This is a genomic window from Ruegeria arenilitoris (genome assembly GCF_013035315.1).
Lineage (GTDB): Bacteria > Pseudomonadota > Alphaproteobacteria > Rhodobacterales > Rhodobacteraceae > Ruegeria > Ruegeria arenilitoris_D.
On sequence record NZ_WQHP01000005.1, the window covers coordinates 288812 to 345072 of the forward strand.

55 protein-coding genes and 1 pseudogene (2 of these 56 running past the window's edge) are annotated in these 56261 nt (G+C 58.6%); 19 read left to right on the forward strand and 37 right to left on the reverse strand.

Annotated elements, in window-relative coordinates; genetic code table 11:
* Positions 1 to 126, forward strand: partial view of a glycerol kinase GlpK gene (glpK, locus tag GOV53_RS13270; protein WP_170467353.1) — the end only. The gene continues 1353 nt to the left of window position 1, outside the view; the window shows 126 of its 1479 coding nt (coding positions 1354-1479); its start codon lies beyond the left edge, outside the window; its stop codon occupies positions 124 to 126.
* Between the two features lie 13 nt (positions 127 to 139).
* Here the strand turns inward: glpK and smpB are convergent, their stop codons facing one another.
* From smpB to GOV53_RS13320, 10 genes are all read right to left on the reverse strand, one after another.
* A complete protein-coding gene (gene smpB / locus GOV53_RS13275) occupies positions 140 to 622 on the reverse strand; it encodes an SsrA-binding protein SmpB (protein WP_170382128.1) in 483 nt (160 codons plus the stop codon).
* Positions 623 to 668: 46 nt separating this feature from the next.
* Positions 669 to 1211: an isopentenyl-diphosphate Delta-isomerase gene (gene idi / locus GOV53_RS13280; protein ID WP_170425913.1), complete on the reverse strand. Its 543-nt coding sequence runs from the start codon at positions 1209 to 1211 to the stop codon at positions 669 to 671.
* A gap of 208 nt (positions 1212 to 1419) precedes the next feature.
* On the reverse strand, positions 1420 to 1833 hold the full coding sequence (locus GOV53_RS13285) for a c-type cytochrome (protein ID WP_170467354.1): 414 nt from the start codon (positions 1831 to 1833) through the stop codon (positions 1420 to 1422).
* Positions 1834 to 1944: 111 nt separating this feature from the next.
* The gene (locus GOV53_RS13290) at positions 1945 to 2961 is read right to left on the reverse strand and encodes a P1 family peptidase (RefSeq protein ID WP_170467356.1); all 1017 of its coding nucleotides are present in this window, start codon (positions 2959 to 2961) and stop codon (positions 1945 to 1947) included.
* Between the two features lie 81 nt (positions 2962 to 3042).
* The gene (locus GOV53_RS13295; protein ID WP_170467358.1) at positions 3043 to 3789 is read right to left on the reverse strand and encodes an SDR family oxidoreductase; all 747 of its coding nucleotides are present in this window, start codon (positions 3787 to 3789) and stop codon (positions 3043 to 3045) included.
* A gap of 60 nt (positions 3790 to 3849) precedes the next feature.
* Entirely contained in the window at positions 3850 to 4269 is a 420-nt protein-coding gene (arfB, locus tag GOV53_RS13300) for an alternative ribosome rescue aminoacyl-tRNA hydrolase ArfB (RefSeq protein WP_170467360.1), read from the reverse strand.
* 262 nt (positions 4270 to 4531) lie between these two features.
* Positions 4532 to 5176, reverse strand: a complete 645-nt coding sequence (locus GOV53_RS13305) for a queuosine precursor transporter (protein ID WP_170467362.1) — start codon at positions 5174 to 5176, stop codon at positions 4532 to 4534.
* 91 nt (positions 5177 to 5267) lie between these two features.
* Positions 5268 to 6152, reverse strand: a complete 885-nt coding sequence (locus tag GOV53_RS13310; protein ID WP_170467364.1) for an esterase-like activity of phytase family protein — start codon at positions 6150 to 6152, stop codon at positions 5268 to 5270.
* Positions 6125 to 6988 carry a penicillin-insensitive murein endopeptidase gene (gene mepA, locus GOV53_RS13315; protein ID WP_170467366.1) on the reverse strand — a complete coding sequence of 288 codons (864 nt, stop codon included), beginning with the start codon at positions 6986 to 6988 and terminating at the stop codon, positions 6125 to 6127. Before mepA ends, GOV53_RS13310 begins: the two co-directional genes overlap by 28 nt.
* The gene (locus GOV53_RS13320; RefSeq protein ID WP_170467368.1) at positions 6985 to 8352 is read right to left on the reverse strand and encodes an MFS transporter; all 1368 of its coding nucleotides are present in this window, start codon (positions 8350 to 8352) and stop codon (positions 6985 to 6987) included. The genes mepA and GOV53_RS13320 overlap by 4 nt, the downstream gene beginning before the upstream one ends.
* 129 nt (positions 8353 to 8481) lie before the next feature.
* Between GOV53_RS13320 and GOV53_RS13325 the strand changes: the two genes are divergently transcribed.
* From GOV53_RS13325 to yaaA, 3 genes are all read left to right on the forward strand, one after another.
* Positions 8482 to 8769 carry a YggT family protein gene (locus GOV53_RS13325; RefSeq protein ID WP_170467370.1) on the forward strand — a complete coding sequence of 96 codons (288 nt, stop codon included), beginning with the start codon at positions 8482 to 8484 and terminating at the stop codon, positions 8767 to 8769.
* A 78-nt stretch (positions 8770 to 8847) separates the two neighbouring features.
* Positions 8848 to 10887 carry a DNA helicase RecQ gene (gene recQ, locus GOV53_RS13330; RefSeq protein ID WP_170467372.1) on the forward strand — a complete coding sequence of 680 codons (2040 nt, stop codon included), beginning with the start codon at positions 8848 to 8850 and terminating at the stop codon, positions 10885 to 10887.
* A 33-nt stretch (positions 10888 to 10920) separates the two neighbouring features.
* Positions 10921 to 11691 carry a peroxide stress protein YaaA gene (gene yaaA / locus GOV53_RS13335; protein WP_170467373.1) on the forward strand — a complete coding sequence of 257 codons (771 nt, stop codon included), beginning with the start codon at positions 10921 to 10923 and terminating at the stop codon, positions 11689 to 11691.
* On the opposite strand, the gene GOV53_RS21335 is transcribed toward yaaA, so the two are convergent.
* The 7 genes and pseudogenes from GOV53_RS21335 to GOV53_RS13365 all read right to left on the reverse strand — a co-directional run bounded on the left by GOV53_RS21335 (position 11682) and on the right by GOV53_RS13365 (position 21144).
* Complete coding sequence (locus tag GOV53_RS21335; protein WP_254439280.1) at positions 11682 to 11825, reverse strand: hypothetical protein; 144 nt, start codon at positions 11823 to 11825, stop codon at positions 11682 to 11684. The two genes, yaaA and GOV53_RS21335, sit on opposite strands and share 10 nt — an antisense overlap.
* Positions 11825 to 12142 carry a VOC family protein gene (locus GOV53_RS13340; protein ID WP_254439281.1) on the reverse strand — a complete coding sequence of 106 codons (318 nt, stop codon included), beginning with the start codon at positions 12140 to 12142 and terminating at the stop codon, positions 11825 to 11827. The genes GOV53_RS21335 and GOV53_RS13340 overlap by 1 nt, the downstream gene beginning before the upstream one ends.
* 9 nt (positions 12143 to 12151) lie before the next feature.
* Positions 12152 to 14367: pseudogene (locus GOV53_RS13345) on the reverse strand (response regulator).
* 99 nt (positions 14368 to 14466) lie between these two features.
* Positions 14467 to 16509, reverse strand: coding sequence for a hypothetical protein (locus GOV53_RS13350; protein WP_170467375.1), 2043 nt, complete (start codon positions 16507 to 16509; stop codon positions 14467 to 14469).
* Positions 16506 to 19268 carry a DUF4159 domain-containing protein gene (locus GOV53_RS13355; RefSeq protein ID WP_170467377.1) on the reverse strand — a complete coding sequence of 921 codons (2763 nt, stop codon included), beginning with the start codon at positions 19266 to 19268 and terminating at the stop codon, positions 16506 to 16508. Before GOV53_RS13355 ends, GOV53_RS13350 begins: the two co-directional genes overlap by 4 nt.
* The gene (locus GOV53_RS13360; protein ID WP_170467379.1) at positions 19265 to 20140 is read right to left on the reverse strand and encodes a DUF58 domain-containing protein; all 876 of its coding nucleotides are present in this window, start codon (positions 20138 to 20140) and stop codon (positions 19265 to 19267) included. The genes GOV53_RS13355 and GOV53_RS13360 overlap by 4 nt, the downstream gene beginning before the upstream one ends.
* Entirely contained in the window at positions 20137 to 21144 is a 1008-nt protein-coding gene (locus tag GOV53_RS13365; protein WP_170425948.1) for an AAA family ATPase, read from the reverse strand. The genes GOV53_RS13360 and GOV53_RS13365 overlap by 4 nt, the downstream gene beginning before the upstream one ends.
* Positions 21145 to 21208: 64 nt before the next feature.
* Here GOV53_RS13365 and GOV53_RS13370 point away from each other — a divergent pair, with 64 nt between their 5' ends.
* Positions 21209 to 21787 carry a DUF1285 domain-containing protein gene (locus GOV53_RS13370; protein ID WP_170467382.1) on the forward strand — a complete coding sequence of 193 codons (579 nt, stop codon included), beginning with the start codon at positions 21209 to 21211 and terminating at the stop codon, positions 21785 to 21787.
* Here the strand turns inward: GOV53_RS13370 and GOV53_RS13375 are convergent.
* Positions 21784 to 22725: a DMT family transporter gene (locus GOV53_RS13375; protein ID WP_254439282.1), complete on the reverse strand. Its 942-nt coding sequence runs from the start codon at positions 22723 to 22725 to the stop codon at positions 21784 to 21786. The two genes, GOV53_RS13370 and GOV53_RS13375, sit on opposite strands and share 4 nt — an antisense overlap.
* Before the next feature lie 176 nt (positions 22726 to 22901).
* Here GOV53_RS13375 and GOV53_RS13380 point away from each other — a divergent pair, with 176 nt between their 5' ends.
* Complete coding sequence (locus GOV53_RS13380) at positions 22902 to 23651, forward strand: hydroxypyruvate isomerase family protein (protein WP_170467384.1); 750 nt, start codon at positions 22902 to 22904, stop codon at positions 23649 to 23651.
* Between the two features lie 79 nt (positions 23652 to 23730).
* Positions 23731 to 23961 (forward strand): DUF2798 domain-containing protein, encoded by a 231-nt coding sequence (locus GOV53_RS13385; protein ID WP_170467386.1) that lies wholly within the window; start codon positions 23731 to 23733, stop codon positions 23959 to 23961.
* 42 nt (positions 23962 to 24003) lie between these two features.
* Here the strand turns inward: GOV53_RS13385 and polA are convergent, their stop codons facing one another.
* From polA to GOV53_RS13400, 3 genes are all read right to left on the reverse strand, one after another.
* A complete protein-coding gene (gene polA, locus GOV53_RS13390) occupies positions 24004 to 26802 on the reverse strand; it encodes a DNA polymerase I (protein ID WP_170467388.1) in 2799 nt (932 codons plus the stop codon).
* Positions 26803 to 26872: 70 nt separating this feature from the next.
* A complete protein-coding gene (locus GOV53_RS13395) occupies positions 26873 to 27343 on the reverse strand; it encodes a hypothetical protein (RefSeq protein WP_170467390.1) in 471 nt (156 codons plus the stop codon).
* A gap of 83 nt (positions 27344 to 27426) precedes the next feature.
* Entirely contained in the window at positions 27427 to 27603 is a 177-nt protein-coding gene (locus GOV53_RS13400) for a zinc-finger domain-containing protein (RefSeq protein WP_170467393.1), read from the reverse strand.
* A gap of 87 nt (positions 27604 to 27690) precedes the next feature.
* Here GOV53_RS13400 and GOV53_RS13405 point away from each other — a divergent pair, with 87 nt between their 5' ends.
* Positions 27691 to 28680 carry an ABC transporter ATP-binding protein gene (locus tag GOV53_RS13405; RefSeq protein ID WP_170467551.1) on the forward strand — a complete coding sequence of 330 codons (990 nt, stop codon included), beginning with the start codon at positions 27691 to 27693 and terminating at the stop codon, positions 28678 to 28680.
* On the opposite strand, the gene GOV53_RS13410 is transcribed toward GOV53_RS13405, so the two are convergent.
* The gene (locus tag GOV53_RS13410; protein ID WP_170467395.1) at positions 28677 to 29141 is read right to left on the reverse strand and encodes a DUF1203 domain-containing protein; all 465 of its coding nucleotides are present in this window, start codon (positions 29139 to 29141) and stop codon (positions 28677 to 28679) included. The two genes, GOV53_RS13405 and GOV53_RS13410, sit on opposite strands and share 4 nt — an antisense overlap.
* 109 nt (positions 29142 to 29250) lie before the next feature.
* Between GOV53_RS13410 and GOV53_RS13415 the strand changes: the two genes are divergently transcribed.
* The 3 genes from GOV53_RS13415 (at position 29251) to GOV53_RS13425 (ending at position 33729) form a co-directional block, all read left to right on the forward strand.
* On the forward strand, positions 29251 to 32169 hold the full coding sequence (locus GOV53_RS13415; RefSeq protein WP_170467397.1) for an error-prone DNA polymerase: 2919 nt from the start codon (positions 29251 to 29253) through the stop codon (positions 32167 to 32169).
* Between the two features lie 48 nt (positions 32170 to 32217).
* Positions 32218 to 32631: a group III truncated hemoglobin gene (locus GOV53_RS13420; protein WP_170467399.1), complete on the forward strand. Its 414-nt coding sequence runs from the start codon at positions 32218 to 32220 to the stop codon at positions 32629 to 32631.
* 147 nt (positions 32632 to 32778) lie between these two features.
* A complete protein-coding gene (locus GOV53_RS13425) occupies positions 32779 to 33729 on the forward strand; it encodes a DMT family transporter (protein WP_170467401.1) in 951 nt (316 codons plus the stop codon).
* A 7-nt stretch (positions 33730 to 33736) separates the two neighbouring features.
* Here GOV53_RS13425 and GOV53_RS13430 read toward each other — a convergent pair whose 3' ends face one another.
* Both GOV53_RS13430 and GOV53_RS13435 read right to left on the reverse strand, forming a co-directional pair.
* A complete protein-coding gene (locus tag GOV53_RS13430; RefSeq protein ID WP_170467403.1) occupies positions 33737 to 34471 on the reverse strand; it encodes an NYN domain-containing protein in 735 nt (244 codons plus the stop codon).
* Positions 34472 to 34561: 90 nt separating this feature from the next.
* Complete coding sequence (locus GOV53_RS13435; RefSeq protein WP_170467405.1) at positions 34562 to 35674, reverse strand: S-(hydroxymethyl)glutathione dehydrogenase/class III alcohol dehydrogenase; 1113 nt, start codon at positions 35672 to 35674, stop codon at positions 34562 to 34564.
* Positions 35675 to 35803: 129 nt separating this feature from the next.
* Between GOV53_RS13435 and GOV53_RS13440 the strand changes: the two genes are divergently transcribed.
* Both GOV53_RS13440 and GOV53_RS13445 read left to right on the forward strand, forming a co-directional pair.
* The gene (locus GOV53_RS13440) at positions 35804 to 36091 is read left to right on the forward strand and encodes an I78 family peptidase inhibitor (RefSeq protein ID WP_170425974.1); all 288 of its coding nucleotides are present in this window, start codon (positions 35804 to 35806) and stop codon (positions 36089 to 36091) included.
* Positions 36092 to 36152: 61 nt separating this feature from the next.
* Entirely contained in the window at positions 36153 to 37805 is a 1653-nt protein-coding gene (locus GOV53_RS13445; RefSeq protein ID WP_170467407.1) for a DNA polymerase Y family protein, read from the forward strand.
* A gap of 16 nt (positions 37806 to 37821) precedes the next feature.
* On the opposite strand, the gene GOV53_RS13450 is transcribed toward GOV53_RS13445, so the two are convergent.
* Positions 37822 to 38547 carry an SDR family NAD(P)-dependent oxidoreductase gene (locus tag GOV53_RS13450; protein ID WP_170467409.1) on the reverse strand — a complete coding sequence of 242 codons (726 nt, stop codon included), beginning with the start codon at positions 38545 to 38547 and terminating at the stop codon, positions 37822 to 37824.
* Positions 38548 to 38775: 228 nt separating this feature from the next.
* Between GOV53_RS13450 and GOV53_RS13455 the strand changes: the two genes are divergently transcribed.
* From GOV53_RS13455 to GOV53_RS13475, 5 genes are read left to right on the forward strand one after another with little or no spacing between them, the layout of a single operon-like run.
* Positions 38776 to 40107 (forward strand): NAD(P)/FAD-dependent oxidoreductase, encoded by a 1332-nt coding sequence (locus tag GOV53_RS13455; RefSeq protein ID WP_170467411.1) that lies wholly within the window; start codon positions 38776 to 38778, stop codon positions 40105 to 40107.
* Positions 40061 to 40606: a hypothetical protein gene (locus GOV53_RS13460; RefSeq protein WP_170467412.1), complete on the forward strand. Its 546-nt coding sequence runs from the start codon at positions 40061 to 40063 to the stop codon at positions 40604 to 40606. Before GOV53_RS13455 ends, GOV53_RS13460 begins: the two co-directional genes overlap by 47 nt.
* Positions 40606 to 41829, forward strand: a complete 1224-nt coding sequence (locus GOV53_RS13465) for an MFS transporter (protein WP_170467414.1) — start codon at positions 40606 to 40608, stop codon at positions 41827 to 41829. Before GOV53_RS13460 ends, GOV53_RS13465 begins: the two co-directional genes overlap by 1 nt.
* On the forward strand, positions 41826 to 42443 hold the full coding sequence (locus tag GOV53_RS13470; RefSeq protein ID WP_170467416.1) for a DUF3833 domain-containing protein: 618 nt from the start codon (positions 41826 to 41828) through the stop codon (positions 42441 to 42443). Before GOV53_RS13465 ends, GOV53_RS13470 begins: the two co-directional genes overlap by 4 nt.
* Complete coding sequence (locus GOV53_RS13475; protein ID WP_170467418.1) at positions 42440 to 42982, forward strand: DUF3833 domain-containing protein; 543 nt, start codon at positions 42440 to 42442, stop codon at positions 42980 to 42982. Before GOV53_RS13470 ends, GOV53_RS13475 begins: the two co-directional genes overlap by 4 nt.
* Before the next feature lie 51 nt (positions 42983 to 43033).
* On the opposite strand, the gene GOV53_RS13480 is transcribed toward GOV53_RS13475, so the two are convergent.
* From GOV53_RS13480 to GOV53_RS13535, 12 genes are all read right to left on the reverse strand, one after another.
* Positions 43034 to 44047 (reverse strand): porin, encoded by a 1014-nt coding sequence (locus GOV53_RS13480; RefSeq protein ID WP_170467419.1) that lies wholly within the window; start codon positions 44045 to 44047, stop codon positions 43034 to 43036.
* Between the two features lie 379 nt (positions 44048 to 44426).
* Complete coding sequence (locus GOV53_RS13485) at positions 44427 to 45569, reverse strand: energy transducer TonB family protein (RefSeq protein WP_170467421.1); 1143 nt, start codon at positions 45567 to 45569, stop codon at positions 44427 to 44429.
* Positions 45566 to 45943, reverse strand: coding sequence for an ExbD/TolR family protein (locus GOV53_RS13490; RefSeq protein ID WP_170467423.1), 378 nt, complete (start codon positions 45941 to 45943; stop codon positions 45566 to 45568). Before GOV53_RS13490 ends, GOV53_RS13485 begins: the two co-directional genes overlap by 4 nt.
* A complete protein-coding gene (locus GOV53_RS13495; protein ID WP_254439283.1) occupies positions 45940 to 46305 on the reverse strand; it encodes an ExbD/TolR family protein in 366 nt (121 codons plus the stop codon). The genes GOV53_RS13490 and GOV53_RS13495 overlap by 4 nt, the downstream gene beginning before the upstream one ends.
* Positions 46298 to 46963, reverse strand: coding sequence for a MotA/TolQ/ExbB proton channel family protein (locus GOV53_RS13500; RefSeq protein WP_170467425.1), 666 nt, complete (start codon positions 46961 to 46963; stop codon positions 46298 to 46300). Before GOV53_RS13500 ends, GOV53_RS13495 begins: the two co-directional genes overlap by 8 nt.
* The gene (locus tag GOV53_RS13505) at positions 46960 to 47388 is read right to left on the reverse strand and encodes a hypothetical protein (protein WP_254439284.1); all 429 of its coding nucleotides are present in this window, start codon (positions 47386 to 47388) and stop codon (positions 46960 to 46962) included. The genes GOV53_RS13500 and GOV53_RS13505 overlap by 4 nt, the downstream gene beginning before the upstream one ends.
* A gap of 168 nt (positions 47389 to 47556) precedes the next feature.
* Complete coding sequence (locus tag GOV53_RS13510) at positions 47557 to 50085, reverse strand: glycoside hydrolase family 9 protein (RefSeq protein WP_170467427.1); 2529 nt, start codon at positions 50083 to 50085, stop codon at positions 47557 to 47559.
* Positions 50086 to 50130: 45 nt separating this feature from the next.
* The gene (locus GOV53_RS13515; protein WP_170467429.1) at positions 50131 to 51057 is read right to left on the reverse strand and encodes a glycosyltransferase family 2 protein; all 927 of its coding nucleotides are present in this window, start codon (positions 51055 to 51057) and stop codon (positions 50131 to 50133) included.
* Position 51058: 1 nt separating this feature from the next.
* Positions 51059 to 52027: a glycosyltransferase family 2 protein gene (locus tag GOV53_RS13520; RefSeq protein ID WP_170467431.1), complete on the reverse strand. Its 969-nt coding sequence runs from the start codon at positions 52025 to 52027 to the stop codon at positions 51059 to 51061.
* Entirely contained in the window at positions 52017 to 52988 is a 972-nt protein-coding gene (locus tag GOV53_RS13525) for a sulfotransferase family protein (protein ID WP_170467433.1), read from the reverse strand. The genes GOV53_RS13520 and GOV53_RS13525 overlap by 11 nt, the downstream gene beginning before the upstream one ends.
* Positions 52989 to 52991: 3 nt before the next feature.
* Positions 52992 to 53873 carry a sulfotransferase family protein gene (locus GOV53_RS13530; RefSeq protein WP_170467435.1) on the reverse strand — a complete coding sequence of 294 codons (882 nt, stop codon included), beginning with the start codon at positions 53871 to 53873 and terminating at the stop codon, positions 52992 to 52994.
* Positions 53874 to 53945: 72 nt separating this feature from the next.
* Complete coding sequence (locus GOV53_RS13535; protein ID WP_170467437.1) at positions 53946 to 54737, reverse strand: WecB/TagA/CpsF family glycosyltransferase; 792 nt, start codon at positions 54735 to 54737, stop codon at positions 53946 to 53948.
* 271 nt (positions 54738 to 55008) lie between these two features.
* Between GOV53_RS13535 and GOV53_RS13540 the strand changes: the two genes are divergently transcribed.
* On the forward strand, positions 55009 to 56261 hold the 5' portion of the coding sequence (locus GOV53_RS13540) for an exopolysaccharide transport family protein (protein ID WP_170467439.1). It continues 976 nt past the right edge of the window; the window shows 1253 of its 2229 coding nt (coding positions 1-1253); it begins with the start codon at positions 55009 to 55011; the stop codon falls past the right edge of the window.

A 56261-nucleotide genomic window follows, 5' to 3' on the forward strand; every position in this document is an offset into this window, starting at 1 on the left:
GACCAGCAGGGATTTTCAGAAACTTGGGCGCTGGATCGCCGCTTTAAACCGGAATTGTCCGCTGGAGAGCGCGACGCCGCCTATGACCGCTGGAAACGAGCCGTTTCGGCAGCAATGGCGTTCTAAGAGCATTGAAGGATCAGCTGTGATCCTTCATCAACCGCTGTTTCTGACGTGACCAGTCGCGCTTGGCCTGGGTTTCGCGCTTGTCGTGCAGCTTCTTACCCTTGGCGATGCCGATCTTCAGCTTCGCCCGGCCCTTGTGGTTGAAATACAAAACCAGCGGTACCAGCGTCATGCCTTTGCGCTGGGTCGCGTTCCACAGATTCGACAGTTCCTTTCGCGACACCAGCAACTTACGGCGGCGACGTTCTTCATGCTTGAAGACCTTCGCCTGCTCGTAGGGCGCGATGTAGCTGTTGATCAGCCACAGCTCTCCGTCATCGACCGAGGCATAGCTTTCGGCGATATTCGACCCGCCCGCGCGCAGGGATTTGACCTCGGACCCTTCCAGCACGATGCCGCACTCGATATCCTCTTCGATCGCGTAATCGAAGCGCGCACGCCGGTTTTCGGCGATGACTTTGTAATTCGGGTCTGTTTTCTGCTTTTGCTTGGCCATGACGCGTTGATTTAGGCGGCTTGGGCGGCCCTTGCAAGGCCAGCCGTCAGGACGTGGCCGAGATAATCAGATCGGGGCCGAAAATCGTGTCGGCATGATTGTGCAGATAAATCTTGAGCCAAGGCGTAAACCGTTCGGGGTATCGCTGCACTTCGGCCAGAAGATCGTGATAATCGGTCCAGCGAATATCCATGACTTCTTCCGGGTTAGGCTCGATCTTTAGCGGCCCACGGACATGGGCGAGAAAGATGTCGACCACCTCATGCTCAATCATGTTGTTTCCAACATCGGCGTGATATTCCAACCGGTGGCGGTATTCCGGGTAGAGGCCAGTAATGCCCAGCTCTTCCTGCAGACGGCGCACAGCGCATTCCGAAGGCGTTTCCCCCCAGTCGGGATGTGTGCAGCAGGTGTTCGCCCACAGACCGGGGGTATGATATTTGCCTAAGGCCCGACGCTGCAGCAAAATCTCGGTACCGCGCACAACAAAGACCGACACCGCCTTGTGCCGCAGGCCCTTTTCATGCGCTTCCAGCTTGTCCACGGGGGTCAATTCGCCATCAACCCAGGCCGGGATCATGATTCCCATCTGTTGTCTCCTGCTGCCGATCTAGCTCTAGGGCCGAAGGTTCAAAACTGGCTGAGGCCGGGTCGGCTTGGCTGTGCGAAGCCCTGCATGCAATACAAGCAAAACAACGCGCCTCCAAGGTGGCGCTGATCCGTTTGGTTATCAATCGCACGAAAGGCCGCAGGGGCTGCGGCCTTTTTCATCCTCAAATCAAACAGTGTTTGCGGTTTTACTCGCCCGACACGCTAACGATATAGGCATAGACGTCCTCGGCGCCCTCCTTCAGCTTGAAGGTCATCTTGGACTTGGCCGAGGTCTCACCCAGATAGTCTTTCAGGAACGCTTTGGGGTCCTGTGCATAGGACACAAAGGTTTCTTCGTCCCAGACCAGACCGTTCTCGCCTGCGGCGACGATGCTGTCACCGTATTTGAAGCCTTCGACGGTGCCTGCGGTGCGGCCAGCGATTCCATACAGGTTCGGGCCGGTCTTGCCGCCCTTGACGATCACCTCGCCCTCGGGGTCGGCGATCATGTGGCACGACTTGCACTTGTTGAAGGTCTTTTTCCCGGCTTCGGCGTCACCTTCAGCATATGCGGGAAGGGCCAGAAGGCCGACGATTGCAGTCGCGAGGATGCGATTCATAGCTTTGCTCCGATACGAATTGGCTGCACCGAATGGACCGTCGGCGCACAAAAGAGTCAACGCGCAGATTGCCGCGCGGTGGCAATCTGCCACTGATCCAGAAAAGCGTCCTTAACGAAAGTCATGTCCATCGGACCAACAAGGCAAAAGATCACCCAGCGCTGGGGTGGCCAGGTAGATCGCCCGTGCAATGGCCCGCGCTAGACACAGAGAGGCCGCGTGGCCCAGCAGGCCCAGATCGGCCTCGGTCTTAAGCGGTTGATTTCCTGCGCTGACACCAAACACAAGATCGCCATCCCCCGGTGTGTGCGCAGGCACGATGGCGCGCGCGATCCCGTCATGGGCCGCCACCGCAAGCCGCTGGCATTGCGGCTTGGACAGATCTGCGTCAGTGGCTACGATTGCGATTGTTGTATTAGCTTTGTCGGCCTGAGCCGGGCGCATTGCGCTGGCCTTTCGGCTGGCCACGTTACGCCCGAGGCCTGAGCTGGAATCAGGCCCTAAACCGCCAAATTCGCCCTCGATTTCAAAGGGCGCCGCCCAGAAATGCCGGTCTCCGGGGGTGGTGACGCTGCCCATCGGGTTGGCAGCGACCAGTGCGCCGACGATGATACCGCTGTCCAACACCAGCGACGCCGATCCCAGTCCGCCCTTGTGCATCGCGGCCAAGGCACCGGTACCAGCCCCGGCGCTACCCAGATCAAACTGGTCCGAGGCATTCTGGAACGCGAGTTGCCCCAGCGCGCGATAAGGGTTTTGATCCCAGTCTTTCGCGCCGCCATTGAGCAAATCAAACAGGATCGCGCCGGGAACGATCGGGACCACGGCACTGCCGACCTGAAACCCGCGCCCATCTGCCCGCAAAGCGTCGGACACACCGGAACAGGCGTCCAGCCCAAAGGCCGAACCTCCGGAAAGCACGATCGCATCAACACGCGACACCGATTTATCAGGGGCCAGCAGGTCCGTTTCGCGCGTTCCGGGCGCGCCGCCCATCACATGGACCGAAGCTGTGAACGAGTTTGCCGCCGTCAACACTGTGGTGCCGGATTTCAGAGTTTCATCCTGTGCGTTCCCAACCAGCAGGCCGGGGACATCGGTGATCAGATTTCGAGGTCCTGGGGTCATCGCAGTCTTTGACGTTGGGGCCGCAAAGCGCGCAGGCGCGCTGCCTCCGGCGGAGGTATTTTTGGCCAGATGAAGAGCGGATCAGATACAGCGGCCACCGTCGACCTCCAACGCGGCACCGGTGATCATGCTGGCCTCTTCCGAGCACAAGAAGCAGGCGGCGTTTGCCATGTCTTCCGGGGTGGAGAAGCGACCCAGTGGAATGGTCGAGAGGAACTTGGCGCGAACCTCTGGTGTGTCTTCGCCCATGAAGGATTTGAGCAGCGGCGTTTCACCCGCCACAGGGCAAATGGCGTTCACCCGGATGCCCGATGGGGCCAGTTCGACCGCCATGGTCTTGGTTGCAGTGATCATCCAACCCTTGGAGGCATTGTACCAGTTCAGGTTCGGACGAGGCGACAACCCGGCCGTCGATGCGACGTTCAGGATCGCGCCTGCGCCCCGTGCTTTCATGTGCGGTACAAAAGCGCGCGCCGTCAGGTAGACTGATTTCATGTTCACGTTGTAGACGCGGTCAAAATCCTCTTCGCTGACATCCTCAAGCGGGGTTGGCAGATGCGTAACACCTGCGTTGTTGACCAAGATATCAAGCTGGTCAAAACGGTCGAACGCGGTATCCGCCATCGCCTGCACAGATGCGCCGTCAGCCAGATCGACTTGTTGGGCAAAGGCGTTGGGGCCCAACTGATTGGCTTGAACCTCGGCCGCATCCCCGTTGATATCGGCAATCATCACGCGTGCGCCTTCGGACAGGAACTTGCGTGCGATTCCGGCACCAAAGCCCGAAGCGCCGCCTGTCACGATTGCGGTTTTTCCCTCTAACCTCATGGCTTTGTCCTTTTGCAGCTGTGCAAAATCAGAGTAGCGAAGCGCCGCTAAGATGCCAGATCAATCTTCGGACACTTTACCACGCAACGCTTTGACATCCGCCCTGGCCTTTTTGGCCGCCAACCGCCGCTTGACCGAACCATAGGTGGGTTTGGTGGCGATACGGCGCTTGGGTTTTACCAGGGCACGCCCGATCAGCTCGGCCAGACGGTTACGGGCAATATCGCGGTTGCGGGCCTGACTGCGGGTTTCATCGCACTGGATGATGATCGAGCCCTCATTGGTCCAGCGCCGCCCGGCCAAGCGCTTCAGCCGCGCTTTGACCGGATCCGGCAAGGAGGGAGAGCGCGCAGCCTCGAACCGCAGCTCGACCGCAGTTGAGACCTTGTTCACGTTCTGCCCGCCGGGACCGGAAGACCGCACGAAGCTTTCGGTCATTTCCCAGTCCTGCAAGGTGATATCGTCGGTGATACGCAACATGGCGCGACCTTACAGGTCTGATCCGCAAACAAAAAGGGCCGCCCCGGTGGGACGGCCCTTCGAAAGTACAGGAGGTTGGGTCGGTTAGATCAATCGACCAGCCGGAGCGACCGCTCCGCCAAGGGCTGCCTCAACAGGCTTTCCCCCCGGTTGTTCCAACACCTCTCTCCAATCTCTTTCTCGACACTGGATCACCTCCTTTTCTATCTGTTGCGGTTAACTCTGAGCCTGACACAAGATGCGCCATTCTCAAAGCACTTTTTTACACAGGCTGAGCGGTCAACCGCGCAACGATCACCTTGAACGGGATCAGCGCGATCAGGGCCAGCGACAGTTTCACCAGCCAATCGGCAAAGGCGAGGCTCACCCACAAAGGGGCCTCGGGGCCGGATAGCATGAAGGGCACAGGCTCCCACGCCCAGTTAATGGCCGCGTCTGCGTCCGCGCCGAAGATGGTGATCGACGCCGAAAAGGCGATGGTGAAGAACAGCGTGGTGTCCAAGGCCGATCCGACCAGCGTCGAAACCAGAGGTGCGCGCCACCAACGGCCACCGCGCATTGCATTGAACACTGTGACGTCGGTCAGCTGCGCAATCAGAAACGCGGTGCCCGAGGCGACCGCAACCCGCAGCGGAACAGCGGCATAGGTAAAGCCGTCGCCCTGCAGCATGATCTGTGTGCCGATCAGTGAACAGATGATACCGGTGATAAATCCGGCGAACACGACCTTGCGGGCCGGCCCCACGCCATAGACGCGGTTCATGATGTCGGTGACCAGGAAGGCCAGCGGATAGGTGAATGCACCCCAGGTCAGGAGTCCGTCAAAGACCAGGAACTGAACCAGAATGTTTGAGGCCACGACAATGGCGGCCATGGCAAGGATGCCGGGAATAAAGCTGCGTTGCATTTTCAGATGCCCGTTTTGACAAGGTAGCGGCGACTTGGCCAAGGGGTCATCCCAAGGCAAGCCGTGCGTTTAGACCTTTGGCTGACCGCTGTCAATCGGGCAGCAGATATTCGACCAGCTCGGTCCGTTGAAGCGCCAGAAAGTTGTCATCGGACACCATGGTCGCACGCAACCTGCCCTGATCGTCGCGCCAGACGGACAAACCTTCGAGATTGTCATGCGCACCTGTGCCGGTCTGGAACAGAATCTCTTCTTCCTGCGGGGTATCATGGTTGATCTGCCAACGCCGCAGGCGCGAGCGGAATCCGGTCCAACCCACGTCACGTTCCAGAACGTACAACCTGCCATCCGGTCCGAAATCTGCGCTGACCGGCAGAAACTCGCCCTGTTGCGGCAAGACGAAAGGCGTTGACCAATTCTGGCCGTCCCAACGATAGACAGGGATGTCGCCCTGCGCGGTCCGGTTTTCCTCGGGCATCGTGTAAAGGCGACCTTGTCGATCAATCGCAAGCGCCTCGAGCGATCCGTTGTCTTCAAAGCCATCAAACGCCTTAGGCCGCGGCAGAACCTGCGCCCTCGCACCGGGAGAGGCATAGTACGCCACCCGATGGACGCCCTCAAACGACACAAACAAACCGCCATCCGGCGCCATGGCGAGGCCTTCGGAATCTCCGACCGGGCCGGTCAATGGCCGGCCTGTGCTGGACAGCAAAGGCCAGTGCGCGGTGATCTGCACACCCGAAAGCTGATCCCCGTCACGCTGAATCCGCGCGGTGACCACGGTGGCCCGATCACTCATAGCGGTGATGTAACTGCCGTCATCCGAAACATGAATAGCCGAGAAGCCGCCAAACCAATCGGCCTGATAACTCCAGGTGAGGCGCGAAAGATGGGCGGCCGATTTGTGATCGACCGCCCAGACCGCTCCAGCCACCAAAAGGGCGGCGATCAGTTGGATTGCAGGACTTGTACGCATTGCTGAGGAAGGTCGGCCAATCGGTATTCCCGTCGTGGCTTGGGTGCAGGGGCGTTCGGGTCGGGCGGGGGCGGGTTGAGAATGTTATTCACCCATTGCTGCGCCTCGGCGCAACCATCGCCTTTTGGCGGAGGATCCTGATTAACGCAACCACCAGAGCCCCGAGGGCACTTCAGCCGTACGTGAAAATGGTAGTGATGCCCCCACCACGGCCTGATCTTGCGCAGATAAGCGCGATTGCCTTTTTCGTTTTTACACATTTCGACCTTGGCACCGGGAAAGACAAAAATCCGCGCAACGCGTTTGTCCTTTGCCGCTTCGCGCAGCACGGCATGGTGCTGTTTGGTCCAGTTCTGGTTGACGAAAGCCCCGTTGGACCGGCGCAGCGAAATCGACGAGATATTCTCGCGCGCCTTACGGCTGAGACGCATGTTGTCGCCGGGCAGCATCCAGATATCAATATCCAGCCCCAGCTGGTGCGATCGATGGCCCGAGGTCATCGGCCCACCCCGAGGTTGGCTGATATCCCCAACATAGAGACCGTTCCATCCCGGTTGTTTGGCTGCAAACTTGCTGAGGTCCTGCACATAGTCAATCGCAACTGGGTGCCCCCAGTTACGGTTTCGTGACAAACGCATCGCCTGCCATGTGGGCCCTGTCTCGGGCAGCTGCACCGACCCGGCAGCACATCCGCGCGAATAACTGCCGAAAGCCGCTGGTTTTTGCTGTGAACTTGCTTTCTGCGCCCCAAACAACTGCTTGGCAAGTGGTTGCGCCGTGGCGGTATTCGCCAGGGACATGACGGCCAGCATTGCTAAAAAACGTAATAAAATCATCTGCTCTGATCCCCTTCCGGTTTCACCCAGCGCATCAGGATTAATCCCAGAATAAACAACAGAACGATGGGTGACACCCCCAGTCTGGCGCTGCCGGTCACCGTTGTGGCAATTCCGATCAGCAAAGGGGCCGCGAATGCAGTGGCACGGCCGGACAGGCCATAGAGGCCAAAGCTTTCAACAGGGGCCTCGGGATCGGTATGGCGTACCATCATCGAACGGCTGGCAGACTGCAAAATACCGCCCATCCCGCCGATCAACACGCCGCAGCCAAAGAACACCAGATCCGGCAGGCCGGACCCGTCGGGCAGTGAGATTCCAAAGATCTGCGTCCGATCCATCGACACAATGGTGGTGCAGACGAAGATCAGCACCCAGATGGCCACCAAAATTACCGGTTTAGGGCCGTATTTCTTGTCCAGCTTGCCGCCAACCCAGGAAAACGCGGCGGCGGCCAAAACACTGACGATGCCAAAGACGCCGATCTTGATCAAATCCCATTCCAGTACCAGCCGCGCATAGACACCGCCAAAGCTGTAAAGCCCGTTCAGCGCATCGCGGTAGAACATGGACGACCCCAGATAGCTGGCCAGACTAACCCTGTGGCGCAGGTTCGAGATCGACTTGGCCAGCAAGCTCAACGCCTCGCTCACGCTGCCTTTCTTGTCGGTTGGTGCATCATCTCGAACCCAAAGGAAGTAGGGGATCATAAACAGGATAAACCACCCGGCTGTGAACGGCCCCACGAAACGAGTGCCCTGTTGGGTTGCGGCATCCAACCCGAACATCGGATCCATCCCGATCAACGTCTTGCCATTGGCCTGCTCAACAAACAGCGCCAGCATGATGGCCAGCGAAATCAGCCCGCCGAAATATCCAAAAGCAAAGCCTGAACCGGAAATTTCGCCCACTTCGTTATCGTCACCCAGATCGGGCAATTGCGAGTTGATAAAGATCAGCGCGTATTCGGCCCCGACAAATCCCAGACCGAAAGCCGACAGCATAAGCCACATGTTCGACCCGTCCGGCATCGTGTACCACAATGCAGCGGAGCCCACGGCGTACATCACTGAAAAGGCAAAAATCCAAGGAATACGTCGACCCGAGACGTCGGCCATCGCGCCCAGCAAAGGGGCCCCAAAGGCGATGATCAGCCCGGTGATGGTAAGACAGTTGGCCCAGACGGTTTGCGCGCGCGCGGCGGCGGCCTCGGCATCCAATCCTGTTCCGGAAAAGTACCCGGCAGCAACCCCGGCAAAATAAGGGCCAAACACAAAGGTCACCAGCAATGTGTGATACGGCTGGCTGGCCCAGTCAAAAAACCACCAGCCCCAGATGCGCTTGCGCTTGGAAATCTCTGCCATGACCGCCCCAATTTATTGTTAGATCAATAAGACGGCTGTTTCAGTTATTTCGCAAGCGTTCTGTTGGCCTGCACTTGCTCTTTGCCGCGCAGGCGCTTACGTCTCAGCAAACGTGCAAACGGAGTGCCCATGCTGTCGCTGATCCAAATCCTTCTGCTGATCCTGGACATTGTCTGGTTCATCATCCTGGCCCATGTGATCATGAGCTGGCTGATCAACTTTCAGGTGCTCAACCTGCACCAACAGCTGGTCGGGCAAATCTGGTACGGGCTAAATCGCTTGTTAGAGCCGATCTATGGCCCCATCCGCCGCATCCTGCCCAATATGGGCGGGCTTGATTTGACTCCTCTGGTGGTGCTGATCGGCGTATACGCCCTGCGGATCATCCTGATCAACAATGTGGCCTATTTCGTCTGAGGCCTTGTTCACCGAATCTTAGTATGTGATTGTCCTGTCTTAAGAGCAGATAAACCTTAAAACAGGGCAACCCCGCACATGTTCGACGCCGCACCTATGCTGCGAGATGTCTTTGGATTCGACGATTTCCGCCCCGGACAGGAAGAGATTGTCGATGCCGTCACGCTGGGCGAAAATGTGCTGGCGATTATGCCGACGGGTGGCGGTAAATCTCTGTGTTATCAGTTGCCTGCCCTGATGCGGGACGGCGTGACAGTGGTGATCTCACCGCTGATTGCCCTGATGCGCGATCAGGTGCGTGGGCTGCAGGAAGCAGGCGTTGAGGCTGGCGCGCTGACCTCGGGTAACACGCCCGAAGAAACCGACGCGGTGTGGGAAGCGCTAGAGGCCGGGCGGCTAAAGCTGCTCTATATGACACCAGAACGCCTGGCCGCCGGGTCCGCATTGGGAATGCTGAGGCGGATCAATGTCAGCCTGATCGCTGTTGATGAGGCCCATTGCGTCAGCCAATGGGGCCACGATTTCCGCCCCGACTATTTGCGCATCGGGGAACTGCGCCGCGCTCTGAACGTACCGCTGGCCGCTTTCACCGCGACTGCGGATGCGGAAACTCAGGACGAGATTGTCGAGAAACTGTTCGACGGCACAGCTCCCAACAAGTTCCTGCGTGGTTTCGACCGGCCCAACATCCATCTGGCCTTTGCCGCCAAGGATGGTCCGCGTAAGCAAATCCTCGACTTCGCCGAAGCGCGTAAAGGGCAATCCGGCATCGTCTATTGCGGCACCCGCAACAAGACCGAAGTTCTGGCTCAGGCTCTTCGGGCCGAAGGGCACTCGGCCTGTCACTACCACGGTGGCATGGAGGCGGAGGATCGCCGCATCGTCGAAACCCGCTTTGCCCGCGAAGATGGCCTGATTGTCGTCGCTACTGTTGCCTTTGGCATGGGGATCGACAAACCCGATATCCGCTGGGTCGCCCACGCGGATCTACCCAAGTCTATCGAGGCCTACTATCAGGAAATCGGCCGCGCTGGTCGCGACGGCGGCCCCGCTGAAACGCTGACCCTGTTTGGCCCCGACGATATCCGCCTGCGCCGCTCGCAAATAGACGAAGGGCTGGCCCCACCTGAACGGCGTATGGCCGATCATGCCCGTCTGAACGCTCTGCTCGGGTTGGCCGAGGCGCTGGAATGCCGCCGTCAGACCCTACTTGGGTACTTTGGTGAACAGATCGAGCCCTGCGGCAAATGCGATCTGTGCGACACCCCACCCGAGGTGTTCGACGGCACCACCCCGGTCCGCATGGCCCTGTCCGCGATCCTGCGGACCGAGGAATGGTTCGGCGCGGGTCACCTGATCGACATCCTGTTGGGTGACGAGACCGACAAAATCCGCGCGCGGCGTCACGATGAGCTGTCGACCTATGGCATCGGCAAGGACTGGTCGCGGCCACAATGGCAGGCGATTTTCCGGCAGATGATGGGCCATGATCTGGTCCGACCTGACCCCGAACGCCACGGCGCGCTGCAAATGACCGAAGCCGCCAAGCCCATCCTGAAGGGAGAGGCACAGATCAACCTGCGCAAGGACACGCTGCGCAAAGCTGGTCGCCGACCTGCAGTCAAAATGATGGTACCCGAGGAAGACGCCCCCCTGCTGTCTGCGCTGAAAGCCAAGCGGCGTGCCCTTGCAGAATCCGCTCGGGTTCCGGCCTATGTCATTTTCCCCGACCGGACGCTGATCGAAATGGCTGAGAAACGCCCCAAAACGCTGGACGACATGGCCCGCATCGGCGGCGTTGGTGCGAAGAAATTGGAACGATACGGCGACACTTTCCTTGAGGTGATCGCGGGCGAGGTCGAAGCCGTGCATCCCGCACGTCGCAAACTGGCCGGTCGGGATCAGGGCGATATCTATGACCGTTTGCTTGAAGTGCAGTCGCAGTTATCGCGCGGTCCCGATGGGATCGACAAGCCGCTGACGTGCTCGGCCTCGCAACTGGCCAAGGTTGCGCAGCTGCGGTCGGACGATCCTCGGTCGATGGAAAAAGTGCTGGGTGATCGCCGTCACGAAAGGTTTGGGGCCGCCTTTCTGGACGTGCTGCGGCAGACGGACTAAGTATCCCGGATCAGGCAAGGAACGAGGGCGGATATGCTGGTAGTGATTTCCCCGGCCAAACGGCTGGACTGGGCAGAGCGGGATGTTGAGGTCACACAGCCCGACTTTCAGGACGATGCCATACGCCTGTCAAAAACCGCCCGCAATCTGACGCTGGGCGATCTGAAAAAGCTGATGGACCTGAGCGATGATCTGGCCCGCTTGAACCGCGACCGGTACCGCGCGTTCTCAGACACACCCGAGGGTGAGATGACCCGCCCTGCCGCGCTGGCCTTTGCGGGCGACACCTATCAAGGGCTCGAGGCTGCTTCGCTAGATTCCGAAGAAATGGCCTGGGCGCAGGATCACCTGCGCATTCTGTCGGGTCTTTATGGCGTGCTGCGCCCTCTGGATGCAATTCAGCCTTATCGTCTGGAAATGGGCAGCAAGCTGAAAACCCGCCGCGGCAAGAACCTTTACGAATACTGGCGGGATCAGCTCAGCAAGGCCTTGAATGCGCAAGGAGCCGAGATCGGGTCAGACGTTTTGGTGAACTGTGCCAGCCAGGAATACTTCAGCGCGGTTGACCCCAAAGCGTTGAAGCTGCGCGTGATCACCCCCGTGTTTATGGAAGACAAAGCCGGTACGCCCAAGATCGTGAGCTTTTTCGCCAAGAAAGCGCGCGGTGCGATGGCGCGTTATGTCGTCCAGCACCGGCTGACCGACCCCAAAGGGTTGTTGGATTTCGACAGTGGCGGCTATGAATACCGTCCCGAGTTGTCGGAAGACGACAAACCGGTTTTCGTGCGCCCCTATCAGGCCTGATCCAGCATGGACGGGTCGTAGGCGACCAGTTCGACGGTATTGCCCTCGGGGTCTTCGGTAAAAATTCCCCGCCAGCCAATCCAGCCAAACTGCTCGACCCGGTAGGGTTGGCCGAGGCGATCATACCAGCGCATCACGGCTTCTTGCTCATCAAAGGGCAGCGACAAGGCAATGTGATGCAGGGACGATCCGCCACCCGTAACCGGTGTCTGCGACCCTGTCGGATGCAGCCCGGGCCGGGGCGCTTCCAAATGGTGAAACAGAGCCAGAACTTGCGTGTGGCCACCAAAACTGGGCGCGATCTGAAAAAGGTAATCGCGCTGTTGTGGTCGCCGCTCAGGCGCGTCAAGCCGATAACGTCTTCGTAGAACGTAACCATCGCGCCCATATCGGCGCAGCGAATGGCAATCTCACCCAGAGCGCGGGGCTGAAATCCACGATTTTCACTCATGACCTGACCCTATTCGGGGGAAGCATCCGGGGCAATAAGCGGCGCGCAATCCGGTGGCTTATGAGACTGGACCATCTGATGAATCTTCTGCTTTTGCAGAGGTTTGGTCAGGTAGTGGTCCAGCCCGGCTGAAAGGATACCCTGATCGTCGCCCGCCATCGCGTGGACTGTCAGAGCAACGATGGACACATGCCGCCCGGTTTCGATCTCATGCCGCCGGATTTCGCCAGTGGCCTGTTTGCCATCCATTTGCGGCATCGAAATATCCATGAAGATCAGGTCGGGCTTGAATTCCAGATGCGCCTGCACCGCTTCAAGCCCGTTTCCGGCAAAGCGCAGATCGATGTTCTGGTCCTTGACCATTTTCCTGAGGATCAACTGGTTGGTCCGGTTATCCTCGGCCGCAAGAACGCGCATGACGCGTTGCTCCACGTCGGATGCAGTCAGTTCGGCTCGCTCATTGGACGGGGCAGAGGCCGTCTGCTTCTTGGTCGGCTTCGACTGACCCAGCGCCATCAGGCGCGCATACAGCTCGGCTCGGGGGATTGGCTTTTGCAGCACCCCGTCGATCAGGTTGCGGGCAGGATGTGCGTGGATGACACCGGGATTGGCCGACATCACGATCACCGGCAGATCACTCCACCCTCGCTCTTTCAAGGTGACGGCCAGTTCCAGCCCGTCCATGTCCGGCAGATCATGATCACACAGCATCAGATCAACACTGTCGCCCAACGCGGCCAAAGCCTCGCTCCCCGATGCGCAAACGGTAACCTGCGAGCCCAATCGCCCAAGCTGCTTGGACAGGATTGCGCGATTGGCTGCCAGATCCTCGACAACCATCACGTGCCGCAGCCGGCCATTCAGATCCGGCGGCTCGGGCTGCGGGCCTTCAGCCGTTGGCAGCGAGATACGAAAACCGAAACATGACCCTGCCCCGGTTCGCTGTCCACCCAAATTGTTCCGCCCATCAACGTTATCAGACGCTTGGTGATCGCAAGCCCCAGTCCTGTCCCATCAAAAGCGCGGTTTCGCTCGTCTTCGACCTGATTGAACTCGCCGAAAATGTGCCCGATCTTGTCCTTGTCGATGCCGATGCCAGTATCTTCGATGGCGACGTGTACGTCGCAGGAATGCGCGTCGTGATTGGGCACTCCGGTGACACGGATCAGAACATGCCCGTTGGACGTAAACTTGACTGCGTTGCCGACAAGGTTCGTCAGAACCTGCCGTACCCGCCCGGGGTCGCCCACAAACAGCGTCGGCAGGAACAGATTATAATCCACCAACAGCGTCAGACCCTTGTCGCGCACACTGGGCTGCAGCAGCATCGCGACCTCAAGAATGCAGCGTTCGAAATCAAACTGTTCGGGATTCAGAGTCAACTTGTCAGCTTCGATCTTCGAGTAATCCAGCACGTCGTTGATTATCACCAGCAGCGCTTCGCCCGAGTTACGAATGGTATTGAGATACAATCGCTGTTCTTCGTCCAGGGGCGTTTCAGACAGCAATTCGGTCATCCCAACGATGCCATTCATCGGCGTGCGGATTTCGTGGCTCATGTTGGCGAGAAAGGCGGATTTGGCTCGGTTTGCCGCCTCGGCCCTTTCGCGCGCGGCGGTCAATTCGGCCTCATGCCGGACAGAGGCGGTGATGTTCAGCGCCAGGCTGACAACGTCACCTCCGTTACCGCGCTGATCGATGAGCTTGATATAGTGTCCATTCCACAGGCGAATAACCTCGGGCTGCGGGTGCGGTATGGCCCAGCGCTTCAGCAACCTTTGCTGCCACTCGCTGGGGGCCTCTGAGCCGATGTCGACCAGACCTTCGGTGATCATGATTTCCAGAATTCGCGGATAGGTCACGCCCGGCGCAACCTCTTCAAGCCCTTCGAACACACTGAGATAAGCAGCGTTGGCCCCGATCAGGCAGCTGCTTTCATCGAAGAAAGCGAACCCGTCCTGAATGGTCTGGATCGAGTGCCACAGTCGGCGCTCGGCCACTTCGATCTTGGCATTTGCCACCGTCAGATCAGATTTGACTTTTTCATTCTCATCGCGAACCGTCTCCACCTCGGCCTGGGTTTCGCCGATGCGCTTGGTCAGAGCCATCGCATGCAAGCCCAGCTTGCGGTTCGCGGCCGACAGTTCGGCCTGTTTCATTTCAAGCAGCCGCTCAGACGCAAGCCGCGCGCGCCGTTCCTGTGCCAGTTTTCCTGCAAGACTCATCTTTGCTGATCCCGGGGTCCTTTGCACACAGCATCTGGGCAGAGCGTGAAGAACTGTTTAAGCCATTGACCAGAGACAAAGGCAATCGAATGGACCGCGCTAGCGCCGCCCTTCGCGCAACCATCCTGCCAGAAGGAAGCCACCCGCCAGCAGCAAGACAAGCCAAGGCGGCAACAAGCCAGCCTGCGTAACATCGCGCGTTTCATACGCGTCGCGCGGGGTCAGGCCGATCCAGCCGCGACCTGAGGCCGGGCGCCCGGGGCGCACGTTCCGGATCGAGGGCAGCCCCTCCTCCAGACGCGCAGCGCCGCCGCGCAGTTCTGCCATGACAGGGTCCAGGATGTCAGAAGTCGCGATCGTGCGCTCAAACTCTTTGGGCGCGGCGGGGCCTAACCCAATAACCGTAGACTGATCCCCTTCTTCAAGGCGATACAGACCGATTTCAGGCCCGAAATACATTGCCTCGAACCGACCCGGCGAGACCTCTTCCAGGGTAACGTCGACCGTTTCGCCATTCGGACGGGTCACGGTTACGGGTCCAACCTCATCACCAAGCGTCTGGCGAATGATGCGCATCAACTGACCATTGGCTTCGGCCCACAGGGCCTCTTCCTCAAGCTCAGGCTCTTTCATCATCCAGTGCGCCAGCCTGCGCAGCAGCTCCAATTGTGGGCCACCGCCTTCAAAGCCGCGGCTCCAGAGCCAGGCATGATCCGAGGCCAGCAGAGCGACGCGGCCTTCGCCCACGCGGTTCAGCACCAGAAGCGGCCGGTCATCAACGCCGGTCATCAACACCTCACCCGTGCGATGGTTGACGTCGATCTGGCGCAGCCATGCGCCCCAATCCTCAGAGTCGCCCAGATCCGTCGTGACCGGATGGCGATGCCCAAGATCGGTAACCATTGGCACAAAGCGCTCTTCAATCACGCGGGCGGTAGGTTGGGCAGGCAGAATGGGCGCAAGTGGCGAGCGGAAGATGCTGTCAGCACTGGCAAAGTCAGGTCCGGCAGCGACCAAAACAGCACCACCGTCGTTGATATAGTTGGTGACGTTGTCCAGATAGATCGCAGGAAGAATGCCGCGACGCTTGTAGCGATCAAAAATGATCAGATCAAAGTCGTTGATCTTTTCCAGAAACAACTCGCGCGTTGGAAAGGCAATCAGGGATAGCTCGTCCACCGGTACACCATCCTGCTTTTCCGGCGGTCGCAGAATGGTAAAATGCACCAGATCAACCGAGCTGTCAGATTTCAGTAGGTTCCGCCATGTCCGACCGCCGGGATGCGGCTCGCCCGAGACCAGCAGTACCCGCAGCCGGTCGCGCACGCCGTTCATCTGGATCAAAGCGGTGTTGTTGCGGTCGGTCAGCTCGCCCTCGGCTTGCGGAACCGTGAACTGCAGCACGTTGCGCCCGCCGTGGGGCAGCGTGACGGGCAACTCGACGTCCACACCGATGGGAATCGTGAATTCCTGAGCTTCTCCCCCATCGACCGAAATTTCCAGTGGCGCGGACGTGGCACCGGCAGGGGCGGCACCGCTGTCTTCTACCCGCAGCGTCAGTGTGACGGGCTCTCCGATAATCGCGAAAGCGGGCGCATTTCGGACGATCAGGCGACGATCCCAATCAGCTTCGCGCCCGGTTTGCAGCAGATGCATCGGCGCTGGCAGGTCCGGTGCCTGATCAACGTCGTGCACAATGCCATCCGAGACAACCAGAATGCCCGCGATCCGGGCGCGCGGCTCTTCGGCCAGTGCCTCGTTCAGCGCTGCCATGACCTGCGTGCCTTCATCACCGTCGCCATCGCCGACGCGGATGCGGCGCAATTCCGTATTATCGCGGGACTCTATTTCAACGGCCAGTTCCTCTGCCGCTTGCGCCGTTTGCTCTGCCCTGTCCGACAGGGTTTGGCTGGCGCTTTCATCCTCGATCATCAGGACGATATCGGTCAGCGGGGCGCGATCCTCAATCTGATAGACAGGACCAGCCAACGCCGCGATCACAACCAAGGCCGCCAATCCACGCAATGCCCAGCCGGACAGCCCGCGCCAGAGCGCCAGAATAACACCGGCCACCGCAATCGCAGCAACCACGGCCAGAACGGGCCAGGGGATCAGCGGATCAAATATGACGGTTCCAGTCATTGCCCCAACCTGTCCAGAAGCGCAGGCACGTGCACCTGATCGGATTTGTAATTCCCGGTCAGCACATGCATCACCAGATTCACACCAAAACGATTGGCCAGCTCGCGCTGCCGCTCACCCGCATAGCCGCGACCCACAGGCAGCAGCGCCTGACCGTTCCGATCAACGGCCCAGGCCGCGCCCCAGTCATTTCCGCCGATCACTACTGGCGTCACGTTGTCATTGAGGTTGCGGAAGGGCATGCCTTCGATCTGTTCTGCATCCATTGGCGCGGCCTCAACCCAGACCTCGGTGCCCGCGTATCGGCCCGGGAAATCCTGCAGCAGATAGAAGGCGCGGGTCAGAACATGGTCACCGGGAATAGGCTCTAACGCCGGGATATTCAGCGGTGCCGCGATCTGTTGCAGCTTGCGCCCATTCGGACTGGCCGCCCCGAACCGAGCGACATCCGAATCACGGGTGTCGAACAGGATCATGCCGCCCGAGCGCAGATAGGCGTTGAGCTTAGCATACGCCTCGTCGGAGGGTTGCGGCTGGTTGGGTGAGATCGGCCAATAGAGCAGAGGAAAGAACGCAAGCTCATCCCGCTCCAAATCAACGCCGATAGGTTCTGCCGGTTCAACCGAGGTTCGATAGAATAGTGTCTGCGCCAACCCGCGCATGCCAGCGGCGGCTATGTCGTCAACTTGCGCGTCACCTGTCAGAACATGGGCCAGCACCAATTCCTTGGTCGCGTTCAGCGCAAAATCCGTTTCCTCAGGCGTCTGCGCCTGCGCCTCAGGGACCAACAACACCGTGCCCAAGGCTACCGCAGCGGCCTTGGCCAACCCAAGCCGCCCGGACAACGCCAGCGAGGCAATCACGTCCACGGTCAACAACAACAACGCAAGGCTCAGCAGAATTCCCCCGATTGGCGTTTCAGTGCTGACCTCTTGCCCCTTGATCGGCACGTCCGAGGGCCAGACTGCAGGGGTCAGCACGGCCTCATCGCTCAGGACGTTGCGGGCCAGTTTCTGTTTGCCGCTTTCGTACAATCCCGGTCGCAATTCGGGGCCAATGTCACCCGATACCAGCTCGACCCCGTCGACACCCGCCAAGGTGCCCGCGTCGGACAAGGTGCCGAACCCATCCATGACCTGAATGGGCTCCCAAGTGGTGCCCTGCAACTGCGATTCCTGCCGGGATTTTGCCGCCGAAGCCACCGCGAGCCGGTCCAGCATTTCGACAAACAGACCTGACAGCGGCAAAGTAGACCACTCGGCGTCCGCCGTTACATGGAACAGCACCACCTGTCCCAAACCCAACGCCTTGCGGGTCACCAAAGGCGTACCGTCCGACAGTGAAGCAATCACCCGATCCGCCAGATTAGGGTCTGGTTGCGCCATGACTTGAGTTGCGACCGTCACGTCGTCAGGAACCTGCAAACCATAGAACGGCGAGTTCTCGGGGAATGGTGCAAGACCCTTGGCCTCACCCCAGCTCATCGCGCCACCGACCGAACGTCCGCCGCTGCGCAGGCGTACCGGCAGCAGCGCGTCCTCGGCATCACGACCCAGATCGCTGGCGGCCATGCGCGGCCCGGCAAAGCGCAGCAGCAGGCCACCCTGTTCGACCCATTCGACCACCGCCGCCTGTTCTGTCCCGGACAGCTTTGCCACATCGGCCAGCACAATCACATCGGGGTTGGCCGGGAGAACCTCTAACAAGCCGCCTTCAACAAAATCTGCCGTGGGGATCAAAACCTGCGTCAGGTAGTGCAGCGGTGACAGCAGTTCGAGGCCCTCGCGATTCAGCGTTCCAGCAATCAGGGCAACCTCGCGCCGACGCAGGCTGTCATCGGTCAGCGTCACTGCCCCGGCCGAGCGCTGGCCCTGAATTTCGAACCGCGTGATGCGCGCCCTCAGCTCTGACGGCAGGGCCAGTTCCACCTGGGCTTGGGTCTCACCACCGGTGAATTCCATATCGATCGATTGCAGAATGCGCATCGCTCCGGCCGGGTCGCGGCCCTGAGCCAGAATTGTGATGCGTTCCGCAGGGCCGGGCTCTGCCCGCAGTGCGGCCAATTGAATGACCCCGTCCTGGTATGTGGCGGGCAGGATCGCCACGGCGGGCGCCGGGGCTTGATACACCGTCACCTCACCGCGCCCACGCAAGGCAGACAGGACGGCCTCATGCCCGTCATAGCTGAGGCGGTCGCCGAACCAATGGGTGTCAAAACCGCCCTCGACCTGATTCAGGGCTGCAATCGTTTGGTCGATCTGCGCACCGGTGGGCTGCCACGGCATCGGAGCCAGTCCGGGCAGGCGACCGCGCCATGCCTCAGCCGCTTGGAACACTGGCGGTTCGGGCTCGGTCAGACTGAGAATGGCGACCGTGCGCCCGGCACGTCCGGCCTCGGTCAGTTGTGCGTCGATCTGATCGAGCGTGGCGGACCAGCGCGTCGCCCCAGCCCAGCTGGCATCCAAAACCAGCAACAAGGGTCCCGATCCGGCTTGATCCCGTGAAGGATTCAAAACGGGGCCAGCCAGCCCGATTATGATAGCGGCGGCAGCCAGCATCCGTAGCAGCAGCAGCCACCATGGTGTGCGGTCGGAAACGCTTTCGTCGTCTTTCAGACCCAACAACAGCGTCACTGCAGGGAACAACCGGCGGATTGGCGCAGGTGGCACGGCGCGCAGGATCAACCACAGGATCGGCAGGGTCAGAAGACCCAGCAACACCCATGGTGCGGTAAAGCCGATGCCCGCAAGAACCGTCATCCCGTTCCCCCATCAAGCGCACGATAGAGCCACAACAGAGCCGCTTGCGCGCTTTCACCCGTGTGATGAAGCCCCAGTTGCCACCCCGTTGCACGACACAATTGCGTCATAGCATCCTTGCGTTCGGCAAGCCGCTCCAGATAGCGGTCCCGCAGGTCCCCGGCCTTGAGGGTTTCGTGACGGACGGACCCGCCGACGCTTTCAAAGATCGTGCGTCCGCGATAGGGAAATGTTTCTTCGCCGGGGTCCAGAACCTGCAACACCAGCCCGCGCACGCCCCGGTCAGCGGCTTTGGTCAGGGCCAGCCGCACCTCTTCCATCGGCCCCAGAAAATCAGAGATGAACACCGCCCGCGCATGTGGGATCATGGCTCGGTGCTCGGGTGGCGCGTAGTCAGTCTCGGCATCCTCGGACCAGGCCTGCGCAAGGCGAATGATCTGTGCGTTTCCTCGTCGCGGCGGCAGCGTTGTGCCTGTCAGACCCACACGCTCTCCTCCGCGCACCAGAAGGATCGCGGTCGCCAAGCCAAGCAGACGGGCGCGATCGGCCTTGGTGGGCAGGTTCTTATTGGACGCAAAGCGCATTGAGGCACCCTGATCCACCCACAGCATCACCGATTGCGCGATCTGCCACTCGCGTTCGCGGACAAACTGCTGATCGCCCCGCGCCGAGCGGCGGTGATCGATCATCCTGCGGCTGTCTCCGATCTGTGCAGGGCGGTATTGCCAGAAATCATCGCCCAACCCTGCGCGACGGCGACCGTGGTCGCCCAGCAGAACCGTTCCTGCCAGATGTTCGGCCCGCGCCAAGAGTGGCGGCAGCCGAGACGCCTCGGCTTCGGATCTTTCGCGAAGGGTCAGCGCGGCATTCACGCCGCAGCCTCGGTGCGGACAAGACCGGCGGCTGTGGATTCGATCAGATCAGACAAGCTGTCACCCCGCGCGCGCGCTGCGAAGTTCAGCGCCATCCGGTGGCTCAGGACAGGGCGCGCCATGTCCAGAACATCCTCGGCATTCGGGGCCAGCCGCCCTTGCAGCATCGCCCGCGCGCGCACCGTCATCATCAACGCCTGCGCCGCACGAGGGCCGGGGCCCCAGGCCACCGTTTCTGCGACGCGTTCAGATACGCCCGCCTCTTCGGGGCGGAAGGCACGCACCAGATCGAGGATCAGCTCAACAACCGAGTCGCCAACCGGCATCCGGCGCAGCAGCACTTGCGCTGCCAAAAGCTCTTCTTTCGTGAAAATCCCGTGCGCTTCTTCTTCTTCGACACCGGTTGTCGCCAGCAGAATATCACGCTCGGTCTGGCGATCCGGGTACTCTACGTCGATCTGTACAAGGAATCGGTCCAGCTGCGCTTCGGGCAACGGATAGGTGCCTTCCTGTTCAATCGGGTTCTGCGTCGCGAGCACGTGGAATGGCTCTCCCAGCGACCGGTCTTCACCAGCAACTGTCACGGTGCGTTCCTGCATCGCCTGCAGCAAAGCCGATTGAGTACGCGGGCTGGCGCGGTTGATCTCGTCCGCCATCAGCAACTGGCAGAAGATCGGGCCGGAAATAAAGCGGAAATGGCGGCTGCCATCCTCGGCGGTGTCCAGAACCTCGGACCCAAGAATGTCGGCGGGCATCAGGTCTGGCGTGAACTGGATGCGATTGCCATGAAGGCCCATCACGGTCGACAGCGTCTCGACCAATCGGGTCTTTCCCAGACCGGGCAAACCGATCAGCAGGGCGTGCCCACCACACAGCAGCGCGGTCAGTGTCAGGTCCACAACCCTTTCCTGTCCGATAAAGCGACGGGTGATCGAGGCCTTGGCCTCTTGCAGTTTGGCTTCCAGCGCTTCGATCTCGGACACGAGGTCGGCAGGTTCGGTCATGACTTTCCCTTCCGTGGACTAATATGATTGAAGTGTATCGCGCGAAAAGGAAATGGCAAAAGTAATGAGCGGACAAAAACCTGTTACACTTTCCCCTGATGGCATTGCAGCATCAGTCAAAGCAGCCAAAACAAAGGGTTTGCCGCCCGTTCACCTGTGGAATCCTCCGTTTTGCGGCGATCTTGACATTCGAATAGCAAAAAATGGGTCTTGGTCTTATTTAGGCTCACCCATCAACCGGTTCGAGCTTGTGAAGCTTTTTTCCTCAATTCTTAAGAAAGAAGGCGAGAAATATTACCTCGTGACCCCGGTCGAAAAGGTGGGAATCACCGTCGAGGATGCGCCATTTGTCGCCGTGGATTTTGATGCCGTGGGCGAAGATGAGGCGCAAAGCCTGACCTTCACGACCCATGTCGGCGACACCGCAACCGCCGGGCCGGACCATCCGATCCGTATTGTCATTGATTCAACGACAGAAGAGCCGTCACCCTACGTATTGGTTCGCGCAAACCTTGAGGCCCGCATCGACCGCAAGAGCTTTTATCGGCTTGTGGACATCGCGACCCACAAAGATAGATGGTTCGGGGTCTGGTCTGACGGACAGTTTTTTCCTCTGATCCGGTCCGAGGATTTAACGGACTAGGCGGCTTTTGGGGACCTGCGGTCCTGTGCCAGTACAACTGCCACCGCTACGATTGCGGCCCCCAGTGCACGGGTCCAGTTCCATTCGTCCCCCAGCACCAGCATGATCAGCATCACATAGAAGGGTGCGATGTTGATATGGAAGGACGCCAGCGCGACGCCCAGCTTTCCGACAGAGGCGATGAAGAACACCTGGCTCAACCCCATCGCGATCAGAGCATAGATCACCAACATTCCTGCCTGTTGCGCATCAAACGTAGCGGTCGGCATCACGTCCATCCCCATCTGCGCCGCAACGCCGAACAAAACAAGCGCCATCACAAGACCGCCCGCAAAGGTGATAGTGCTGCGCCCGGTCTGGCTGAGCTCGGGAAAGTCCCGCGCTGTCGCCATGCTAGCCCAGCAGAACAGGCCGGTCGATACAATGGCGCAGACCGCACCCAGCCCCAGCTGGGCCGGAGCCACAGCGCTGGTGGCGATCAAGCCGCCAATGATCGACACAAGAACGCCGACGGCAAAGTTCCACCGCAGCCGGCGCGTCCCGGTGGCCAGTTCAATAAGAGTGGCAAAAAGTGGCGCGCAGGATGCGATGATGGCCACGGTCACAGGATCGGTCAGCTTTTGCGCCAGAATAATCAGGAACATCCCCGCCCCGAGAATCCCACCTACCAACAGGGCGTGCCTCCATCGCGCCCGCAAAACTCTTTGCGGCCCGTCGATCAGAAACCAGATCGGCACCATCACCGCCACCGCCAGCGCCAGCCGTGTCACGAACAACGCGACCGGAGGCCATGTCTGCAACAGAACCTCGGCCGCCGGAAAACCAGCCGCCCAAGTCAACATGGAGGCTACGGCCAAACCATTGCCTGGCAAAGCAGAACTCTGCCCTGCGGGCACAGAGATGGTGTTCCCGCGCACGGGGTCCGGGCTCATCGCCATCGTGTTCAAACCTTCTGTTGGCACGGCGCCTAAGAAATGATTCGCCGCGATACCGGCAACGTCTCTGATTCAACTGATGCGATCTGGTCGAATTTCGACAAACTGTCGTTTTCAGTCACTTTCCCTGAAATCATCTCGCAGATAAGGTCCATCCATCAGCTAACCAAAGGCCGCATATGCCAAAATTCGCAGCGAATATTTCCCTGCTTTTCTCAGAGCTTCCGTATCTGGAGCGGTTTCAGGCTGCGGCAGAAGCCGGGTTTCAGGCCGTCGAAATTCTGTTCCCTTACGATGTTGCAACCAAGGAAACCCGCCGCGCCCTGCTGGCCAATGGGCTCGAGCTGGTTCTGATCAACGCTCCGCCACCCAATTACACCGGCGGTGCGCCCGGTTACGCCGCCATTCCCGGTGGTGAGGCCCGGTTTCAGTCCGATATTCGCCGCGTGCTGCGCTATGCCGAGGTGTTGCGCCCGGGACTGATCCATATCATGTCCGGCTATGCCTCGGGCCCGGATGCGTTTGACAGCATGGTGCGAAACCTTCAATGGGCTGCCGATGTCGCGCCGGGGCAGCATTTCACGATCGAGCCGCTGAACCCCGTTTCGCAACCCGACTACTTCCTGAACGATTACGATCTGGCCGTTCAGGTACTGTATCGCGTGAATCGCCCGAATGTCGGCCTGCAATTCGACAGCTTCCACGCCCACATGATCCATGGCGACGCATTAGCGGTCTGGGAAGAGTATCATCCAAAAGTGGTGCACGCCCAGATCGGTGCCGCCCCCGACCGATCCGAACCCGGCAGAGGACCAACGGACTTCAAGCAGCTTTTCGCAGCATTTGACGCCTCGGGCTATTCCGGTTGGGTCAGCGCCGAATACACGCCATCCACGCGCAGAACGGAACATTCCCTCGGCTGGATGTAGCGCCCACGCGCCTATTCGATCTGGCAATCGAGGCGAAAATCCCTAAAACCGGGTCATCGCGACCCGAAGGATGCCCGATATGATCCCTGCCCGTTTTGCCCATGCCGTGTTTGGCCTGATCATGTCTGGTCTGATGTCCTGTATCGTCACCGGCATCGCCACGGTCAAAGCGGTGGGCTTTGGCCCTGGCACACTTAGTGACTGGATGGCGTCCTGGGCGTTTTGCTGGCCCATCGCTTTCGCAGTGATCCTGACCCTTGGGCCAACAGTAAAACGTATGGTCGATGGCTGGGTCAGACCGCAGGACTGACCCGCTGCGAAGAGGGCCCGCCGGGCCTGATGAGCAGCGCCGCTAGTGCGCCTCGGCCCAATTGGCCCCTTGCCCGGCATCGACGCTCAGCTTCACATCCAGCTTCACCGCCGGATCGGATGCCCCTTCCATGACATCGCGCGCGACGTCGATCACCTGATCCACTGCGTCCTCGGCCACTTCGAACAGCAATTCGTCATGCACCTGCAACAGCATCTTGGCAGGCAACCCGTTGATCGCATCTGGCATTCGCACCATCGCGCGGCGGATCACATCCGCAGCTGTCCCTTGAATCGGCGCGTTGATCGCCGCTCGGCGCGAGAATCCTGCGTGCGGCCCCTTGGCATTGATCTCGGGCGTATGGATTTTTCGCCCGAATAGGGTCTGTACATAGCCATGTTCTTTGGCAAAGGCGACGGTGTCATCCATATAGCGGCGAATACCCGGAAAGCGTTCGAAGTACCGATCAATGAACCCCTGCGCCTCGGCCCGCGGAATGCGCAGGTTGCGCGCGAGGCCAAAGCCCGAGATGCCGTAGATCACACCAAAGTTGATCGCCTTGGCCTGACGGCGAATATCCGGCGTCATCTCGTCCAGCGGCACATCAAACATTTCGGACGCGGTCATAGCGTGGATATCCAACCCATCGGCAAAGGCCTGTTTCAGGGCGGGGATATCGGCAATATGCGCAAGAATGCGCAGCTCGATCTGGCTGTAGTCGAGGCTGACCATGACGTTCCCCGGCTCGGCGATGAACGCCTCACGAATACGCCGCCCTTCCTCAGTCCGCACCGGGATGTTCTGCAGGTTCGGGTCGGTCGAGGCCAGACGTCCAGTGTTCGCCCCTGTGATCGAATAAGACGTATGCACTCGGCCTGTATCTGGGTTGATATGGGTCTGTAGCGCATCCGTGTAGGTCGATTTCAGCTTGGACAGCTGCCGCCAGTCCAGTACCCGGCGCGGCAGCTCATGCTCGGTCGCCAGATCCTCGAGGATATCAGCCCCGGTCGAGTACTTCCCGGTCTTGCCCTTCTTGCCGCCTTCCAACCCCATCTTGTCGAACAGGATCTCACCCAACTGTGCGGGCGAGCCGACATTGAAGTTCTCACCCGCCAATTCATGGATTTCAGCCTCTAATCCGGCCATTTTCTGGGCAAAAGCATTGGACATACGGCTCAGCACATCGCGGTCGACCTTGATGCCGTGCATCTCCATTTCTTTGAGAACCGGCACCAGCGGACGTTCCAGCGTTTCGTAGACCGTCGTCACCTGCACCTGATGAAGTTGCGGCTTGAACAGCTTCCACAGGCGCAGGGTAATATCCGCATCCTCGGCAGCATAGGCTGTGGCCTCATCAATCGGCACCTTGTCAAAGGTGATCGCCGATTTGCCCGACCCCAGCAGCGGTTTGATCGGGATCGGCGTGTGGCTGAGATACCGTTCTGACAGCGTATCCATGCCATGCCCGTGCTCACCACCATGCATCGCGTAGGACATCAGCATCGTGTCGTCGATCGGTGCGACGTTCACGCCATAGCGCGCGAAAATCTTGGCATCGTATTTCATGTTCTGCCCGATCTTGAGGATCGATGGGTCCTCAAACATCGGTTTCAGCAGGGTCAGAGCCTCTTCCAATGGCATCTGCCCCTCGGCCAGCGCGTCCGAGCCGAACAGATCATCTGCCGCCCCATCCCTGTGGGTCAGCGGGATGTAACAGGCCTCTCCAGCCTCCACACACAGAGAAATCCCGACCAGATCGGCAATCATTTCGTTCAGACCGGTGGTCTCGGTATCGACGGCGACCCAGCCCCGCTCATAGGCCTGATCGATCCACTTTTGCAGTGCACCTGCGTCGCGCACGCATTCATATTTGGACGCATCAAAAGGAATTGCGGCGGCCTCTTCAACCTCGGCCACCGGCGCGGGCGCGTCCGGGATCACCGGAGCTTCGGCCCCCAGCTTGTCCGCGATGCGTTTGGTGAGGGTGCGGAATTCCATCTCGGCCAGGAAGCTCAGCAGGGTGTCTGGGTCGGGGTCTTTGACCTCAAGATCGTCCAGTGTGAAATCCAGTGGAGTGTTTTCGTCCAGTTGCACCAGCTTTTTCGACAGCTCGATCTGATCGCGTTTTTCGATCAAGGTCTGACGACGCTTGGGCTGCTTGATTTCTTCGGCCCGATCCAGCAGCGTTTCCAGATCGCCATATTCGTTGATCAAGAGCGCCGCCGTTTTGATCCCGATGCCCGGAGCACCCGGCACGTTATCCACGCTGTCTCCGGCCAATGCCTGCACGTCGACAACACGTTCCGGGCCAACGCCAAATTTCTCAACCACGCCATCCCGGTCGATGCGCTTGTTCTTCATCGCATCCAGCATTTCAACGCCACCGCCGACCAGCTGCATCAGGTCCTTGTCGGAACTCACGATAGTCACACGCCCACCGGCTTCGCGCGCCTGCACTGCGAGGGTCGCGATGATGTCGTCTGCCTCGTAACCCTCAAGCTCTTTGCAGGCGATGTTGAAGGCCTTCGTCGCCTCACGGGTCAGCGGCATCTGCGGGCGCAGGTCTTCGGGCATTGCCTCGCGGTTGGCCTTGTACAGGTCATACAGATCATTGCGGAACGTGTGCGAGCCTTTGTCAAATATCACCGCCACATGGGTCGGCGCATCCGGACCGGCATTCCCCTCGACATACTTCTGCAGCATGTTGCAGAAGCCTGACACAGCCCCAATCGGTAAACCATCCGACTTGCGCGTCAGCGGAGGCAGCGCGTGATAGGCCCGAAAAATAAAGGCCGATCCGTCGATCAGATGCAGGTGACATCCTTTTCCGAAATTGCTCATGCGCGCGCTCCCTATCGGTCAGGGATGGTTCTGCCACAGGGCCGCGCGGGAGACCAGTCAGGAACGTGTCTTAACCCCCAAACAGACCGGCGAAGACATCCGAAAAACTGTTCAGCAAGGCCATAATGACCAGCACTCCAAGCACTGCAAAAAAAGCAAATGTGAAAAACTGGAACAAAATCGCCCCGGTTCCAATAACCACCCCAGCGATAGCAGGGCGTCGCTTCTCATGGCGCAAAATGCCGATGACCGAGACGACAATCGCCAGGCCACCCAACATGGCAACGCCGATCTGCAGAAAGTCGTCCAGATCACGGGTCGGGGCGACTGGCTTCGGTTGCTCTAGCCCGGCAGCGGCGCGAAGGGTCGATTTGCCGATTTCGGCTGCCAGTTCGCCCAGCGATACGCCCGCGGAGTGCTGAGGCGCAAACGGCCCTGCCCAGAACACGAACAACGCAGCAAACAGCGCCGACGCGGCCAAACAGAATCCGATGCACCCAAAAACCGGGTTGGCTGTATCAGTGACAGTGCTGTCCGTCATTCCATTCACCTACGATGGCTGTACCAACGCAATACTGATGAAAATCGGGGCGAGATTTTGGCAAAAACCGATCGGGCAAGCAATCAGCCCTGCTCTGTACCCTTCAGGACATACTTACAGTCGCAGTATGGGCATTCGACCCAACCGATATCTTCGGGGATCTGTAACCAGACGCGCGGATGGCCCAATGCACCTTCGCCGCCGTCACAGGCGACGCGGGTGGTCTCGACGATCTTGGTTTCCGGCGCTTCGATTGTCACGGCTGGCGATCCTTCACTGGTTGTCGGCCTCGCGGGCATGCATTAGGTGCGTTTATGAGCGATGAGCAAACCGGGGGCAAGGGTCTCATGACCGATGCGGCAATCAGGATCAGTGGACTGCGCAAAACCTATCGGGGCGGCAAAGGCCAACCCGAGAAACAGGCGCTGAAGGGCATCGACCTGACCATTCCACGCGGGTCGGTGTTTGGCCTGCTGGGGCCGAACGGTGCTGGAAAATCGACACTGATCAACATCCTTGCCGGCCTGGTTGTGAAATCGGCGGGGTCCGTCTCGATCTGGGGCTTCGATCAGGATCGCAACCCGCGCCAATCCCGATCCGCAATTGGCGTGATGCCGCAAGAGCTGAATCTGGACCCTTTCTTCACCCCACGAGGTGCCTTGGAGGTTCAGGCCGGGCTGTACGGTGTCCCCAAGGCTCAGCGGCGCAGCGATGAGATACTGGAACTGGTCGGCCTCAGCGACAAGGCCGAGGCCTATGCCCGCACATTGTCAGGCGGAATGCGCCGGCGCTTGTTGCTGGCCAAAGCGCTGGTGCACCATCCCAAGATTCTGGTGTTGGACGAACCCACTGCTGGCGTGGATATCGAGTTGCGCCAAATGCTTTGGGCCAATGTTCGCAAGCTGAACGAACAGGGCATGACCATTATCCTGACCACCCATTACCTGGAAGAAGCGCAGGAAATGTGTGACGAGATCGCCATCATCAACCACGGTGAGAAGATCGCGCAGGACAGCACGGCAAACCTGCTGGGCCGCATGGACAGCCGTACGATGGTCATCGTACCGGACAGCCCGGTCACCGATCTGCCCGCAACAGACGGTGTCGAGGCTGCCTTGCGCGACGATGGCAGTCTGGTGCTGCAATACCGCAGCGCCCAGACCAGTGCTGAACAAGTGCTGGAATCCGTTCGCGCCGCCAATATCCGCATCCGCGACGTGCGCACCGAAGAGGCTGACCTAGAGGATGTGTTCCTCGCCCTGACATCCTCGCGCAACGAAGAACCGGCCGAGGATCTGGACCAGCCGCGCAGAGGCATGCACCGGATCAAACTTTAGACCCGGTCGATCCGCGCCTGATAGCAATTGTTCCGTGCGGACCGGACGTGGATGTAGGTCACATCTGGGCGGGCAAAGATGTCCTTAACCTTCGCACTGATCTGATCTGTGGGAGTGATGGCCCCGGTTCCGTAGACGATCCGATCATCCTCGCCATACCCCTTAATGAGGTAGTCTGGTGATGAGGTCAAAATCTCGGGCATCGTGTCCCCGCTATACCGTTTGCACGGGACCGCACACAGAAAGATCGGGCCGGTTTCAGCGTAAGGATGTGGCTCTAAGAAAGGCCTATGGGCCAAAATCAACATCTCTTCGCCTTCGGGGATGTTTTGCAGACAATGGCGGCAAGGATTGCCTGCGCCGGTCGAAACAGCCCGTTCTGGCACGGTGCCATAGGCATCCGGCCCGCCTGCCTGCAGGGCGCGAACCTCGTCAGTTGGTAATGCAGTGATCTTGAACATCTCGGGTCTCCTTTTTCCCGACCATGCCCAGCGCTCCAAACTCAATCGACCCGTTTCCTGCGCAAAGGACTCGAAAAAGAACAAAACGTGAATATAATATAGAATCGCCATGTATGCCGAGCTGTCGATCACGTCGAACTTCACCTTCCTCACCGGGGCGTCCCACCCCGAGGAGTACATGGAGCGTGCCGTAACCCTCGGCCTGCCTGCCATCGCGATTGCCGATGACAACTCGGTCGCCGGGATCGTCCGCGCTCATACACAAGGGCGCGAGATCGCCCGCAAGGTACGCGAACGGCTCGAGTGGGAGGGGCAGAACACATCCATCGGCCCACCTTGCCCTGACCACATCGCGAAACCGCCGTCCTATCCGATCCATGCGGTCCCTCGTCTGATCCCGGCGGCGCGGCTAATCTTTACCGACGCGCCCACCGTCACCGCCCTGCCTCTGAACCGACAGGGCTGGGGCAATCTGTGCCGTATCCTGTCAGCGGGCCGCCTGCGGGCCGAGAAAGGCGATTGCATCCTGCACCTGTCCGACCTGATGGAGTTCGCCGACGGCCTCCACCTGCTCCTCTGGCCACACGCGGACCGGTCCCAGGGCGGCGCGAGCGCGTGGCGAACACAAGCGCAACAGGTGACGCGCCGCTTTGCCGGGCGAATACATCTGTTGATGTATCCCCGCTATGACGGCGCAGATAACACGTATTTCTCTTTGTTAGAAACTGAATCAAAACAACTCGGCATCCCCACCCTCGCCAGCGCCACGCCAATGATGCACCACGGTGCACGCCGCAAACTGGCCGATGTGGTGACCGCCATCCGCCTGCGCCGAAAAGTGGATGATCTGGGTCGCGAGGCATTGGCCAATGGCGAGCAACGTCTGCGGTCCGAGACCGAGATGCTGCGCATCTTCAAAGGCCATGAGGGGGCCGTCACCCGCGCGCATGCGCTCAGCGAAGAACTCACCTTTTCGCTCGACGAGTTACGCTATGAATATCCCAGCGAGGGTAGCGAGCAGGAAACCCCAACCCAACGCCTGCACCGACTTGCGCATGAAGGGCTGAAATGGCGTTACCCCGCAGGCGCGTCGGAAAAGGCCAAGAAGATGCTGGCGCATGAGCTCACCCTGATCGGCAAGCTCAAATACGAACCCTATTTCCTGACGGTCCGCGACATCGTCAAATTCGCCCGGTCCCGCGATATCCTGTGCCAGGGACGCGGGTCAGCGGCAAATTCAGTCGTCTGTTTTTGTCTCGGCATCACCGAGGTCAGCCCCGAACTGGGCACAATGGTCTTCGAGCGCTTCGTCTCGGAAGCCCGCGATGAGCCGCCCGATATCGACGTGGATTTCGAACACGAACGCCGCGAAGAGGTGATCCAGCATATCTACGACCGCTATGGCCGCGAACGCGCGGGTCTCTGCGCCACGGTCGTGCACTATCGCGGCAAGCGCGCCATTCGCGAGGTCGGGCGCGCGATGGGTCTGACCGAGGACACAATCTCGGCGCTGTCCTCGCAACTCTGGGGGTTCTTCTCGACCGTCGGGCTCGAGGCGCACCGGATGCGCGAGATTGGCCTCGACCCCGAGGATCGCCGCCTGAAACAGACTCTATCATTGGTCTATGAGATCGACGGCTTCCCCCGCCACCTCTCGCAGCATGTGGGTGGTTTCATCATCACCGAGGGGCGTTTGGACGAACTTGTCCCCATCGAAAACGCCACGATGGAAGATCGCACGGTCATCTGCTGGGACAAGGATGACATCGACTCGCTTGGTATCCTCAAGGTCGATGTCCTCAGCCTTGGGATGCTCACCTGCATCCGCAAGGCGTTCGACCTGATCAGCCAGCACCACCAGACCGGCTATACGCTGGCCACCCTGCCGCCCGAAGACCCGGCGGTCTATGACATGCTCTGCAAAGCGGACTCGGTCGGCGTGTTTCAGGTGGAATCACGTGCACAGATGAACTTCCTCCCCCGGATGCGGCCGCGCAATTTCTACGATCTGGTGATCGAGGTCGCCATCATCCGCCCCGGCCCCATTCAGGGCGACATGGTCCACCCCTATATCCGCCGCCGCAACGGAGAGGAGGAGGTCAGCTTCCCCTCGGACGAGTTGGGCGAGGTCCTGGGTAAAACGCTGGGCGTGCCGCTGTTTCAGGAACAGGCGATGCAGATCGCCATTGTCGGCGCGGGCTTCACCCCGGAACAGGCCGACCGGCTGCGGCGGTCTCTGGCGACCTTCAAGAAACATGGGTCCGTGAGCGAATTCCGCGCCCTGTTCCTGCGCGGCATGAAGCGCAACGGCTATGACGACGGTTTTGCCGAGCGCTGTTTCTCGCAAATCGAAGGTTTCGGCTCTTATGGCTTCCCCGAAAGCCACGCGGCCAGCTTTGCGCTGCTGGTCTATGCCTCGGCGTGGATCAAATGCCACCATCCCGGCATCTTTGCCTGCGCCCTGCTGAACTCACAGCCGATGGGGTTCTATGCGCCTGCCCAGATCGTGCGCGATGCACGCGAACACGGCGTTCAGGTGCGCCCGGTCTGCATCAATGCAAGCTTCTGGGACAATGTGATGGAGCCTGATGGCCATGGCGGACTAGCCCTGCGGCTGGGGTTTCGCCAGATCAAGGGTCTTAGCGAAGAAGACGCTAGCTGGCTGACCGCCGCGCGCGGTAACGGCTACCATCAGGTCGATGACGTCTGGCGTCGAGCAGGCCTTGGCCCTTCGGTGATCGAACGGCTGGCCGAGGCCGACGCCTTTGCCGCCTGCGACCTGACCCGGCGCGAGGCGCTATGGCAGGCCAAGGCGATTGCCACTGCAAAACCTCTGCCTCTGTTCTCGCAGGATCTGGAGGGTGAGGTGCTGGATGAACCCGAGGCCTATCTGCCGCAGATGACATTGGGCGAACAGGTGGTCGAGGATTACGTCGCCACCCGCCTCAGCCTGCGGGCTCATCCGGTGGCCTTACTGCGGCATATCCTGACGCCAGACCCGCGCGACAAAACCACGCCTGTTGCCTGACGCCTGAAACGGTTATCCGCCCGATACAGAGTCGAAATCGGACCAAAAATGACCAGACCCACATTGCCGCCGCGCTTTCCTGCAACGCCAGATCAGATCAACGCGCAGGTCCGCGCCTTTTATGCCCGCGTGCGCGAGGACGCAGTGCTGGGTCCTGTGTTCAACAAACACGTCACCGACTGGCCCGCGCACGAGGAAAAGATCGCTGCTTTCTGGCGCAATGCGATCCTGTTCGAACGCAGCTATGACGGCAATCCACAGCGGACCCATATCGAACGGCCGGACGTACAGCCCGAAATGTTCGCCCATTGGCTGGACTTGTTTGAAGAGGTCGCGGCCCAAACGCTGCCCCCGGACACCGCAACCCCATGGGTCGCTCTGGCACGGCGCATCGGCGTAGGCATGAAGGCCGGGGTGCAATCAGCGCGCCAACCCAAGGATGCGCCCCCGATCCTGCGATGACAAGCGGTCATAGCAGCCATGCGATGTTAGCGGTAAATTAGGGGCTATGCGCGCCGCCAAAATGGGTTTACTCAAGGGCAAGCCAGCCGCAGCACCCGCGATGTGGTGGCGCATCACAACACCGATACATCACCCGAGGCCGCACCGATGAGCACTCAGAACTCCACCCTCCGGGGACTTGGCTATGCGTTTGTGGGCTTTGCTGTCTTTGCCAGCCACGATGCGCTGATCAAGGCGCTGGGTGCCACCTATTCGGTGATGCAGATCATCTTTTTCGCCACGCTGTTTTCCTTTGTGCCCATGGCCGTGTCCATGCTGGCCGACCGGACTCCCAGCAATTTCCGCCCGCATCACCCGTGGCTGGTAATGCTGCGCTCGGCCCTTGTGGTGACGGCCATGTCCTGTGCGTTCTACGCATTTTCAGTCCTGCCCCTGGCCGAGGTCTATTCGCTGCTGTTCTCGTTCCCCCTGATCGTCACCGTCCTGTCGATCCCGATTCTAGGAGAGGTCGTGCGCGCCCAGCGTTGGGCCGCAGTGGGCGTTGGCTTGATCGGCGTCCTGATCGTTCTGCGCCCCGGCGCGACCGAGATCACGCTGGGCCATCTGGCCGCGCTGACGGCCGCATTCTGCAGCGCCTTCGGATCGGTTCTGGTGCGCAAAATCGGGAACGAGGAGCGCTCCGCCGTCCTGATCCTTTATCCGATGCTTCTGGCCATCGTCGTCATGAGCGCCGCTCAACCCGCCGTGTATCAGGCCCCGTCCCTACTGCATCTGGCGATGATGGCGCTGGTCGGCCTGTTTTCCGTGATCGCTCAGCACCTGATCATTCTGGCCTATCGCGCTGCGCCTGCGGGAGTTGTAGCCCCCAGCCAGTACAGCCAGATCATCTGGGCCACGATCTTTGGCATGGTCTTCTTTGGCGAACGCCCGGACATCTGGGTCGCGGTAGGTGCCAGTATAATTATCGCGTCTGGCGTGTTCGTCGTCTGGCGGGAAAGCCGGACAGATGTGTCGTCGAATAAACCGGTTCTCAAAGTGCGGTCTCCGCGCGCAGATACGGGTGCTTCGGCACGACCCACGCGAAACCCATCAGAGTAACCGGTGCCTATTTGGCGTCCTTGCATCGGATTTTAAGGCCGCCATTTTCACCGTTTTCGTCAAACCGGTCGATGGCTCGAACCAGATCGCTTAGCCGCTTCTGACCATATGTACGCGCGTCAAAGTCTGGGTAGATTTTCCCAGTTTGGCTGCCGACATAGGCTAGAGGCACCCAACCATCTGGCTCGCTCGTGTCCAATACAACGTTGCGAATAAGTTGATACGCGTGATTGAGCCTCTGCCTGTGACCGGCCGAATCTGAGTTAGGTGACTTTTGCGCCTTATTGGCCTCTTTTTGAATATTTTCTATGTAAATAAAACGGTTACAGGCTGCGACAAAGGCCTTTGGGGCTTTGCGCTCTCCGATCCCGACTACTTCCAACCCATGCTCACGAATGCGGCTGGCCAAACGGGTGAAATCACTGTCCGACGAAACCAACACAAAGCCATCGCACCGTCCGGAATGCAGGATGTCCATCGCATCGATAACCAGTGCGATGTCACTGGCGTTTTTACCTTTGGTGTTGGCGAATTGCTGCTGCGGAACGATGGCGTAAGCCGCCAAGTCGTCCGCACTCCAGTTTTGCGACGCGTCGCCTGAGAAATCTCCGTAAACGCGCCGCAAGCTGGCTTCTCCGAGTTTGGCTATCTCTTCAAAAATCTCAGCTATGTGCTTCGCAGATACATTGTCTGCGTCTATCAAAACCGCCAATCGACCTGTTGCTTTCGAAGACAAAACCATCCCTCAATACGAAAAAATCGGGTATTTTTTCCTGAATATAGAAACAAAAAGGCGAGCAGAAGCCCGCCCTTTCAAGCTGAAATGCGTGGGTCAGTAAACAACCACAGACCGGATGCTCTCACCCTTATGCATCAGGTCGAACCCGTGGTTGATATCGTCTAGGCCCATGGTGTGGGTAATCATCGGGTCGATCTCGATCTTACCTTCCATGTACCAGTCGACGATCTTGGGCACATCCGTCCGACCACGCGCGCCGCCGAAGGCCGTCCCGCGCCATGACCGGCCGGTGACCAATTGGAATGGACGGGTCGAGATTTCGGCACCGGCTGGCGCCACGCCGATGATGATCGACTCGCCCCAGCCCTTATGCGCCGATTCCAGCGCGTCGCGCATCACGCCGACATTGCCCGTGGCGTCAAAGGTATAATCCGCGCCTCCCTTGGTCAGATTGACCAGGTAAGGAACTAGATCGCCTTCGACCTCTTTGGGGTTCACGAAATCGGTCATACCGAATTTGGTGGCCATTTCCACTTTGGCGGGGTTCAGATCGACGCCGACGATCTGGTCCGCTCCGGCCAGACGCAGACCTTGAATAACGTTCAGACCAATACCACCCAGACCGAAGACAATGGCCCGGCTGCCGATTTCCACCTTGGCAGTGTTGATCACTGCGCCAATACCGGTGGTCACACCACAGCCGATATAGCATATCTTGTCGAACGGCGCGTCGTCACGCACTTTGGCCAGCGCGATTTCAGGCAGAACCGTGTGGTTCGAGAAGGTCGAGCAACCCATGTAGTGCAGGATCGGATCGCCATCCAAGGTCGAGAACCGAGATGTGCCGTCAGGCATCAGGCCTTTGCCCTGCGTTTCACGGATCGCCTGACACAAGTTGGTCTTGGGGTGCAGACAGTATTCACACTCGCGACATTCCGGCGTGTAGAGCGGGATCACGTGATCGCCGGGCTTCAGGCTGGTCACGCCGGGGCCAACCTCGACCACGACACCTGCGCCTTCGTGCCCCAAAATGGCCGGAAACAAGCCTTCGGGGTCAGCACCTGACAGGGTGAATTCATCGGTGTGGCAGATGCCGGTTGCCTTGATCTCGACCAGAACCTCGCCCGCCTTGGGGCCTTCGAGGTTCACATCCATCACTTCCAAAGGTTTGCCCGCCTGAACGGCGACGGCGGCACGGGTACGCATGATCGTTGTCTCCCTGTCCTGTTTGCCCGACCCTGCGTCAATTGCAGGGCGTTTTCAACTGCGCTTTGGTGACAGGTTGGTTAATTATTTGATATTGCAGTAACGACGTTGTCAGAAGGAGAAACGCCAATGTTCCGATTTATTCCCGCCCTGGCCCTGCTGGCAGCCTGCGCCGAGACAACCGCGCCGGTCGAGACTCTGGCATCGACGGACGCCGCTCCGGTCGATCTGGCCTTTTGTCAGGGCGAAGCTTTTGCCGACTCCATTGGTCAGCCCGTTTCGACCATCCAGGCCCAGCTGCCCGAACGGTCGCGCGTTCTGGGGCCCGATGACATCGCCACACAAGATTACCGCATCGACCGCCTGAACGTTTATGTAACCGGGTCGGGGAACATTCAGCGCCTGACCTGCGGGTAAGCGTGGACTCGGGGCGTGATTCTCAAGTAAGAACAAAATGGGAACATTTTGATGTCTGCCGATGCCAAAACGCCGAATTCTGTCTTTGTGGTTCCCCCGTCTGGGGGCTGAACGGCTGATCCGCGCCGCGCGGGGGCTGCATGCAGGCCCTTTGGCTGTTGTGGCCGAACAGTCGAACATGCAAGTCATCACCTCATTGAATACTGAGGCACAGGCCGCCGGGCTGCGTGTGGGTCAGCCTGTGCGCGACGCCCATGCCATGTGCGCAACCCTGATCACACGCCACCGCAATGCCCCGGCCGAGGCCGCCTTTCTGACCGCATTGCGCCGCTGGGCGGGCAAGTTCAGCCCCTGGGTCGCCGAAGAGGCCCCGGATGGGCTGGTCGTCGACCTGTCGGGCTGTGCGCACCTGTTCGGTGGGGAAGAAGCGCTGCTGAGCGTGATCGAGACCGACTGCGCCGATATGGGGCTAAGCGTGCAGATGGGAATTGCCGACACGCTGGGCGCGGCCTGGGCGCTGGCGCGCTATGCGGGGCAAGAGGCGACGTCTGACCGCAACGGCGACGCAATCAGCCAAGAGGCGCGCGCCACCCGTGCCCGGGCCACCAAGCGGCGGCACTGGACCAAAGGGGGGGCTGCGCCACAAGTGATGGCTTTGGGCGGTGGCGCGCGTATCGCGGCACCGGGGCAGTCCTATGGCGCGCTCAGCCCCCTGCCCATCGCGGCGCTGCGGCTTGAGGATCAGGTCGTCGCGCAGTTGAACCGTCTGGGCCTGCGCCGCATTGGCGATCTGCTGGGACAACCGCGTGCGTCACTGGCCCGCCGTTTCGGACGTGGGCTGGTGCTGCGGCTGGATCAGGCGATGGGCAGCGCGCCCGAGCCGGTCTCACCCGCCCGTCCGCCGCACAACTTTGCAGTACGGATGACCCTGCCCAACCCGATTGGACTGACCGAAGATGTGATGGCCGCCATCGACCGGGTACTGCCAACACTCTGCGCCAAACTGGAAGAGAAAGGGCGCGGCGTGCGAACTTTGCGGCTTGAGGCGCATCGCGCCGATCAAGCAGCCGAGGTCATCGAGGTCGGCCTGGCTCGTCCAACCTATGACAAATACCGCATTCGGCCTTTGTTAGAGATGAAAATTGACAAAATCGATGCAGGCTATGGCATCGATATGATACGGCTTGAGGCCGTGCAAACCGAACCCATCCACGCCCGCACCTTAGCCGGTCATGCCGAGGCCCGCCGCGTCGCCCGCGAGCGGTTAGAGGGCAATACCGCCGTCGAAGACCTGATCGGCAAGCTGGGCGCGCGGGTCGGACTGGACGTCATCACGCGTCGCCACCCGGCGGCCTCGCATATCCCCGAGAAAACGGCGCAGACGCTGGCGGCGGCGTGGTCGGAACCGGCCCGCGACTGGCCTGCTCCGCCGCGCCCGCGCCCTTTGCAGATGTGGCAGCCCGAACCTGTGATGGCCCCCGAAACCCCGGATGTACCCGCCGCCTTTCGCTGGCGGGGGCGCGACTGGCAACTGGCGCAGGCCACCGGCCCGGAACGCATCGCGCCCGAATGGTGGCTGGATGATCCCAACTGGCGCAGCGGCGTGCGCGATTACTGGGTGGTGGTGACGGAACAGGGCGAGCGGCTATGGCTGTTCTACGGCCACGGCGGCACCATGTCGGCTGGTTGGTTCTGTCAGGGGCAGTTTGGTTAGAACACCTGATTAGAGTCTATTTTCCGCGGTAAATCACCCAATCCGGCAGGTAGTCCAGCAATCGGATCACCCAAGAAAACGGTGCTGGGAAATCGGTCCGGAACTGTCGTCGCGACATCGCCTTGATCACCCGAACCGCCGCATCCTCGGGCGTCATCAGCATGGGCATCTTGAAGTTGTTCTTCTCGGTCAGCCGGGTCTTGATGAAGCCGGGATTGACGATCCGCACCGTTACACCTGTACCGGCCAGATCGAAGCGCATCGTCTCAGCCAACGAGACCAGCGCTGCCTTACTGGCCGCATAGCCCACCGCGGCGGGCAGACCACGATAGCCGGACAGTGACCCGATCAACGTGATATCCCCGCGACCGGCGCTGACAAGGCCAGGCACGACCTCACCCAGCACCCGCAGCGCACCCAGATAATTCGCGTCGGTCATCGACAAGACAGTCTCGGTATCCCAATCGGCCGTTTTCATCGGCTCATAGGCACCAGCGTTATAGACCAGCCCGTCCACCTCTCCGACCTCTGCCACCGCCCGGCGCACAGCGTCCAGATCAGTGACGTCAAAGGGGACGGCACGCGTGTTCGGCAATGCTTCGCAGATTTCTGCCAACCGCGCTGCATTGCGCGCCGACAGCACCAGATTGGCCCCCTGACGGCTGAGCGCCTCGGCCAGACACCGGCCCAAGCCTTCGCTGGCACCGATGATCCAATAGGTTTTTCCGTCAAAACTGCTCATGCGCGGGGTATCCGGGACGCCGGGTATAGCAAACCGGCTTTGGTTTCGTTTTCCTTGAAAGGTTCTGGATGTTTTACGGACCGGGTGCTCAGCTGGATCATGTCATCGCAACATTAAACTCGGGTCAGCCTAAACCAGCTAGAGCAATGAAAAAAATAATCAAACGTGATTGATCCGCATTCGGCCTTGCTGCGTAATCCTTGTAAAATGTCGCACTAAGAGGATCACATGTTCGACGAACCGCGGGGCGTACGCAAGAAAATCGCAATTGTAGGTGCAGGCATTTCAGGTCTATCCGCAGCTTACTACCTATCCGAAGACAACGATGTCACGGTCTATGAGGCTGAACCACGGCTGGGCGGCCACGCCCGGACGGTGATGGCGGGCAAGAATGGCGATCAACCGGTCGATACCGGGTTTATCGTGTTCAACTATGCCACCTACCCAAACCTGACCAAGCTGTTCGACGAACTGAACGTTCCCGTCATCAAAAGCGAAATGAGCTTTGGCGCCACGATCGACGATGGTCGCCTTGAATACGGCCTGAACAATCTGCGCACCCTGACAGCGCAGAAACGCAATCTGATGCGTCCGGCCTATTACAAAATGATTTCGGACATCCTGCGCTTTGGCAAAGAGGCCCCGCAGGCCGCCCAAGACGACGAAACCACAATCGGTGAGCTGATCGACCAGCTTCGTCTGGGCCATTGGTTCCGCCACAACTATCTCATGCCGATGTGCGGCGCGATCTGGTCCACTCCGGTCGAGTTCATCGACCGTTTCCCGGCACGATCACTGGTGCAGTTTTTCCAGAACCACGCTTTGCTGGCCGGAGATCGTTCAAAGCAACATCAATGGTGGACGGTCAAAGGCGGCAGCATCGAATATGTCCGCCGGATCGAGGCCGCTTTGCGCGCCCGCGGGTGTGAAATTCGCGTGGCCTCTCCGGTTCAACACATTCACCGGGACAATCTGGGCGTCACCGTCCACAGCGAGGGTCAGGCGGATCTGTATGACGAGATCATTCTGGCAACCCACTCAGACCAGACGCTGGCCATTCTGGGCGACAGCGCCACGGACGAGGAAAAAGCCGCCCTTGGTGCCATCAAGTACCAACCCAACAAGGCCGTATTGCATTGCGATCCGGGCCAGATGCCGAAACGGCGGGCCTGCTGGTCCAGCTGGACCTATCGTTCGCAGGCCGGAAACGTTGGTGTGACCTACTGGATGAACCGCCTGCAGAACATTCCGGACAGTGATCCGATGTTTGTGACGCTGAACACTCAGGCCCAGATTTCGGAAGACAAAATCTACGACGAGATCGAATTCGCGCATCCGGTGTTCGATCACGCTGCCCTGAAGGCACAGGGTCAAATCCGCGGGATGCAGGGACAGAACAACACCTGGTTTGCCGGTGCATACAACCGGCATGGTTTTCACGAAGACGGGATTGCCAGCGCGATGCATGTTGTCGAGCGGTTGAAGGGCACCCCGCAAACCATCGGAGCTGACAATGGCAATCTTGCAAAAGACCCGGCCATCCCTGTCCCGGCCGAATAACCCTTTGTGGCGCGCAGCGCTGTTGACTATGATGCTGCTGGCCCCCGGTGGGCTTGCTGCATCCACGGTGGCGGCGCAACTGCCGAACGCCGAACTGCGTGGAACCGCAACGTTCCGCTATCTGGGACTGCCGGTCTATGACGCCAAGCTTTACACGCCCGGCGGCGCACCATTCAGCTGGAGCGAAGACTTTGGCCTGCAGCTGACCTACCGGCGCAACATCAAACAGAAAGCACTGGTTGAATCGACGCTGGATGAGATGACACGACAGGGCAACAGCGGAATGACGCAGGCGCAGCTGGAGACGTGCTTTCAGGCTGTAAGCAAAGGTGACAGCTATCTTGCGGTATCCGAAGGGCCGAACAAGGTCGGCTTCTGGCGTAACGGGCGCAAGACCTGCACCCTGTCGAGCCCCGGGGTCAAAAAGACGTTCATGTCGATCTTTCTTGGCGACAATACCAGATCCGCAAGCTTTACTCGGCAGTTAAAGGGCCAGTGATGCTGTATCCACGGGTCAGCCTCTATGCGCTGATGCTCGCGGCGGCGGGTATTCCGCTGTATATCCACCTGCCGCGTTTTGCAGCGGTCAACCTAGGGATCAGCCTTGGGGTGATCGGCACCGCGTTGTTGGTGATCCGGCTGGTGGACCTGGTGCAAGACCCGTTGATTGGTTGGGCGATCGACCGCTGGCCAGGTGGCCAGTTGTTGTTCGCTGCGCTTGCCGCGCTGGGTCTGGCGGTGGGCTTTCCGCTGCTCTTTGCCTTGCCCGAAGGTGCAAGTGTAACCTCGCTGATCCTGATCCTGATCCTGCTGTTCTCTGCCTACAGCCTTGGGACCATCCTGCTATACGGCCGCAGCGCCACGCTGGCCAAAAAGGCTGACGCCAAAGAGCTGATGACACTGGCGGCGTTCCGAGAAGGCGGCCAGTTGGCGGGCGTTGTCATTGCCGCCAGCGCCCCGGCATTGTTCGTGGTCTTAGGGGCGGGTGCACAAGGATACCCCGCATTCGGGCTGTTCCTGGGCGTTCTGTCCGTCGTGACCATTACACTGACCTTTCCAATGTGGCGGCGCACGCCGATCACCGGTGACGGTTTGTCCTTTGCCGGGTTAGGGCAAGCCGGGGCGCTGCGCCTACTGGCCCTGGCGTTGGTGAACAGCCTACCGGTTGCCATCACGTCGACTCTGTTTCTGTTTTTCGTCGAAGATCGCCTGCAGTTGCCCGGAAAAGCCGGTCCGTTGCTGATCCTGTTCTTCCTCAGTGCGGGGGCCTCCGTGCCGCTTTGGGCGCGTCTCAGCAATCGAATTGGCCCGAAACAGACTCTGATCATCGCGATGCCCCTGTCGATCGCCAGCTTCATCGGCGCTGCGATGCTGCCCGCGGGCGAGCTGTTGGGCTTTGCCCTGATCTGCCTTGCATCCGGCGCGGCATTAGGGGCTGATATGGTGGTTTTGCCCGCCATGTTCTCGGTCGTTTTGACCCGCGCCGGCCTGAACGCCTCGGCCGCGTTTGGGTTTTGGTCTTTTGCCGGCAAACTGGGCCTCGCGCTCGCTGCCTTTTTCACTCTGCCCCTGCTGGAGCGCAGCGGGTTCACACCCGGTCAGACAAACTCTGCACAAGCCCTGGACACACTCAACCTGGCTTATGCGGTGCTGCCCTGCATCCTGAAACTCGGCGCGTTTGGCATGGTCCTGACGCTGCCAACGGAGGTCTCAGCCAAATGAAAACGCTTGTTGTAATACTGCTCGCTGTCCTTGCCGTATTTGTGGCCAAGAACAGGTTTCTGAGCTTTCGCTCGCAATCCCCGTCCGATTATACCGGCACCGGGCCCGCGTTTAAGATGAAAGAAGCCCTGAACGGAGAGATCCTGTCCGAGGGCTTGATCTATGGGCCAAACGGAAAGATGTCGAACAGCTTCGTCGCCCGTATGGTGGGCGAATGGGACGGTAACACCGGTACACTGGCCGAATACTTCACCTACTCCAACGGCAAACAGATGACCCGTAAATGGTACCTGACACTGGGCGCCGGCAATACGTTCACCGCAACGGCGGACGACATCGTTGGCGAAGGCAAAGGCACAATATCGGGATCGACCGTCAAGCTGACCTACCGCATCATCCTGCCCGAAGACGCGGGTGGCCATACTTTGGACGTCACGGACTGGATGTATCTCACTGAAAACGGCGTGATCATGAACAGATCCGAAATGCGCAAATTCGGCATCAAGGTCGCCGAACTGATCGCCACCATGCGTCCCGCGCCCGAGGTTCAAACCGCCCATGTCAGCGGCGCAAACGGGTACGATGCGGATGCCGAGCAAAGGCCGATCCAATGACGCGGCGTCGGTTCCTTATCGCGGGGCTTGGGATCGCAGGCCTTGCCGTTTTGACCGCTTGCTCGGCCAAGCCGCGCGTGCCCAAAACGTTCCTGTCAGACCGGCAATTGAACCTGGAAGAGTTCTTCGAAGGTAAAACCGTCGCCTATGGTCAGTTCCAGGATGTGTTGGGCAATGTCCCCCGCCGCTTTACGGTGGATATCGACGGCACATGGGATGGCAAAACACTGACCCTGGTCGAAGATTTTGTCTACGATGACGGCGCCACGGAACAGCGTATATGGACCCTGACCAAAACCGGCGAGGACACCTGGACTGGCACCGCCCCCGGTGTGCTGGGCACGGCCAGTGGCGTCGAGCGCGGCGATACGTTCAACTGGAAGTACAAGATTGACCTGCCGGTGAAAGAGGGGACCATGCGGGTCAACTTTGACGACTGGATGTGGCTCTTGGAAGATGACCGCCTGCTGAACCGCGCCTATGTCTCGCGCTTTGGAGTCCGGCTGGGCGAGGTCATTTTGTTCTTTGAAAAGAAATAAAAAAGGGCGGACCTCATGGCCCGCCCTTTGAACACTCAGGTTCAGGTCAACTTAGAAGTTGAACTGCGCACCAAAGTCAGCGCGGATGCGGCCGTCTGCATCACCCGTTTTGATTTCGCCGACACCACCGCGCAGCGATGCACCGCCGCCCAGATCGTAGATGACGCCGACACCGATGTTGCGCTCATCTTCGTCAGCCGAACCGTCACCGTAAGCAAACTGCAGGGTGGTAGCAGCGCCAAGGTTGTAGGCCAGCGACAGACCATATGCAGTGCCGTTCTCGGCAGCGTTCACAACGTCATCGTCCGCGACGAACAGAGTACCCGAGAAGTCGCCGAACTCGGCACCCAGGGTCAGAACGGTCAGCGACTGCTTTTCGCTGTTGCTGTTCACAGTTGCTTTGGTTTCACCATAGGCCAAAGCAGCGGTGATGTTGTTGAAGGTGTAAGTTGCGCTGACGTCCCAACGGTCGCCATCCTGCGGAACACCATCGACTGCGAAAGTCGCTTGGTCATACGACGCGCCAAAGGCGAAGTCGCCGACTGCGTACTGGAAGAACACAGCGTTGGCACCCGAACCGGTCGAGGTGTACTCGAGGAACTCGTAGTTCACGCCCGAATACTGACCCAGGAACTCTTCCAGACCGGGCTCGTTACCGAAGTAGTTTGCCAGGTTGTCGAAGGAACCAGCAACGTTGCCCGCGTCAACACGCAGACCACCGTAGATGACCGAGAAACGCGCACCGTTCAGACCGGCGCGTTCCTGCTCGCCGTTGCCGGAATTGTCGTCAGCCTGCAGGCGGACACGCGCCTGGAACTCAACGCCGCCATCAGTTTCGGCGGAGCCGTCGATGTTCAGGCGGAAACGCGAGACCAGAATGGTGTTGTCGGTATCAACCGTCGCGGTACCAGTTGTACCAGTCGCGGTGTCGATGTTTGTTACGGTGCCGGTACGGTCTTCTTGGTAGCCAATACCAAAACGGCCGTAACCGCTGAAACGGACGTCAGCTGCTGCAACGCTTGCGGTTGCGACCAGTGCCGTCGATGCAATGAGAAGTTTTTTCATGGTAAACCCATAAGTTTTGAGAGGAGTGCAGCCACCGAAGCGGCTGCGGGCCTATTCGGATAATTTCCGTGCGCCTGCAATGGTTTCGCCGAATTTCATTGGGATCACACTGATACTTGTGGCATCTTTGCAAATGCGGGAAAACAGCCGAAACCCAAATTCTCAAGCAATTTCGCGTATTTCGTAGTCAGCTGTATTTCATTACAAAGAATTGATCACAGAAATGCGACGACACCCATTTAAATGCCAAATTTTTTACATGTCGGCAATTGCGGCAAAAGGCAGCCTCGCTGCATGATCGGATTCACTTGTTGATTCAGGCGGAATTCCGCTCAAAGGCCTTATTTTTAAGCGTGAAATGGCGTATCGGGTATCCCGATCAGTTGCTTGTATAGAAGAAGGACAGCTTGCGGCTGACCCCCCCTGGCGGCAGCGGAAACGGCGATGCGGCCTGCACCTGCGCACGGGCGGCGCGGTCAACTTCGGCCGATCCGGAACTGTCCACGATATCAACCCAGGCCAGTGTTCCATCCGGGTTTATTTCGAAAAACACCTTTGCGAACCCGCGGGCAGATACAAAGACCACGGGGGCCCGGTTCAGATGGACCAGAACCTCACCAGCATAGTTGGTCGTGTCCGAGTTACCGGGTCCACGCCCGCCCGAACGGCTGCCGCTATTGCCGGATGTAAAAGCATCCAGCCCTTCACGTCTGTAGGCATAGAGCGGCGACTCGACCTCTTCGGACGGGAATTGCAGCGCGCTGAAATCCCGTGCGCCACCCTGCACGCCTCTGCGTTGAGCTGTCGGTTGGCGTTCGGGGCGTTGGGGCCGGATCGAAGAGGTCACCGCCAGCTCGGTCCCATCCGTCGCGGCTTCTGGCGCTGGTTCCGGCGACGCTTCGGGGCTCTCGGGGTCAATCGCCTCAGTTTCCAGCGGGACAACTGGAATTGCGGTTTCGGGCGAAGGTGCAACCGGCAAGGCTGCCAGCTCCTGCGGCTCGGGGGCCACCGGCTGAACCTCTGTTGCGACCTCGGGCTGGGTGACGTCCGCTTCAGGGGTTCCCTCAGGCAACTCCGTTACGGTTTCCGGCTCCTCCTCGGGGGTTTCTTCTGCCTCATCACTGGCAACGGCAGCGCCTTCGGAGGTGTTTTCAGTCTCTAACACTTCCGGTTCAACCGGTTCGGTGACCACCGGATCGACAACCTCGGCCTCGCCAAGGTCGGGCGCGGACACTCGCTCGGGGTTTTCCGAAGCCACAAGCGCCTCGCTGACCGGAATCTCGGGTTCTTCGGGTGGCGTTTCCAGCGGCGGTTCGGGCTCTTCGGCCGGTTCTGGCTCGACCGGGTCGGCTATAACCTCGGCCAGATCTTCGAACGTCGTGCTCAGTTCGACGGACTCACTCCCCGGTGAACCTGACAGATCGCTGGAAGATCGCGGGGCAGTAAAGCTCAACCCCATCAGGTGCAGGATCAGCGACACCAGAATGGCGATCGCCGCAATGAAGGCCGACCGCCGGATCATTCCAGAGCCTTCTCGGTCACGACAAGGACCGATGTGGCCCCCAAACGGCGAAACGCTCCAGTCACCTCAATGAGCCGAGGTCCTGGGGCATTCCGGTCGGGGACAATACGCACGGCTTCCGATCCACGGCCCTGCATATGGGTTTCGGGATCGGTTGGAGTGCCGCGAAAACTCAGCGTTCCATCCGCATGCAGGACCAGGGCGTCGGGCGGTTCTCGCCCCTCCAGATCGGCCGTTTTGACCAATTCGAGATCAGGATCCAGCGGCGGTGCCAGCGTGCCGGTCAGCAGAAAAAAGATCAGCATCAGAAACACGACATTGATCAGCGCAATCGTCGAGTCGCGTCTGCGTTTGGGCCGCCTATACCTGATCATTCCAGCACCAACACGCTAAGCCCTTCACGGCCGCGCAGCCGGACAAGCACGTCGATGACACGCTGAGCGGTCGTGTCCGGATCAAGGCTAATCAGCACCTGACCGGTTTCCAGCTGCGTCTCAAGATCGCTCAGGGACACCGGTTGCCCGTTCAGCACCAACCGCTCAGTTCCCAACTGCAAAAACAGCCGCTTGGTCGGCGTGTCCGAAGTGGCGCTGCCGCCAACCGCGTTGCTCAGCTCAATCTCGCCGTACTTCGAAAAGGTCGAGGACAGCATGAAGAACAGCAACAGCAGAAAGATCACGTCGATGAGCGGTGTCATCGACATCGGACGTCTGACAAAGGGTGCAGCGTTACGCATGTCCAGGCGCAGTCACCATCGCCCGGTTTTCATCGGCCTGCGGAACAGCCTGACCCGGCACCAGAATGGTACGCAGCGCCTTGTCCGCAAAAACCCGTTCGCGCGCGGTGCGGCTTTCAAACCAGGACAAGACCATCGAGGTCGGCATCGCTACGGCCAACCCCACAGCGGTTGTCATGAGCGCCACCCAGATCCCACCCGCCAGCAGCGAAGGATCAACGGACGATCCTGCTGATTGCAGGCTCTGAAACGCCTCGATCATCCCCAGAACAGTGCCGAACAGCCCGAGCAGAGGTGCAAGCTGGGCCACAGTGTCCAACAGACGGAACCCGCGTTCCAGACCGGCCAGCGCCAGACCGGCTTCGGCATCCAGCCGCTGATCCAAACCTGGTGTATCGGGTGCCTCCATCGCGACTTGAACCAGCGGGGCCAGATAGCTGCGGCTTTGGGCCAGACGCGCACGCGCAGTCGCGGCGTCGCCTGCATCCCAAGCGGCCAGCGCTTCGGACAAAACCCGGTGCCGTCCGACGCCGGATGCCGCAAACTGCCAGAACTTGTAGAGCGTGACTGACAAGGTCACCACCGACATTGCGATCAGGATGGCAACAACCGGCCCGCCCAGATCCAGAATTTCGCGCAAGGCGTCAAAGGGGCTCATCCGATCAACTCCACATCTGTACGACTTTGCAGTTTCAACCCGTCCTCGCAGATCGAACTGTCCTCACCGGCCACGGTGCAGGTGTTGGTGCCATTGATCAGCGCCCTGCCGACAGCGCTGCACGCCATGCCCGGCAAGTCGAACTGGCGCACCCGAAGCCGATCGGCGGGAAGATCACGGAAATTGAAAAGCGAAAAGCTGACAACACTGCCGGAGGCGTCAAAAATCACCGTCTCAAAGCTGGCTTCGTCAATGGCCGTCCCGGTTTGGTTTTCCACGACGAAGGTCAGTCGGCACGACGAGCCGACATCCTGAACCGTATTCAATTCAATCTGCAACCCGCCCGCCGCCTCAGATTGCGCGATGGCTACGACCGGCAAAGAGCAGAGTGACAAGGCAGCAAAAACTGGGCGGAGAAACAACATTGGCGCGCTCCCGTTTGTTCAACGCGGACATCAAGGGCCGGCGAAGCTCCGCTGGCGTGATTCAGACATAGCTAAGACCCAAACAGTGTTAAAGAGTACTCGACATCATTGTGAAGAGGCAGCGAACCAGAACATTGAAATCCCATGGTTGTCTGGCGGGCCGCTCGGTCAGGCAGGCATTGTTGCAAGCGCACAAGCGACCAACCATTCCATCGCATTCGATTTGATCCCGTGCTCAGCTGCTATTGCGATACTGTGGCTTTCAAAAATCTGCGTGTATATCGGCCAGACTTGTTGATCAGTTGGATAGAAGGCGCCGGCGGTTTTGCGCAATTCCCAATCATACATCTTTCCACCCGCCACACCGAAACTGATCTGACCCGGGATTTTTTCACCGCCCCGCTGATCTGTCAAAAGAGGATCTGAAAATCCCCGATGACCCAGCCCTTGCACAAAACTCACGTTGGCGGGATTGCAACCCAGTCCGAACCACATGCCTTCGATTGCGGCGCTATGTATCTCAGGGGTCGCATCACCCTCTAACGCAAACAACATAGCCATCTGGCCCGCTCGCCAATTCGAGCCCGGACCAAAGCGCAACCAGCCCAGACCCCAGGGATAATCAGCGGTATTGTGCAGCCCGTAGTCACGCCCCATCCGTTGACCCTTCAGCGCGCGATATCTGATCCACTTTTCTATGGCTGCAGCAATGTCAGCGTTCACCTCTCGGCCTTCGCGCCCGGCTCGTACATATTCCAGATAGGCACTCGGGAAGACCTCTTTTTTCAACGAAGGGTCGGGCTTTTCGGCTTGCGGGACGAACGGGTTCTGATCCTCAAAAACCTTGCGCGCCTGCTGATCACCACTGGCCCGGTAGACAACGGCAGCCGAGGCACTTCGAATTTGGCTAACTCGTCCACGTGCAGCCTTAGACAAATGGTCAGTTGGCTGTCGTTCAGCCCACAGCCAAGCACGTGTCGCTTCGGAGACAATGGCACGCCCAAGAACGGTATCTCCGCAGAAGTGAAATACCACATGGCCTAGCTTTGCCGCGCCATAAGCAAATCGATATGCAGCCCATTCCTCGGGGCCATAGGCATAGGTTTTCTGAACTGGATTCCAGGATACCGAGCCCAGAATCCCACTTACGGAATACTCGACACCCCCGATAATGCTGCCGTCTTCGCGTTGGGTTCGACGCCAAAGCGATGCGCCCCACAGTGCTTCATGAATGAGATCAGGTAGAACGGTTTCGCCGTCACCCATATCGGCATCGTTTTTGCGCGAAACGACATCCGCATGCGAAAAGGGCTTGCCGCTTTCCGGCAGGTTAAGATCCAGATTCTGGCAATGACGAAAAGTCTCAACAATATCGGCCATATGAAAGACAGCATCCATATGCTGGACACGTCGATCCCAATCCCCAGCATCATGCCAGCCGCCCCAGGCATCAGGGTTGGGTTCCATAGAGGAGCGCTCAGGGGCGGTGTCCGAACCACCCAGAGCGTTCACATTTTCTGACAGTGCTTTTGGTGCCCTTGCCTCTCCATAGCCGTCCCTCATGAAACCAAGCTTCAGGTCCGTTTGCCAAACTGTCAGCCCATCTTCCGGGTGCCCATTGCGCGGTCGGGTTCGACCCTCACCAAAGGGGGCGGTGATTTCACACCCGGATCTCTGGTGAAAATACCATCGGGCCGCCAGTCGAAGGGCTTCTTCATAGGGCGCTGACGACACAATGAAGGGGAAAGATCGCCCTAATCCCGTCACTTGGATCTGGAATTCACCCTCTAGGTCAAGATCCGAGAAGTCGATCTCGTAGATATCACAACCGTTAAAGTTCAAGCCATCCCGATGCGGCTCCGATACGGGCTTTGCCAAGGCCAGACGGCCGGATCGAACCACGGTATAGTCCTGCGTAGAAACGAGGTTCCACTCTGTTTCGTGTGTCAGCAGTTTGTCGGTACTCCCGGACCCGCCTGCCGTGTCCTGCCCAAACCAACTGCCGACATAAGCTTTTTTGGGGCCGATCAACGGGTAGCCTGCCTGGCATACATGAACGGATTCACTGCGCAGATCAGAGTTCTTAACAAACTCTTTCTCTGCAAAGGATGGGCCCTTTATGCGAACGACCGCACCTGAAGGAATGACTTGGTCCAGTTCAAAAGTTACCAAATGCCGCTTTGTGCTTTCCCATTGACGAACCGCCACAGCAAGAGTGCGAATAGGCGAAGATTTTCGCCAGAGACCGGCAATCCCGACGGGTTCTCCATCAATTTCGATGTTCCAGTTTTCTGGCTGGTCAGCAGCTGCTCGTGAGTGACTTTCAGGGCGGCCAACGTGGAAGCCTGCCAATTGACTTTTCTTCACAACCTGAGGCCAAGCCGTGAACATTTGCGGCGCAGTGGCATGTACATCGCCCGAAAAATAGCCCGCCGTTCCATTCAATTTGCCGACTGCGCCAAATGCGTTTGTCGGATCCGGTGACCAGCGAACCCGATCCGCCTGCGTCACTTCGATCGGGGTCGACTTGTCGAATAACGTGTCGACTACTGTCAATTGCAACCCGTTGTTTCCTAAGAAACTGATATCCACTTTGAAATCAGAAGCCGCCGCAATACTGGGCAAGATCGCAGTTACAATCGGCGCAGCAACCAAAGATGTACCCAGCAACAAAAATGCCCGTCGTGAATATGGCATATGCCCCATTCTCCCTGCGCGTACGAGACAGCCGTCGGCCTTGGCCTACGCCCTTCGATCCAAGCTGCGCACAAACCTGTAGATCAGTTTCGGACGAAACAGACTATCAGGATACATAAACACCCCACAGACACCTTCCAATAGTGCCATGGGTTTTCGCCCATACTGGTATTGGTTTCGCACCCCCGACCAGAAAATATCAATTTTACGGGCGCGCAGAAAAAGTGGCAGTCGCGAACCAAAAAACTTCCGCATTTCCGGGTTGGCAGATATCTTTTCAAGGCAGGGAACCCGGCGAGCGAATGCGGGATCGCGGGTTCTGAAATTCGCCCCGCTTGCCACTTGGCGATAATAAAGAAGCGGCGACCCCTCAACGACACAGAACTTACCGATCAAGGCGACCCGGCACCAAAATTCCCAATCCTCGCCATGTACCAGATCTTCGTCGTAACCGCCGGATTGACGAACTGCATCGGCTTTTAGCGCCAGCGCTCCTCCGTTAACAATATAATTCTTCCGCAGTAGCGCCCCCAATTGGTTCTCGCTAGGCACCAGCAGACGGTTGTCAGCGCCGTTTATTTCTTCACCTTTGGAGTTAATTCGTTGTACGCCAGCCACGGCACCGGCTGCACCAGACTCCGCGAGAGCATTCGCGTAAAATTGCAAGGCTTTGGCGTGCAACAAATCGTCCGCGTCCAAAAACAGGATGTATTTGCCCTGCGCCAAACTCAAACCCAGATTGCGCGCCGCACTGACACCTTTGGCTGGTCCATTCACGGGCACAAAACGGGCATCACAATCGGCGAAACGATCCAGGATTTCTCGGGTGCCGTCAATCGAGCCGTCATCTACACAAAGAACTTCAAAATCCTGCATCGTCTGATGGCACACGCTTTGTAGCGTTTCCTCGACATACCGCTCCATATTCCGAGCTGGAATGATGATCGAAAACTCAGGCCCGGGCTTGCTCATCTCAGCCCCCTCTTGCTCGGTCCAAGCGGACGGCAGCCGTATTGTATTCGTCGAAACGAATCTGCAAAAAGGCCGCCAACATCCCGGCCCCACGATACATTTCGAGCGCTCCTTTACAGCATCTTGCTTTTGACCCGAAACCAAGGAAAACACACATCACGAGCCCCCAGCCAATTGCCGCAAAACCTTTTACCACACGTATCGGGATTCCCTTGCGACGGATTTGAGCTATACGCGCCAGTGTATGCCCCATGCGAAACCAACGACGCCTGAGCCAATGCATCGTCGCCCGGTGAGCTGGGATATGGTCCCAGACCAAAGCCTGCGCAGCAGCACGGATGGTCCCGCCCGATTCGATCCGAAGTCGCGAAAAAAACTCCTCATCCTCTCCGCCAGTGGTGTTAAAGCGGGCGTCGAACCTAATGGTCTGTTTTCTAATGATGGCAGCATCCGCCATTGAATTGTTGGTGGCAGCTGATGGAAGTTCAGCCCCCTGCTCGTAGGGACCCATTCGGAACAGGTTCAGTTGTTCGACCCAAGCGGGCGGAGCCTCGTCGTAACGCGGCTCTACAGCTCCCTGAACCGCAACTGTGTTGGGTAAAATCATGATTCCCAATAACTCTGCCAACCAGTTTTCAGAGGCGGTTTCATCATCATCCAAAAACGCGAAATAGTCTGCATCCCGCGGGGCCTCAGCCAGTGTTCGGTTGCGCGCCGACACGATTCCACGCTCATGTTCCAATACGTAGATCACTGGCCAACGTGACAAACTTTGAATGTCGCCCAGAACCGAACGGGCCATGGCATCTGGGGCATTGTCTGCGATTACCAACGTGACGCGCACGTCCCGTTCACCCAACTGCTGATTGTTCAAACTTTCAATCAAAGCCCGCAACCCCTCAGGGCGCAGATAGGTCGCAATGCAAATCGCAACGTGTAGTTCCGCCTGAGATCGTTCTTCAGCGCTCATAACTGGCCAACTCTAACGCGTGCCCCGCGATTCTATCGAACCGCGTTTTTTTTCCATCGGACCAAGACGCCCAGCGCTTGACTGGATTGAAATCCGCAGATTTGGTTTCTGGCTGCCAACGATTATCGTCAGAGGCCGTGGATCGGGATGACCCTCGGACCGGTAGCTTTTCGATTTCGTCCCAGGGAAACGCAGCCGCATTCAAACCGATATGATTCAGAAGTTTCTCGACGTATTTATTCGTATCAGCAAGGATATCTTCGTAACGAACAACTATCATATCCTCATTGTAGTTCGGTCCACCTTCCGCATAGGTCATGATGGCCTCGGTCCCCAAGCGCCATTCATCTGCCAATTGGCGGAAGTTTTTGCTCGTAAGTGAAAACCGAGAAAATGTCTTGAGCGAAGAGTCAACGACATCACGCCCGTCCCGAATGCACAGGATGATCTTTGCATCGGGAAAGATGTACCGCGCCAGTGACAGGTCATGAACGTGGGGGCATTTCAGCAATATGTGCTTACCATCAACCTGCGCTTGCAACTCTCTGAACCAGCTGCCAGCAAGCATGGCCAGCACGTCATACTGTCCCAAGACTTCTTCGTTTCTTGGGAAGTATCGCAAGAAATCCCGAGTAAAAGCCGCAGCATCCCCAGCCGCGTGCAATAGAGGGAACTCATATAAACGACCCGGATCAGCCCCAACATCGGGGTGCATTGCGATGAGGTCGCGCAAGAAATTGGTGCCTGATCGCGGCATCACACCAAGCACCAAAACCGGGGTCTCGATGCTGCCACGCGCTTTTCGAGCTAATGCGGCAAGCTTCTCCCCTTTCTCTGGAGAGATAACCGGCAGAAAATCCTCGCTATCCAGAAAGCGGGCGCCAAGCAAACGCCGGGTCATCCGCACCACTTGGTTCAAGCGCATATCCCCAGCCATGTTCAAAGTGTTTGATACGCCCATAATTCACTCATTTGCTGCAGAATTGACAAAACTCATATCGCGCCAGGTCGGCCAGGGTAGAACCGCACGCCCAGTAAGTTGCGCCACATACTCAACGTCCGATCGGAAATGCTCGACCAGCATCTCCCGCATTTCTGGCGTCGGAGGTGCTACCTTCGTCTTCAAGTGTTGCTTGTTCATCGAAAGAGCCTGCTTGAGCCCAGGCGCTTTTTTGAGGTTTTTCACCAGATCCTGCATCCCCAGCGAGCGCATCGCATCCCCTCCGTAGCGCAGCGTTTTTTGAACCGCTGGGTAAAGGTAAGTGACGTTTTCGTGATGCCGTTCTGTGAGTGAGGCCGGGTGTCGTTTGGGTTCAACACCCAAATGACCACACACTTGCTCATAAATTGCATTTGGATTCGACGCGATGTCCTCGGAAAACAAAACCAGCAGAGCATCGCGATCGAAATTCGCCAGCCAGGTCTCTAGATCAGCCTTGTATTGGCTTTGTAGTGAATATGCCGGATTTCGTTTCCATGCGGCTTCGAATGTTGTTTCTGGTGGGATATGGCCTTTGCGGATTTCATGCATATGGTTCGAAAATGCCCGTTCGATTGGGTCTCGCAATATGCATATAAGCTTCAGATCCGGGCTATACTGGGCTGCGCGTTCAGCGGCGTCACGACTAAAGAAATAAGTAGGCGAGCACTCACCCTTGATCGCATTTTCAGCAATGTCACGGAAATTGCTCTCGTACCATGTGTACCCACGGTCATAATTCGCCGTGAAAAAATTAAGCTCCTTGGGCTCGCTGGTCGCAATCAGTGGATGCTCTGAGAGAACATGATGCAACCAAGTGGTTGCAGCTTTCTGCGCGCCAATTCCTATGAATTCCACTTTCGACACATGAATTCCCTTCTGAACAACTCAACCCACTAACAAGACAAAGGAAAAAAAGCCCCGAGCCTTTTCAACAATTCACTTAAACTTCAAAATATCTTTCTTAAGAACCACGCTGATCGTATGTGGGTACCTGCGAAAATGCCTCTTTCGAATGTGACGGGGGCCAGTCGCGGTACGGTGAAGCCATTCCAGTCCGATTTTTTGCATCCAAACAGGCGCGCGCGCATAGTCTCCGACCACATAATGAAAGCAACCGCCGCATGTCACGATCCAAGCGCAATGCTCCAGACGAGGCTTAATTTCGAGTGAAAAGAGTTGCTCTTTTGGCTTACCCAACCCGACCCAAAGAACATCGGCCTTACTGTCGTTGATGTCCGAAACAACCGCGTCAATTTCAGACTCGTCAAAATAGCCGTTCCTCCGACCTGCTATGGTCAAGCCGGGATGAAGCTCAATCAGCTTTTCAGCGCAGGAACGGTTGATCTCTTCCGTGCCACCCAACAGATAGTAACTGATATCATGCTTAACAGCAGGACCGGCTGCTGTGTGGATGAAATCTGTTGTCGCCGTGCGCTCTGGTATTGGCTTCGAACCTCGCGCAAATTTGGAAGCCCAGACAACGATCTGACCATCTGCGTGCACTATGTCCGCAGAATTAATTGCCTTGGCAAATTGCGGGTCATTTTCGTACAGCGAGATACCGTATGCGTTAGCATCGAAAACCGTCAATGCGCGTTGAGCCTCACCGCTTCGCCGGCGTTTTACATCTTCGACCATCGCTGAGCTAAGTTCGGTATCGCTGACAAGCGCAACTGGCATCCCACTTACAATCACATGTGGCAAGCGCATCTTCAGAACTCGCTCCATCGTTACTCACTCTCAAAACAAATAGTACAAACACTTCTAACTTGAGAAAGACTATCAAAAACCGCATTTTTTTTGAAACTAAAATTGGCCTCTGATCCCGTATTGATCCTGGATGCGCTGACAAGGTCAGCAATCAAAGCCGGCACTTTTCGATTTCGGCTTCAATATTAGCGATTCCGATACATTGTTTTTGGTAAGTACAGTTTTTTCTGTTGCCGTCGCCCCTAAGCCTTTATTGTCCAGTTGTCGTTGTTTGAGATTGTTTATTGTTATGACTGATCAGTACCGAAAAGTTTTGGACGCAGAGCTTTCCGGTTTAGGCGTTGCTCCGGCAGGAGACCCTGAACTGCGAGTGATTTCGAACATTGCTTGGGCGATCAGACGCTCAATCGGCTGGATATTTCTGGCAGCCTTTGCAGTCGCGTTTGCCGCCTATGTTCTGACCTACACTTCCGATACCAAATACACCTCGAGTGCGAAGGTGATGATCGACACCCGCGTCCAAACCGAGACGCAGTTCACGACGCAAGTGTCCGGACTTCCATTGTCATTGACCTCTTTGGAGAGTGAGCTTGAACTGCTGCGCTCTACCGACATCATCGAAAGCGTTGTTGATCGTCTGCAATTGCAAGACGATCCCGAGTTTTCAGGCGCGGAAGGTGGGTTTTCCCTAAACCCAATCTCGTGGGCCCGCAGCTTGAAGGATGTGATTGTGAACGCAATCGGCGGAAGCAATGGTCCGGCAGGCGATCTTGAACCCGAGGAACTGTACGAAATTCAACGCGCGGCAACTGTTGAAAAACTTCTTGAATCCAGGCAGATAGAGCAGATCGGGGAAATATCAGCGGTTTACAGGATTAGCGTCACTTCAAAGTCCCCGCAAAAAGCAGCAAGTATCGCAAACTACCTAGCCTCTGAATACTTGACTGTTCTTACGCGAATGAAGCGCGATGACCTTGACCAGGCACAGCAATGGTTGTCGACACGGATTAACCAGATTCGCGAGGATCTTAATGTCCTAAGCTCCGAACTGGAGTCGCATTCGATCGAGACACCCTTCTCGCCTGAGGAATATGCCACGATCAAAGCGCAACGCATCAAATCAGAGAAGCGGGCGCAGTTGGTTGACGCAGAGATCGTCGAGCAGGACGGGCGCCTCAATACCATTCAAAACCTGATCAACGACGGAAAAACACAGGAAGCCATTTTTTATGCTTCCGAAGTCGGTGTGATATTCCCCTCTGAATCAATGGACACACCGGAGGAACAGGCCGAAGTGCTGGGCACCGGAGTCAAGGCTCTGGAAACCAAACTAGAGGTTCTCAACGGCCAGAAGGTAACCCTCGAAAAGAGCATTGAAACCTTCAAAGAACAGCAGGTGCGTCAGGTTCAGCACGATTCGGTCACGAAAAGGATAGAAAATGAAATCCTTGTCGTTGAGACAATCTACAGGGACTTTGTTGCCCAACTTGGTCGCAGAGCCGAGCAAAGGAATTACCTTGATGCGGGAGCGCATATTATTGA

What these genes read in the sequence shown, in the direction of transcription:
- smpB (WP_170382128.1), bottom strand. Translation starts at nt 622, where the DNA reads ATGGCCAAGCAAAAGCAGAAAACAGACCCGAATTACAAAGTCATCGCC.
- idi (WP_170425913.1), bottom strand. Translation starts at nt 1,211, where the DNA reads ATGGGAATCATGATCCCGGCCTGGGTTGATGGCGAATTGACCCCCGTG.
- GOV53_RS13285 (WP_170467354.1), bottom strand. Translation starts at nt 1,833, where the DNA reads ATGAATCGCATCCTCGCGACTGCAATCGTCGGCCTTCTGGCCCTTCCC.
- GOV53_RS13290 (WP_170467356.1), bottom strand. Translation starts at nt 2,961, where the DNA reads ATGACCCCAGGACCTCGAAATCTGATCACCGATGTCCCCGGCCTGCTG.
- GOV53_RS13295 (WP_170467358.1), bottom strand. Translation starts at nt 3,789, where the DNA reads ATGAGGTTAGAGGGAAAAACCGCAATCGTGACAGGCGGCGCTTCGGGC.
- arfB (WP_170467360.1), bottom strand. Translation starts at nt 4,269, where the DNA reads ATGTTGCGTATCACCGACGATATCACCTTGCAGGACTGGGAAATGACC.
- GOV53_RS13305 (WP_170467362.1), bottom strand. Translation starts at nt 5,176, where the DNA reads ATGCAACGCAGCTTTATTCCCGGCATCCTTGCCATGGCCGCCATTGTC.
- GOV53_RS13310 (WP_170467364.1), bottom strand. Translation starts at nt 6,152, where the DNA reads ATGCGTACAAGTCCTGCAATCCAACTGATCGCCGCCCTTTTGGTGGCT.
- mepA (WP_170467366.1), bottom strand. Translation starts at nt 6,988, where the DNA reads ATGATTTTATTACGTTTTTTAGCAATGCTGGCCGTCATGTCCCTGGCG.
- GOV53_RS13320 (WP_170467368.1), bottom strand. Translation starts at nt 8,352, where the DNA reads ATGGCAGAGATTTCCAAGCGCAAGCGCATCTGGGGCTGGTGGTTTTTT.
- GOV53_RS13325 (WP_170467370.1), top strand. Translation starts at nt 8,482, where the DNA reads ATGCTGTCGCTGATCCAAATCCTTCTGCTGATCCTGGACATTGTCTGG.
- recQ (WP_170467372.1), top strand. Translation starts at nt 8,848, where the DNA reads ATGTTCGACGCCGCACCTATGCTGCGAGATGTCTTTGGATTCGACGAT.
- yaaA (WP_170467373.1), top strand. Translation starts at nt 10,921, where the DNA reads ATGCTGGTAGTGATTTCCCCGGCCAAACGGCTGGACTGGGCAGAGCGG.
- GOV53_RS21335 (WP_254439280.1), bottom strand. Translation starts at nt 11,825, where the DNA reads ATGCGCTGGTATGATCGCCTCGGCCAACCCTACCGGGTCGAGCAGTTT.
- GOV53_RS13340 (WP_254439281.1), bottom strand. Translation starts at nt 12,142, where the DNA reads ATGAGTGAAAATCGTGGATTTCAGCCCCGCGCTCTGGGTGAGATTGCC.
- GOV53_RS13350 (WP_170467375.1), bottom strand. Translation starts at nt 16,509, where the DNA reads ATGACTGGAACCGTCATATTTGATCCGCTGATCCCCTGGCCCGTTCTG.
- GOV53_RS13355 (WP_170467377.1), bottom strand. Translation starts at nt 19,268, where the DNA reads ATGACGGTTCTTGCGGGCATCGGCTTTACCGCACCATGGGTGTTGCTG.
- GOV53_RS13365 (WP_170425948.1), bottom strand. Translation starts at nt 21,144, where the DNA reads ATGACCGAACCTGCCGACCTCGTGTCCGAGATCGAAGCGCTGGAAGCC.
- GOV53_RS13370 (WP_170467382.1), top strand. Translation starts at nt 21,209, where the DNA reads ATGAGCGGACAAAAACCTGTTACACTTTCCCCTGATGGCATTGCAGCA.
- GOV53_RS13375 (WP_254439282.1), bottom strand. Translation starts at nt 22,725, where the DNA reads ATGGCGATGAGCCCGGACCCCGTGCGCGGGAACACCATCTCTGTGCCC.
- GOV53_RS13380 (WP_170467384.1), top strand. Translation starts at nt 22,902, where the DNA reads ATGCCAAAATTCGCAGCGAATATTTCCCTGCTTTTCTCAGAGCTTCCG.
- GOV53_RS13385 (WP_170467386.1), top strand. Translation starts at nt 23,731, where the DNA reads ATGATCCCTGCCCGTTTTGCCCATGCCGTGTTTGGCCTGATCATGTCT.
- polA (WP_170467388.1), bottom strand. Translation starts at nt 26,802, where the DNA reads ATGAGCAATTTCGGAAAAGGATGTCACCTGCATCTGATCGACGGATCG.
- GOV53_RS13395 (WP_170467390.1), bottom strand. Translation starts at nt 27,343, where the DNA reads ATGACGGACAGCACTGTCACTGATACAGCCAACCCGGTTTTTGGGTGC.
- GOV53_RS13405 (WP_170467551.1), top strand. Translation starts at nt 27,691, where the DNA reads ATGACCGATGCGGCAATCAGGATCAGTGGACTGCGCAAAACCTATCGG.
- GOV53_RS13410 (WP_170467395.1), bottom strand. Translation starts at nt 29,141, where the DNA reads ATGTTCAAGATCACTGCATTACCAACTGACGAGGTTCGCGCCCTGCAG.
- GOV53_RS13415 (WP_170467397.1), top strand. Translation starts at nt 29,251, where the DNA reads ATGTATGCCGAGCTGTCGATCACGTCGAACTTCACCTTCCTCACCGGG.
- GOV53_RS13420 (WP_170467399.1), top strand. Translation starts at nt 32,218, where the DNA reads ATGACCAGACCCACATTGCCGCCGCGCTTTCCTGCAACGCCAGATCAG.
- GOV53_RS13425 (WP_170467401.1), top strand. Translation starts at nt 32,779, where the DNA reads ATGAGCACTCAGAACTCCACCCTCCGGGGACTTGGCTATGCGTTTGTG.
- GOV53_RS13430 (WP_170467403.1), bottom strand. Translation starts at nt 34,471, where the DNA reads ATGGTTTTGTCTTCGAAAGCAACAGGTCGATTGGCGGTTTTGATAGAC.
- GOV53_RS13435 (WP_170467405.1), bottom strand. Translation starts at nt 35,674, where the DNA reads ATGCGTACCCGTGCCGCCGTCGCCGTTCAGGCGGGCAAACCTTTGGAA.
- GOV53_RS13440 (WP_170425974.1), top strand. Translation starts at nt 35,804, where the DNA reads ATGTTCCGATTTATTCCCGCCCTGGCCCTGCTGGCAGCCTGCGCCGAG.
- GOV53_RS13445 (WP_170467407.1), top strand. Translation starts at nt 36,153, where the DNA reads ATGCCAAAACGCCGAATTCTGTCTTTGTGGTTCCCCCGTCTGGGGGCT.
- GOV53_RS13450 (WP_170467409.1), bottom strand. Translation starts at nt 38,547, where the DNA reads ATGAGCAGTTTTGACGGAAAAACCTATTGGATCATCGGTGCCAGCGAA.
- GOV53_RS13455 (WP_170467411.1), top strand. Translation starts at nt 38,776, where the DNA reads ATGTTCGACGAACCGCGGGGCGTACGCAAGAAAATCGCAATTGTAGGT.
- GOV53_RS13460 (WP_170467412.1), top strand. Translation starts at nt 40,061, where the DNA reads ATGGCAATCTTGCAAAAGACCCGGCCATCCCTGTCCCGGCCGAATAAC.
- GOV53_RS13465 (WP_170467414.1), top strand. Translation starts at nt 40,606, where the DNA reads ATGCTGTATCCACGGGTCAGCCTCTATGCGCTGATGCTCGCGGCGGCG.
- GOV53_RS13470 (WP_170467416.1), top strand. Translation starts at nt 41,826, where the DNA reads ATGAAAACGCTTGTTGTAATACTGCTCGCTGTCCTTGCCGTATTTGTG.
- GOV53_RS13475 (WP_170467418.1), top strand. Translation starts at nt 42,440, where the DNA reads ATGACGCGGCGTCGGTTCCTTATCGCGGGGCTTGGGATCGCAGGCCTT.
- GOV53_RS13480 (WP_170467419.1), bottom strand. Translation starts at nt 44,047, where the DNA reads ATGAAAAAACTTCTCATTGCATCGACGGCACTGGTCGCAACCGCAAGC.
- GOV53_RS13485 (WP_170467421.1), bottom strand. Translation starts at nt 45,569, where the DNA reads ATGATCCGGCGGTCGGCCTTCATTGCGGCGATCGCCATTCTGGTGTCG.
- GOV53_RS13490 (WP_170467423.1), bottom strand. Translation starts at nt 45,943, where the DNA reads ATGATCAGGTATAGGCGGCCCAAACGCAGACGCGACTCGACGATTGCG.
- GOV53_RS13495 (WP_254439283.1), bottom strand. Translation starts at nt 46,305, where the DNA reads ATGCGTAACGCTGCACCCTTTGTCAGACGTCCGATGTCGATGACACCG.
- GOV53_RS13500 (WP_170467425.1), bottom strand. Translation starts at nt 46,963, where the DNA reads ATGAGCCCCTTTGACGCCTTGCGCGAAATTCTGGATCTGGGCGGGCCG.
- GOV53_RS13505 (WP_254439284.1), bottom strand. Translation starts at nt 47,388, where the DNA reads ATGTTGTTTCTCCGCCCAGTTTTTGCTGCCTTGTCACTCTGCTCTTTG.
- GOV53_RS13510 (WP_170467427.1), bottom strand. Translation starts at nt 50,085, where the DNA reads ATGCCATATTCACGACGGGCATTTTTGTTGCTGGGTACATCTTTGGTT.
- GOV53_RS13515 (WP_170467429.1), bottom strand. Translation starts at nt 51,057, where the DNA reads ATGAGCAAGCCCGGGCCTGAGTTTTCGATCATCATTCCAGCTCGGAAT.
- GOV53_RS13520 (WP_170467431.1), bottom strand. Translation starts at nt 52,027, where the DNA reads ATGAGCGCTGAAGAACGATCTCAGGCGGAACTACACGTTGCGATTTGC.
- GOV53_RS13525 (WP_170467433.1), bottom strand. Translation starts at nt 52,988, where the DNA reads ATGGGCGTATCAAACACTTTGAACATGGCTGGGGATATGCGCTTGAAC.
- GOV53_RS13535 (WP_170467437.1), bottom strand. Translation starts at nt 54,737, where the DNA reads ATGGAGCGAGTTCTGAAGATGCGCTTGCCACATGTGATTGTAAGTGGG.